The following is a 57,671-nucleotide window of genomic DNA, read 5'->3' as shown; positions in this document are numbered from 1 at the left end:
TCAATCGGCAAAAGGGAAATATCGTCCGGACTTTGCAAAAATGGCAGCTTTAGGCGAAGAAGGAGTCTTCATTCTGATGTCCGATTCGAATGAAGCTGAACGTCCGGGCTATACAACATCCGAAACCGTAATTGAAGATCGGTTGTCAAATACATTTCATGGTGCGGAAGGGCGTATTCTCGTTGCGTTGTATGCATCCAATTTCATCCGGATTCAACAGGTTTTCGATAAAGCACTCGAAACAGGCAAGAAAGTCGCTGTCGTCGGAAAGAGCTTGGAAAGCTATTTTGAAGTCGGCATGCGGTTGGGGTACTTGCAAATTGACGAAGAAACGGTCATTTCCGTAAAAGATATCGGGAAGTATTCTGATGATCAAATCGTGATTATCGTAACGGGCAATCAAGGTGAACCGCTCGACGCGCTTGAAAAAATTGTCCGTAAACACCATAAGGATATTAAAATCAAAGAGACTGATACAGTCCTCATTACATTCACACCATCCCCGAGCATGGAAGTGTCCATGTATCAGATGGCGAATGAGTTGGCGAAAGCCGGAGCAAACGTCCTCACTGCTTCAAAGAATGTCCATGTATCTGGACACGGCAGCCAAGAAGATTTAAAAATGATGTTGAATCTGATGCAGCCGAAGTATTTCATTCCAATTCAAGGTGAGTATAAAATGCTGATCGCGCATTCAAAGCTCGCCCAGCAGGTAGGATTGCAAATGTCCCAGATCTTCATTGCGGATAAAGGGGATATTGTTGAATATAAAAACGATAAAATGAGGATGAGCGGCCGTGTGCAAGCAGGGAATATCCTCATTGATGGAATCGGGGTCGGAGATGTCGGCAATATCGTCTTACGGGACAGAAAGCTGTTGTCTCAAGATGGCATATTCACTGTCGTTATAACATTGAGCCGCAGACAGAAGAGAATTGCTGCAGGTCCCGAAATCGTCTCCCGCGGTTTCGTCTATGTAAGAGAGTCCGAGGAACTGCTCGATGAGTCGAGGAACCTCGTGAGGAAAATCGTGGAAAAGTATGTGAATAAAGATACGTTCGAATGGACAAACATAAAGCAAGAGATCCGTGATACATTAAGCTCCTATTTATTCCAACAGACGAAGAGAAGACCGATGATCATTCCAATCATCATGGAGTATTGAGATAGGTCTGCAACGGAACATAAACGGAGTCTGAACGGACACCGACAGAACTCGAGAAAAGGATTTCCATGCCGACCGGACGGCGGGAAATCCTTTTTTCAACAGGAGGAATGACATGTCTAAAAAAACGAAGAAAAGAAGAAAGGCGGCCGCAAAAAAGAAAAATGAAGGCCTCCATCCATTACTGTATGAAGTAGCGGGTTTGACGATGATCGGCTTCGCTATCATGATCATTTTTGAATTTGGCATTGTAGGAAGGGGTTTATCATCTTTTACAAGACTGCTATTCGGGAATTGGCATGGAGCTATTCCCCTTCTATTGATCGTCCAGGCCTTGCTCTTCATGGTGAAACGGAAGACGGTCGGATGGAAAAACCGGATTGTCGGGGGAAGCTTATTCATACTGGCAAGTTTGCTATTATTCAGCCACATCTATTTGTTCAAGGGATTATATGAAAGCAAAGTGCTTATGTCGAACTCGGCTTTTAAAGAGACGTGGAAAGTACTTGTCACGAACGAGGGGATCGTGTCGAGAAGCGGAACCCTCGGCGGAGGACTGGCAGGAGCGATGCTGTTTGCGCTCTTCCATTCGTTATTTGATTCGGCCGGAGCGACCGTTGCGGGAGTACTCCTGTTATTGATAGGTGTTGTTCTGCTCACTGGAAAGGCACTCGTCCCATATATTGCGGAACTTTATCCGAAGTTGCTCGCTTCTTTGAAATCCAAAACGGAACGTAAAGAAACGAAAACTCCTAAAAAAGGAAGTCAAACTGCACTCTCAAGAACGGCAAAGCGTTCCAAAAAGTCACATGCAGTTGTGGACGAGCAGGCGGATACTGCGTCTGTTGCCACTATTGAGGAGCAGGAAGAAATTCATTCGAAGCCGATCATTTCCGCATTTAATGAACGGATAGAGCCGGCAACTTCCAATGACGAGCATGCCGCGGTTATCGAGAAGGAAGTAGAGGCATCGCCAGCTATCGAACCGGAAACCGGCGATGTTCCGGCATATTCAATCATATCTGGCGAAGAGGAAAATGTTTCCTATATTCTGCCGCCTCCGTCATTGCTTAAGCAAACGCCAGCCAATGATCAATCTGCAGAATATGACTCCATTCACGCAAATGCGCAGAAATTGGAAAGGACGTTTTTAAGCTTTGGAGTGAAAGCGAAAGTAACTCAAGTCCATTTAGGGCCGGCTGTAACGAAATATGAAGTGCTGCCTGACACCGGCGTTAAGGTGAGTAGGATCGTCAGCCTGGCAGACGATATCGCACTTGCCCTCGCGGCGAGTGATATAAGAATAGAAGCACCAATCCCCGGAAAATCGGCGGTGGGAATAGAAGTGCCGAACAAGTCGGTTGCCATCGTCAGTTTACGGGAAGTGATCGATTCGAAGGAAAATAATCGACCTGATTCGAAGCTGAGTATCGTTCTCGGCAGAGATGTGACTGGTCAGGCAATGATGGCCGAATTGAACAAAATGCCGCACGTCCTCGTCGCAGGATCGACAGGAAGCGGGAAAAGTGTATGCATCAATGGAATTATCATCAGTATCTTAATGCGCGCCAAGCCGCATGAAGTAAAGATGATGATGATCGACCCGAAAATGGTTGAATTGAATGTCTACAACGGCGTTCCTCATTTGTTGGCGCCTGTCGTGACCGATCCTCGGAAAGCCTCCCAGGCATTGAAGAAGGTCGTTTCCGAAATGGAAAGAAGGTACGAGCTGTTTTCCCATACAGGCACTCGTAATATTGAAGGATATAATGAGCACATCGAACAGTGGAATGAGGAAAACGAAGAAAAGCATCCACGTATGCCGTACATCGTTGTCATTGTCGATGAGCTTGCAGATTTGATGATGGTGGCTTCAAGTGATGTGGAAGATTCGATTACACGTCTTGCTCAAATGGCGCGTGCGGCGGGAATACATTTGATTATAGCGACGCAACGGCCAAGCGTAGATGTTATAACAGGTATCATTAAAGCGAATATACCATCACGAATCGCTTTTGCTGTTTCTTCCGCCGTTGATTCAAGGACGATTTTGGACGGGGGCGGAGCAGAGAAACTGCTAGGACGCGGAGATATGCTATTTTTGCCTGCTGGCGCATCCAAGCCTGTCAGAGTTCAGGGAGCTTTCGTATCGGATCAGGAAGTGGAGGCTGTCGTCGATTTTGTTATTGAGCAGCAAAAGGCGCAATACCAAGAAGAAATGATACCGACAGAGGTGGAAGAGGTCCAGCCTCATGAGGAGACGGATGAACTCTATGATGATGCCGTCCAACTCGTCACAGAAATGCAGACTGCATCAGTCTCAATGCTGCAGCGCCGTTTCCGGATCGGCTATTCTAGAGCGGCTAGAATTGTTGACCAAATGGAGATGAGGGGCGTCGTAGGTCCTCCGGAGGGCAGCAAGCCGAGACAAGTCCTGACATCTACCGTAGACTCAGACTATCGTGCGTGAAAAACATGACAAAAGATGGACAATTTAAAAGGAATTCTTACAGTTTCAAGTTTTTTTGAAAAACAGATGTTTATTTTGGAGAAGTAAAATGATATAGTATGGATGATTGAGAAATGAGGTAACACATCAGAGGTCTTACCTCATCGGGAGGGGGGATATTAATGGTGGTAAAAACGGATCACAGGCATTTGTATGTCCAAGTGATCGAGCGGCTGAAAGAAGATATCGACTCCGGAGTCTTCAAGGAGAACGAAAGGTTCCCATCCGAATTTGAACTTGCCAGAACGCTTGGCGTCAGCAGGGCGACGCTTCGGGAAGCGCTCCGTGTCCTTGAAGAGGAGAAAGTCATCGTCAGAAAACACGGTGTCGGGACTTTTGTGAATCCGCGGCCATTATTTACATCCGGAATTGAGCAGCTATCAAGCGTCTCTTCCATGATATGTGATGCAGGAATGGTTCCTGGCACGATTTTTATGGAGGTGCAAGAGGATCTCCCAAACGATGAAATGGTTGGAAAGTTCGGCTGCGATGAAAATGATAGTCTTGTAACAATTAAAAGAGTTAGAACTGCAGACGGCGAGCCAGTCGTTTATTGCATTGATCATGTCCTATCAAAAAATCTGGACGGAGGATCGGATGTCATACTGAACGAATCCATTTTCGACTTGATTGAGAAATCCGGCCAGATCAGGATAGCTCAGGCTGTTGCGAACATCGAACCTGTCGGCTATGACGATGAAGCATCTTCCATACTAAGATGTGGAGTGGACATCCCCCTCCTTGTATTGCTTCAACATCATTACAGTGAGGAAGGCGAAATGGTCCTTTACTCCAAAAACTATTTCAGAGCTGATAAGTTCAGCTTCCATGTAGTACGAAAAAGGGTATAAGGCACATTTATGAAGCAGTCGGTAAGCATGCTGAGAATGACGGGCAACAAATGCAAGTGCATCGACCGCCTGTCTTTTTGACTGCCGACGGAGTGCTTTCCAAGTGTGCATTTAAGACGTTCACACGTCATATTTTAATACCAAAATAAAAAACAGGGAGGTCCAATCGGTGAGCAAACGTAAATACGGTCTTGCATTATCATTGGTACTAGCAGCTGGCACATTACTCGGTGCATGCGGCACAGAAAAAGAAAAAACAACTTCTAAAGGTGGAAACGAATCAGAGTTTTCACTAGCAATGGTCACGGATGTCGGCGGAATTGACGACAAATCGTTCAACCAATCCGCTTGGAAAGGTATCAAAGATTTCGGTGAGGCTAATGGTTTGAGTGAAGGCGACGGCGGATACGCATACCTTCAATCAAAAGGTGAAGCAGATTACACGTCCAACTTGAATGCGCTTACCCGCCGTGACTTCGATCTTGTTTTCGGTGTCGGATTCATGATGGAAGAAGCGATCAATACAATTGCTGGACAACAAGCTGATACAAACTTCGGAATCATCGATGGTGTTGTTGATCAGCCGAACGTGGCAAGCATCCTGTTCAAGGAACAAGAAGGTGCATTCCTTGCTGGTGTTGCTGCTGCATTGATGACAAAATCGGATAAAATCGGTTTCGTTGGCGGTATGGAAATTCCTGTTATTGAGCGCTTTGAAGCTGGATTTATTGCGGGCGTTGCAGCAGTAAAACCGGATATCAAAGTAGATGTGAAATATACTGGGGCATTTGACAAAGCTGAGCTTGGGAAAGCGGAAGCTGGCCGTATGTATTCATCTGGCGTAGATATTATCTTCCACGCAGCTGGTGGTACAGGAAACGGTGTCTTCACGGAAGCGAAAGAGCGTAAAGCTGCTGACAAAGATGCATACGTATGGGTTATCGGTGTTGACTCCGATCAATATGACGAAGGTCAAGTCGGCGATGACAACATTACGTTAACTTCAATGCTTAAACGCGTTGATGTAGCGGTTCAAGACATTGCGAAGCTTGCCCAGGAAGGCAAATTCCCAGGCGGTGAAACGAAAGTATACGGTCTTGAAGATGACGGTGTTACATTGGCGGATTCCCGCGGTGCGATTCCACAAGATGTAATGGATAAAGTGGAAGATTTCAAAAAGAAAATTGCTTCTGGTGAAATTGAAGTACCTGAGTTCGTTGAATAATTAAAAATGCGACAAAGGCCGGATCAGTCCGGCCTTTGTTGTGAAAAAAGCACTGAGGAAAATGACAGACTAAAAGGTTTTTACACAAAAGAACCTTTTATTGTGTTCATTTTAATAGCCAAATATAAAGAGAAACTATTATACGAGGAAGTGAAACCATTGGAATATGTCATTGAGATGTTGAACATTACAAAGCAATTCGGTAATTTCCGGGCGAATGACAACATCACCCTGCAATTGGGGAAAGGGGAGATCCATGCGCTTCTAGGTGAAAATGGCGCAGGGAAAACCACTTTGATGAATGTGTTGTTCGGGCTGTATCAACCCGAAGAGGGAGAAATACGCGTCAATGGAAAAAAGGTCAATATTACAAGTCCGAATGTTGCAAACGACCTTGGAATTGGAATGGTCCATCAACATTTCATGCTCGTCGAGAATTTGACGGTTACTGAAAATATCATTTTAGGCAATGAACCGAAAAAGATGGGTATCGTCAATAGTAAAGCCGCAGCAAAGAAAGTTGCGGAGATTTCTAAAACGTACGGATTGAATGTCGATCCATACGCAAAAATTGAAGATATTTCGGTCGGAATGCAACAACGAGTGGAAATTCTAAAAACATTATATCGTGGTGCAAATATACTAATTTTTGATGAACCGACGGCTTCTTTAACTCCCCAGGAAATACAAGAATTAATCGGAATTATGAAAAAACTAATTACTGAAGGAAAGTCAATTATCCTCATCACTCATAAACTTCAAGAGATCATGGATGTATCCGACCGGGTTACTGTAATCCGTAAAGGGCAGGGGATAGGTACGGTTGTCACGTCTGAAACAAATCCTGAAGAACTTGCAACGTTAATGGTAGGAAGACAAGTTACATTCAAGACGGAAAAAGGTCCTGCAAATCCGCAGGAAGATGTTTTAAGTATTGAAAACCTTGTTGTCGTTGACTATAGAGGCGTCGAAAAAGTGAAGGGCTTGAATTTATCTGTCCGGAAGGGCGAGATTGTCGGCTTGGCTGGAATTGATGGCAATGGGCAATCCGAATTAATTGAAGCGATTGCCGGCCTGCGGAAAGTGAAGAGTGGAAAGATCACCATCAATTCCAAAGATATTACCTCATTGAAAACGAGAAAAATAACGGAATCGGGTTTAGGTCATATCCCGCAAGACCGTCATAAACATGGGCTTGTACTTGACTTTTCTGTTGGCTACAATGCTGCCTTACAGGAATATTACCACCCACCCTATTCAAAAAATGGCCTCATGCATTATGACGTAGTGTCGGAAAAGGCTAAGAAAATCATTGAGGAATATGACGTAAGAACACAAGGTGAACACGAACTTGCCCGGGCATTGTCGGGAGGGAATCAGCAGAAGCTGATTATCGGACGTGAAGTTTCACGTGATCCTGACTTGCTTATTGCGGCATTGCCGACGAGAGGTTTAGATGTCGGGGCAATAGAATTTATCCATAAAAGGCTAATTGAACAGCGTGATAAAGGGAAAGCGGTTTTCCTTATTTCCTTTGAGCTAGATGAAGTGATGAACGTTTCTGACAGGATTGCAGTCATCCATGATGGCCAAATCGTCGATACGGTCATCCCTTCGGAAACGACCGAAAAGGAGCTAGGTCTATTAATGGCTGGGCATTCAAAGGAAGCGAAAGTAGGTGCGGATCGAGATGTCTAATAGAGTGATCAAAATTTTAGTACCGGCCATTTCGATCATCCTAGGTTTACTCGTAGGAGCAGTCGTCATGCTATTCAGCGGCTACGATCCTGTGGCCGGATATATAGCATTATGGAATGGTATTTTCGGAGATAGCTATGCGATCGGTGAAACAATCCGGCAGATCAGTCCGTATATCCTTGCGGGTCTGGCAGTCGCATTCGCTTTCCGTACAGGGCTTTTTAACATTGGTGTCGAAGGGCAGCTTATGGTCGGATGGTTTGCCTCGGCATATGTCGGTGCTGCATTTGAATTACCGATGTACATCCATTTGCCTTTCGCCCTATTGGCTGCTGCCTTGGCTGGGGCGCTTTGGGGCTTGGTGCCCGGCATTTTGAAAGCGACATTACGTGTCCATGAAGTAATTGTTACAATCATGATGAACTATGTTGCACTTCATGTCGTGAACGCATTAATCAAAACAGTATCCGGCGGAAGCTACAAGACGGATAAAATACAACCGACGGCTTCTTTGCGCTCGGAATTCCTCTCTAACTTGACCGATTACTCTACTCTCCATTTTGGAATTTTCGTGGCACTTGCCATGGTAATCGTCATGTGGTTCATTCTTGAGAAGACAAAAACCGGATTCGAATTGAAGTCGGTTGGATTTAACCAGAACGCATCCCACTATTCCGGGATGAACGTAAATAAAAACATTATTTTGTCCATGGTCATCTCGGGCGCTTTTGCAGGACTTGGAGGCGCCATGGAAGGCCTAGGTACTTTTGGAAGCATGACGAACCAAGGCGGGTTCACTGGGATCGGGTTTGACGGGATTGCCGTAGCTTTACTCGGTGCCAACTCCCCACTCGGCGTCATCTTCGGTGCATCATTGTTCGGTTCATTGAAATACGGAGCGAATAATATGCCAAATGCGGCTAGCATTCCACTAGAAATCGTTTCAATCGTCATTGCACTTATCATCTTCTTCGTTGCGTGCGGATATATCATCCGGGTAGCGCTGGAACGATTGAATAAGAAAAAGGAGGCGAAATGACATGAGCTTTTTGGAAGTGCTCTATTTTATCGTGCCGACTTCGATCGCTTATGCCGCCCCTCTCATTCTCACTGCCATCGGAGGCGTGTTCTCTGAACGATCCGGTGTGGTCAATATTGGACTTGAAGGCCTTATGGTCATGGGCGCGTTCATAGGGATTGTCTTTAATTTGGCTTATGCAGACGTCTTCGGTTCATGGACGCCATGGATTGCTTTGTTGGTTGCTATGCTAGTTTCGGCTATCTTTTCGATTTTGCACGCCATTGCATCTGTCTCATTCCGAGCGGACCAAGTCGTTTCCGGTGTGGCCATCAATATGCTCGGTATAGCAATTGCCTTGTTTTCTGTGAAAATGATGTTCGGAAAAGGGCAGACAGATTTCATCCAGAAAAAAATTCCGCGTATCAATATACCGATACTGCAGGATATTCCTGTAATCGGACCGATGTTTTTTAAATCAGTATACGGCACTTCGGTATTGGCGATAATCGTCGCTGTGATTGCCTGGTTCGTCATCTATAAGACTCCGTTCGGGCTCCGTCTTCGTTCAGTAGGAGAGCATCCGATGGCAGCAGACACGATGGGCATCAATGTTACGAAAATCCGTTATACAGCAGTTATTTTATCAGGTGGGTTAGCTGGTATAGGCGGTGCAATCTACTCTCAAACAATGACTGGAGACTTCGGTCATGCGACGATCAACGGCCAAGGATTTATGGCATTGGCGGCGATGATTTTCGGTAAGTGGCACCCGATCGGTGCGATGGGCGCAGCATTATTCTTTGGGTTTGCCCAAGCGCTTGCAATCAGTGCGGGATCGATTGATCTTATTAAGAATATCCCGACGGTCTACTTCCATATCTTGCCGTATGTTCTGACAATCCTTGCCCTTGCAGGGTTTATCGGAAAAGCAAATGCTCCAAAAGCGAATGGTATTCCTTACATCAAAGGCAGCCGATAAACGACTAACTACCGCTTGGTTCCAAATTTATTGGATACCAGGCGGTTTTCCGTTTTGGAAAAATGCGTTTATTTTGCTATACAGATATGATGAAATGTATATTGTAGAAGGGTATTCGTATAATAAAGAAAAAACGAGGTGTTCGTATGTTTACAAAGGTCGAGCTTCAAAAGGGAGTCAATTTATATATACGCAGGACGGAGCAGTTTAAAACGATAACAATGTCCATCAAATGGCTGTCTGAACTTGATGAGAAACAGGCTGCATACAGGGCGGTCTTATCAAACGTACTCCAAGATTCGAGCGCTGATTATCCAAAACAAAGCGATTTACGGAAAGCGCTGGACGAATTATATGGTACCGTATTCTACATGGATGCAGGGAAACGAGGCAGCTCACATATCATCTCATTGAATATGGAATGTGTAAACGACGAATACCTATCGACATCAGGCGTCTTCGATGAAGCATTGAAAATGATGAGTAGAATCATCTTTAATCCGAATTTAAAGGACGGAACATTCGATGAGTCCGTCGTTAACAGGGAAAAGCGGACTGTGATTGAAAGGATCAGATCCATATATGACGATAAAGGAAGGTATGCGCATAAACGCATGCTTGAACTGATGCGTCCGAACGATCCTGCTTCAATGTCTGCAAGCGGAACGGAAAAGGATGTTGAAAGCATCACAACTGCGTCACTCCTGGATACATACAAGAGAATGTTGGATGAAGATGAAATCGACATTTATATCGTTGGAGATGTCCAAGAGGATGAACTGGCAGAAAAAGTAAAATCAATGTTCGGTTTCCCGGCAAGAGAAGCTGCGAGGAAACAATATGAACAGCCCGACATGAAGAATACAGAGGCCCGCCAAGTATTTGAACGGCAGGATATGAAGCAAGGGAAGCTGCAAGTCGGATACAGCACCCCCGTTTCCTTCTTCCATCCAGATTACCCTAAAATGCAAGTTGCCAATGGTGTGCTTGGCGGGTTCGCTCATAGTAAATTGTTCATGAATGTGCGGGAAAAAGAAAGTATGGCATACACTGTAAACAGTGCGTACGCAGCATATTACGGCATTGTATATGTCATGGCGGGAATTGATGCGGACCTCGAGGAGAAAGCCGTAAAGTTGATCGGTGAACAGATCGACGCTCTGCAAAACGGAAACGTTTCCGATTTGGAGCTTGACCAAACAATCGCCTTATTGACGAACAGCATCCGCAGCGCATTCGATTCTGCAAGAGGCCAAATCGAATTGTACGATCAATACAAACAATTGGATGAAAATTTCACGGCCGATAAATGGATTGCTCAATGGGAGGCGGTCTCAATCGAAGATGTTCAGCAGATGGCATCTCAGATCCACCTGGAACTCATCTACTTGTTATCGGGAAGAGAGGCGTAATGATGGAAAAAATTACTTTTGACAACTTACAGGAAACCCTATTCCACGAAAGGCTTGACAATGGCCTGCACGTGTATATATTGCCTAAGCGTGGATTTTCGAAGACGTATGTGACGTTTACGACGAAATATGGTTCAATCGACAGGACGTTCATTCCTAGGGGCAAGGAGGAATATGTTACAGTGCCTGACGGGATTGCCCACTTCCTGGAGCATAAGATGTTCGATAAGAAGGATGAGGACGTATTCCAGAAGTTCGGCGTCCTTGGCGCTTCCGCGAATGCATTCACTTCATTCACGCGAACATCCTATTTGTTCTCCACGACCAATAACTTATATGAAAATACTAAAGTGCTGCTCGATTTTGTGCAGGAGCCTTATTTCACAAAAGAAAAAGTGGAGAAAGAAAAGGGCATCATCACACAGGAAATTACGATGTATGATGACAATCCTGATTGGCGGAATTATTTTGGGACGATTCAAAGCTTATACAAAGAATTTCCTGTCAATATCGATATTGCGGGAACCGTCGATACAATCCAAGAAATTACTGCAGAGCACCTGACTGAATGTTATGAAACGTTTTATCATCCTTCGAATATGACTGTATTCGTCATAGGTGCTGTAGATCCGGATGAAATGATGAGCTTTATCCGAGAAGACCAAAACAGCAAGGAGTTTTCCGAGCCCGAAGAAATAAAACGGAAGTATCCTGAAGAGCCAAAAGAAGCGAACAGGAAGAAAACTGTGCTGGAAATGGATGTTCTAAGACCAAAATTCAATTACGGTATGAAGTGCAATCATACAATTTTGGATGGAGATGAAATGCTCCGCCAGGATTTGTCGGTTAATCTTCTCCTCGATATTTTGTTCGGGAGGACTTCAGAATTCTACACAAAGGCGTACAATGATAATTTAATTGATGAAACATACCACTATGATTTCGTATTCGAGAAAGGCTTCGGATTCGCAATGGTTGAATCGGATACGGATAACCCGGAAGAGTTGGAAGCGGCAGTTCGTAGTACGATGAAGTCATTGGCAGAAAAATGGACGATTACTGAGGATGATCTTAATCGCGCGAGAAAACGAAGAATCGGTCAATTCATGCGTTCGTTGAATTCCATTGAATTTATTTCCAATCAGTTCACTCAATACAATTTCAATGACATGAATTTATTCGATGTTGTGCCGACACTTGAAAATATTGAAATAGGACATTTAAAGGACGCATTCGCAACAATCTCCAACGAAGAAAGCCATACCGTCATGACAATCATTCCCGGTTCAAAAGAAGACTGAAATGACTAGACACGCGGTGATTCTCGGTTCATCCGGAGGAATCGGGGAGGCGGTTAGCCGCAAACTTGCCGATGACGGGTGGACCTTATATCTTCATTACAACCGAAACGAAGAGCGGGCGCTGGACTTGCAGAGGAAACTGACAGAAAAACATCCTGAACGAGACTTCCGCATTGTACAATCGGATTTTTCGAAGGAGGATGGCGCCTGGAGGCTTGCAGAGCAAGTGGGACAAGTCCAAGCGATTGTTGTCGCTCTCGGGCAGTCGGTGTTGAAATTATTGACCGACACGAATAGCGATGACATGGATGCTTTATGGCTTGTGCATATGCGGAACCCCGCACTGTTCATAAGCCTCACATCCCCCCAGTTGCGCAGCCATCCCGTTTCATACGTCCTATTCATCGGTTCGATTTGGGGGAATACGGGTGCAGCAGGGGAAGTGATGTATTCCGCCGTGAAGGGAGCCCAGCATGCATTCGTCAAAGCGTATGCAAAAGAGGCAGCTTATACGGGAACACGGGTGAACGCCATTGCGCCTGGCTGGATCGAAACTGAAATGAATAGCGAATTGTCATTGGATGATAAACAACTCGTCCTGGATGAAATACCTCTTCAGTCAACCGGCCAGCCTGAGCAAGTGGCTGATCTTGCTAGCTTCCTTCTCAGCGGAAGAGCGGATTATATGACGGGGGAAGTTTTGAAGCTCAATGGCGGATGGTATATCTGAACTTGAAATCAGTACGCAATTACGCCGTGATGTAATTGATGTTATAGGGGAGACAATTATCCCCTTTTTCTTTTTTCCTTTTCTTCAGCTGTCGAATCCGTTATTATAGAACTAAGTTGCGTCTTTTGCGTCCTACTACTTGAACCGTTCTAAAAGGGGCCGTATAATCAAATTCGCTATAGTGAAAATGGTTCGGAGGGGTGTGTCGAATGGGTGAATGGTATGTCGAATATGAGATACAGGTGAATCGGCCAGGCTTGCTCGGAGACATCGCTTCCCTATTAGGGATGCTGCGCGTCAATATTGTAACGATCAACGGTGTGGACGGCGGACATCGCGGCATGCTAGTCCGAACTGAGAATGACGATCAGATTAAGCGCTTCGAATTAATTGCATCCACGATGGAAACCATTCAAGTGAAAAAGATCCGTGAACCGAAATTGCGCGATATTTTGGCAGTGAGGCATGGACGTTACATTCAACGGGATGTGGATGATCGGAAAACATTCAGATTCATTCGCAGCGAATTGGGTGTCCTCGTAGATTTCATGGCGGAGCTGTTCAAGCAGGAAGGCCATAAATTGATCGGCATCCGGGGTATGCCTAGGGTCGGAAAGACGGAATCCGTCGTGGCCGCAAGTGTGTGTGCGAATAAGAAATGGATTTTCCTTTCTTCCACGATGATCAAACAGACCGTACGGAACACCTTGGCGGGAGATGAGTTTTCGAAGGATAATATATTTATCCTCGACGGCATCGTCACGCGTAAATCCGGTGATGAAAGGCATATGCAGCTTGTCCGTGAAATGATGAGCATGCCTACCATCAAAGTGGTCGAACACCCTGACATGTTCGTTCAGCATTCTGAATACGACATGGAAGATTTTGATTATATTATCGAATTACGGACAGACCCCGACCAGGAAATTACATATGAAATGATGGAGAAAAACCATATGATGTCCGATGTAGGACCAATGGGTGGGTTTGGTACGTTCAACTTTTAAACAGGCAGGTGATAAAATTGACCGGATTAGGTGATCGTCTTAAAGAGGCGAGAACAGCTAAAGGATATTCACTGGATGATTTGCAATCGATAACTAAAATTCAAAAACGGTACCTTTCCGGTATTGAAAATGAAGATTACAGCATGATGCCCGGCGCTTTCTATGTACGTGCGTTCATCAAGCAGTATTCGGAAGCTGTCGGTTTGGATTCCGATGAAATGTTATCCTTATATAAAGAATCGGCCATGCATGAAAAACTCGAAGAAGAGAATGCGCAGCTCACTCCTCCCATGTCGAGAAGCCGCGGATTAGGCAACAGCCGTCTAAATGAGTTGTTTCCGAAACTTATTGTGGCATTATTCATTATCGTCATCATCGTTGTTATCTGGACATTCTTCCAAAAGAACGCTTCCAATAAAACGGGGATGGATGTGGAGCCGGACAATCCAATTACGATGGATAGCAATCAGCCGCCTGCAGGCAATACCGATACAGACGGCGGTGCGTCTGGTGACGATTCTGATAAGGAAGAGACGACTGAGACCGATCCAGAACCAGAGGAAGTAGTGAAGGAACAAGCTCTCACGTACGTAGGCACAAGTGGGGAAGATTCTACGTATACTTTGACGGACGCTGATGAATTCAAGCTGAAAATCGATACATTTGGAGATACTTGGATAGGCGTACAGAACGAAAACAAAGAAGAACTCACAACGCAAGCAAGGGTTATGAAAAACGGCGAAACGATTGAGTTGGATGTTTCGGATGTTGAACATGTACGTATTCGTGTTGCGGTGACCTCATTTGCGGATATCTATGTAAATGGGGAAAAGCTTGAGTATGTAACAGACAAGTCACCGCAAAACATTTTTATAGAATATGAGAAATGAAAAATAGTCATCTACAAAGATGACTTTTTTCATTCCGGAAGGATAGGTGAGTCTATTGAATTTACCAAATAAAATTACAGTGTCCCGAATTGTGCTCATCCCGATATTCATTATTTTCATGGTGGTGGACTTCGGATTAGGATCATTTGCAATTGGAGGCACCATTCTCTCCGTGGAGCATCTGATCGGTGCGTTGTTGTTCATCATTGCCGCAGCAACAGACTGGTTCGATGGCCATTTGGCGAGGAAATATAATCTTGTAACGAATATGGGGAAATTTCTTGATCCGCTCGCGGATAAACTTCTCGTTTCAGCTGCGCTCATCATTTTAGTTGAATTGGGATCTGCCGCTTCATGGATCGTCATCATTATCATCAGCAGAGAGTTCGCCGTCACGGGATTGAGGCTTATCCTTGCGGGTGGCGGTGAAGTAGTGGCAGCAAACCAATTGGGGAAAATAAAAACAGCGACTCAACTGGTCGCTATCGCTTCGCTATTGCTTAATAACATTTTCTTTGAAGCGATCAATTTTCCATTCGGTTCGATCATGCTTTATATTGCCTTGTTCTTTACAATTTGGTCAGGCGCGGACTATTTTTATAAAAACCGGAGGGTCTTACTTGACTCCATGTAAGGAGATGTCGGAATGAAAGCGGAAATCATCGCAGTAGGATCGGAGCTTCTATTAGGCCAGATTACAAATACGAATGCGGCGTTCATTTCTTCACGTCTTGCAGAAGCCGGCATCGATGTGTACTACCATACTGTCGTCGGGGACAATCCTAAAAGGTTAGAGGAAGCGATAATGATTGCGCAGAACCGTGTCGACCTTATCGTCTTTTCAGGAGGGCTAGGTCCGACAAAGGATGATTTGACGAAAGAAACGATTGCCAAGATGCTTGGGGCTGAACTTGAAAGCGATCAGTCAGCACTATTATCCATTGAAGCGTATTTCAATCGGACAGGCAGGATAATGACTGAAAATAACAAGAAGCAGGCGCTTGTGCTCTCTGGTTCGACAGTTTTGATGAATAATCACGGGATGGCACCCGGAATGGCTATTGAAAAGAATGGTATAAGTTATATTTTAGTACCTGGACCGCCTCATGAGATGGGACCGATGTTTGAAAATGAAGCGATTCCCTATTTACTCGGGACTTTAGGGAAACGTGAAGTCATCGTTTCCCGTGTATTGAAATTTTACGGAATTGGCGAAGCAGAGCTCGAGTATCGGGTCCAGTCGATTTTGGAGAACCAGACAAATCCGACAGTTGCCCCTTTGGCATCACCAGATTCAGTGATTTTACGATTAACTGCAAAAGCTCAATCGATTGAGGCGGCGAAAAACTTTATAGCGCCTGTAGAAGCAGAAATCCGTTCATTGGTCGGTCAATTCATCTACGGCACAGACGATGATACGTTGTCATCAAAAGCGGCTGAATTATTAATAGGAAGCCAGTTGACAATCGCCGCTGCTGAAAGCTTGACAGCTGGTCTCTTTATGGCGGAATTGGCTGATGTACCAGGCATCAGTTCCTCCCTGAAAGGCGGCGTGGTCGTCTATGATGAGGAAGCTAAGAAGGTCCAGTTGGATATTCCTGCTTCCTTGCTGGATGAGTTCGGCGTTGTCAGTCCGGAATGCGCAGCGGCACTTGCGCGGAATGTAAAACGGAAATTCGGTTCGGACATCGGCATTGGATTGACGGGTGCGGCCGGACCGGATCCGCATGACGGAAAACCGATGGGGACTGTATGGATCGGGATTACTTTGCAGGATGGAAAAGTGGAAACATATAAACTGAACCTTTCAGGATCCAGAAATGCCAACCGGAAACGCGCAGCCAGATTCGCTCTCTATTATCTCATTCAAGAAATGAAGAAAAGGGAATCGGGAATTTGATTTTTGCCCCCTATTCTCATTTAAAATACATTTTTGAGCCTCATTCTCATTTAAAAATTGTTTTTGATAAAATAAATCGAATAAGCGTTCGTTTTTCATTTGAGTATTTCTCATAAAAGGAGTATAGTAGAGACAGGAAGAAAAGAATAACGCCTTTTAAGGGAGGAATCGTTTTTGAGCGATCGTAAAGCAGCTTTGGACCAAGCTTTGAAACAAATTGAAAAACAATTCGGGAAAGGTTCTGTCATGAAATTGGGGGAAAAGACCGATCGGGAGATTTCAACGTCTTCAACCGGCTCGCTTGCTTTGGATGCAGCATTAGGGGTTGGCGGCTATCCAAGAGGACGCGTCATTGAAATCTATGGACCAGAGAGCTCCGGTAAGACAACTGTTGCATTGCATGCAATTGCGGAAGTACAAGCTTCAGGCGGACAAGCAGCGTTTATCGATGCTGAGCATGCGCTGGATCCGGTTTATGCACAAAAGCTTGGCGTGAATATTGATGAATTGCTATTATCCCAGCCTGATACGGGCGAACAAGCGCTTGAAATTGCAGAAGCACTCGTTCGAAGCGGTGCAATCGATATCGTCGTCATTGACTCCGTTGCAGCATTGGTGCCAAAAGCGGAAATCGAAGGGGAAATGGGCGACTCTCATGTCGGCTTGCAAGCCCGTCTCATGTCCCAAGCTCTTCGTAAATTGTCCGGCGCTATCAATAAATCGAAGACCATTGCAGTGTTCATCAACCAAATCCGTGAAAAAGTAGGCGTCATGTTCGGAAATCCAGAAGTGACACCTGGCGGTCGCGCATTGAAATTCTATTCGTCGGTCCGTTTGGAAGTACGTCGTGGTGAAGCTATTAAACAAGGAAACGACATCATGGGTAACAAAACACGTATTCGTGTCGTGAAAAACAAAGTCGCTCCTCCATTCCGTACTGCGGAAGTGGATATCATGTATGGGGAAGGGATTTCCAGAGAAGGTGAAATCGTCGACCTTGGTGCCGAGCTTGAAATTGTACAAAAGAGCGGCGCATGGTATTCCTATGAAGGAGAGCGCCTTGGCCAAGGACGTGAAAATGCGAAGACATTCCTGAAGGAAAACCCGGATATCCGTTCGGAAATCGCAAACAAAATCCGTGCTTCTTATGGGATGGCTGCTGCCAACTACGTTATTGCAGCGCATAGCGAGGACGAAGAAGAACTAGATCTATTACTTCTAGAAGAAGAAAAATAATTGATTATATGCGGACTGCCTTCAATGGGCGGTCCGTTTTGTATTTGAAGTTTTAAAAGCTATTCGGTTTGGAGAAGCGTCCGTTCGACGCTCGCCCACGGAAAGCGAGCGGTAAGCTTCGGAAAACATAGTCTCAAGCTTTACAATCCTTGACATGTCAAAATTTCATAGATACAATTAGAATTGTATAATTTCACACCAATGAAATCATAATGGCAGTATGTTGAATGTTAATATACGAGCCGACTGAAAACGAAAAGAATAGCAGGAGGAGGTGACCTGGATGCCAGATGGAATCATCGGAATCATCATCTCCGCTTTGGCCGGTCTATTCGTCGGTGCAGTTGTTATCTATTTAGTTATCAAAAAAGTGAATGATTCGAGAGTGACGGGTGCCAAAAACTCTGCCGAACAAATCGTGGAAGATGCGAAACGTGAAGCGGAGGCTTTGAAAAAAGAGGCACTGTTAGAAGCGAAAGATGAAAATCACAAACTGAGAATTGAAGCGGAATCAGAAATCCGTGAACGAAGAGCGGAACTGCAAAAGCAGGAAAACCGCCTTTTGCAACGGGAAGAAAATCTAGACCGCAAAGATGATGCTCTCAATAAAAGAGAAGCAGGGCTGGAACGCAAAGATGATGCGCTATCCAGTAGACAACAGCATATTGAACAAATGGAACGCAAGGCGGAAGATCTTGTTGCGACACAACAGACGGAACTTGAAAGAATCTCGGCTCTTACACGGGATGAAGCGAAACGGATCATCCTGGATGACGTCGAGAAGGAACTTTCCACAGATATCGCAGTAATGACGAAAGAGTCGGAGCAACGTGCAAAAGAGGAATCTGAAAAGAAAGCCCGTGAAATCCTTTCCCTTGCATTGCAACGTTTTGCAGCAGACCATGTTGCAGAAACAACCGTGTCTGTCGTGAACTTGCCGAACGATGAAATGAAAGGCCGTATCATCGGAAGGGAAGGTCGAAATATCAGGACATTGGAAACACTGACTGGTATCGATCTGATCATCGACGATACGCCGGAAGCTGTAATCCTTTCCGGGTTCGATCCTGTACGTCGTGAAACTGCCCGCCTCGCACTCGAAAAACTCGTGCAAGATGGCAGGATCCACCCGGCGCGCATTGAAGAGATGGTGGATAAGGCGCGTAGGGAAGTGGATGAATTGATCCGTGAAAAAGGGGAACAGACTACATTCGATGTAGGCGTTCATAATTTGCATCCGGATCTGATCAAAATCCTTGGAAGATTGCATTTCCGTACAAGCTACGGTCAAAACGTCCTAAAGCACTCTGTTGAAGTCGCTTATCTTGCGGGATTGTTGGCAGCTGAAGTTGGCGAAGACGTCACTCTTGCAAGGCGTGCAGGTCTTCTCCACGATATCGGAAAGGCAATCGACCATGAAGTCGAAGGAAGCCATGTCCAAATCGGAGTTGAGCTTGCAACGAAGTACAAGGAGCACCCTGTTGTCATCAACAGTATCGCTTCCCATCATGGCGACGAGGAAGCAACTTCAGTCATCGCAGTACTGGTAGCTGCTGCTGACGCATTATCGGCAGCTAGGCCGGGTGCACGCAGTGAAACACTGGAAAATTATATTCGTAGACTACAAAAACTCGAAGAGATTTCGGAATCATACGAGGGCGTGGAAAAATCATTCGCCATTCAAGCGGGCCGTGAAGTCCGCATCATTGTACGACCAGACCAGATTGATGATATTACAGCTCATCGCCTGGCTAGGGATATTCGGAAACGGATCGAGGAAGAACTCGATTATCCGGGTCACATCAAAGTGACGGTCATTCGCGAAACGCGTGCAGTCGAATATGCAAAATGATGAAAATGACTCCTGTCCATCCATGGTCCAGGAGTCATTTTCTTATCATTTCAAATTAAGTTCTTATTAGTAGAAAGAGGTTGCAAAAAATGAAGGTAATTTTTATAGGTGATATTGTAGGATCAATCGGAAGGGACATGGTGTTTGATCATATCGCACGATTGAAACGAAAATACAAGGCGGATGTAGTCATCGCCAACGGTGAAAATGCCGCATCCGGAAGAGGCATTACAAGAGCGATTTACGATGATCTACTCCGTTCGGGAGTCGATATCGTAACAATGGGCAACCATACGTGGGACCAAAAGGAAATATACGATTTCATTGATGAAACAGATTACTTGATTCGTCCAGCGAATTTTTCAGATGAGGCTCCAGGAAAAGGGATGACGACAATTACAAAAAATGGCGTGACGTTGTCAGTCATCAATTTGCATGGCCGTACCTTCCTTCCTCCACATGGCGATCCGTTTGACAAGGCCGAGGAATTGATTGAAAAGGCCGGCCAACTATCTCCGCTCATCTTCGTTGATTTCCATGCAGAAGCGACGAGTGAAAAGATTGCAATGGGATGGCATTTGGACGGAAAAGCATCTGTAGTCGTAGGGACCCATACTCATGTTCAAACGGCGGATGAGCGAATATTGCCAGGCGGTACGGCATATTTGACGGATGCCGGAATGACTGGACCGTATGATGAAATCTTAGGAATGAAGAAAGAGGATGTCATCTACCGTTTCCGTACGAATTTGCCTGTCCGATTTGAAGTGCCGAAAAGAGGACGCGCCCAATTGAACGGGTTGTATGTTGAGTTGAATGACCAAACCGGGAAAGCGGTCGCAATCGAGCGCATTATGATTAATGAGGATCATCGATTCGAAGCATGATGTGCGTCTAATCATCTCTTTCTTTTCATAAGATGACTTATGGATAAATACATTCCATAGACATCGTGAAAACAAGGAGGAAACATGGTGAGTCCATTGAAAGTATCATCCCGCTCTAATCCGAATTCCGTCGCAGGAGCACTCGTAGCGGTGATCAGGGATCAAGGGTACGCAGAAATGCAGGCTGTCGGTGCAGGCGCATTGAACCAAGCCATCAAAGCAGTCGCAATAGCACGGGGATTTGTCGCCCCAAGCGGAAGCGACCTCGTTTGCGCACCGGCATTTACCGATATTGAAATTAACGGCGAAGGCAGAACGGCATTGAAGCTGTTAGTTGAAAAAAGAAAAAGAAATTAAGTGCAATAAAATAAGAGCTGTCGAAAAAGTCTTAATAATGACTTTCTCGACAGCTTTTTATAATCGCGTCAAATTCCAGCCGCCTCGCGTCTTTAGCAAGCCCCCGCTGTCACACAGTTGCCCAAAACACCTACAATTCCGGAAATGAAAGAATTTAGCCACTTCAAAGTGATAAGATGTTCATGTATAATGAAGTCAATCTGTTCAATTCCCACAAAGTTTGAAGAAAGGGGAAGTTTTTGCATGAATGAAGAACAACGCCTGGAAGCCGGGCTTGTCAAACCGGCTACAGTGAAAACTGCATCTGCACCGGAAAAGGACTATAGTAAATATTTTGAAACTGTCTATACACCTCCATCTTTAAAGGATGCTAAAAAGCGTGGGAAAGAAGAAATTTCCTACCACGACGATTTTCAAATTGAAGAGCGCTTTCTTGACATGGGTGCTGGACGTAAGTTTTATATACGTACATACGGTTGTCAAATGAACGAACACGATACCGAGGTAATGGCGGGCATTTTCACGGGTTTGGGTTACGAAGCCACGGACACTGTGAACGACGCGGATGTCATTCTATTGAACACATGCGCAATCCGTGAAAATGCAGAAAACAAGGTGTTCGGTGAACTGGGACATCTGAAGCCGTTGAAGCTTGAAAAGCCGGATCTGCTCATTGGCGTCTGCGGTTGCATGTCACAGGAAGAGTCGGTCGTCAATAGAATCTTGAAGACATACGATCAAGTCGATATGATTTTCGGCACGCATAATATCCATAGATTGCCGAATATTCTTCACGAAGCATATATGTCGAAGGAAATGGTCATCGAAGTATGGTCGAAGGAAGGAGATATCATTGAAAACCTTCCCAAAGTGCGCCATGGCAATATAAAAGCATGGGTCAACATCATGTACGGCTGTGATAAGTTTTGCACATATTGCATCGTACCGTACACGCGCGGGAAAGAGCGCAGCAGACGTCCGCAAGATATCATCCAGGAAGTTCGGCAGCTTGCCGCTCATGGATATAAGGAAATCATGCTTCTCGGGCAAAACGTCAATGCGTACGGCAAAGATTTCGATGATATCGATTACCGCCTAGGTGATTTGATGGATGACCTTCGCAAGATCGATATTCCGCGTATCCGCTTTACTACGAGCCACCCTAGGGATTTCGACGACCATCTCATTGAAGTGCTTGCAAAAGGCGGTAACTTGCTTGATCATATCCATTTGCCTGTGCAATCGGGTTCAAGCGATATCTTGAAAATCATGGCACGGAAGTATTCAAGGGAACAGTTTTTGGAACTGGTCTCTAAAATTAAGGCGGCTATTCCGAATGTCACTTTAACAACGGATATCATTGTCGGCTTCCCGAACGAGACGGACGAGCAATTTGAAGAAACGCTTTCTTTGTACAAAGAAGTAGGATTTGAAATGGCGTATACATATATTTATTCTCCACGCGAAGGTACGCCTGCTGCAAAGATGGTGGACAATATTCCTATGGAAGTGAAAAAGGAACGTCTGCAACGCCTGAACAAGCTCGTCAATGAGATGTCGGCGGAAGCGATGAAGCCATATCAAGGTAAAACAGTCAAGGTACTAGTCGAGGGAGAGAGTAAAAGGAATCCCGATGTGCTTGCCGGTTATACAGAGAAGAATAAACTTGTCAATTTCAAAGCGCCACGTTCTGTGATCGGAGAAATTGTCAATATAAAAATAATCGAAGCCAAAACATGGTCGCTTGACGGCGAATTCATTGGCGTCGTAGAAGAGGAAAAGGTGATGTCAAAATGAAAAGAAATTTTACAAAAGAAGAGATAATCGAAAAGGCCCGGGAAATTGCGCATATGATCGCAAATACAGAGCAAGTCGAATTCTTCAAACGTGCAGAAGCACAAATCAATGAAAATCAAAAAATCCGTGAAAAAATCGCGAGCTTAAAATCATTACAAACACAAGCGGTTAACTTCCAAATGTATGAAAAAGAGAGGGCACTTGCAATCATTGAAGGAAAGATCGAAACGATTCAAGCGGAAATCGACGAAGTTCCGATTGTACAAGAATTCAAGCAATCTCAGCTTGACGTGAACCAACTACTCCAGTTAGTGTCGAACACGATTGCCAATAGTGTGACGGATGAAATTATTGAATCTACAGGCGGAGATGTACGTCGCGGTGAAACTGGTTCATATGTCAGAAGTACGCAGCATAAGCCGTTATCATAATGTAAACCGATGAGGATAATTTCCTCGTCGGTTTTTTTCACTTTCTGGGCTTCTGGTGCATAGGATAAATAGACGTTAACGAAGGAGGAAACGAACTGAAGAATTTACGGCAAATTGTGACGAAGGCAGTCATTGCAAAAGGGAAGCTGCGGACGGAATCGAATGTCTCTCTGAAGCCGCCGAATAATCCATCAAGCATATTGGGCTGTTGGGTGATCAACCACACGCATCATGCGAAAAAAGTGGGGCGATACATCGAAGTGACAGGTAAGTTTGACGTGAATGTATGGTATTCGCACCATGACCACTCAAAAACATCCGTCTTTTCGGAATCGGTGCCGTATAAGGATAAGATCAGGCTCCACTATCGGGACGAACCGGTATCCGGCCAAGAAGAAATCATCGTAAACGTTGTCCAGCATCCTAATTGCACAGAAGCGCTCATCTCGGAATGCGGTGAAAAATTCATCATTAAAGTGGAAAGGGAATTGGTAGCGGAAGTCGTTGGTGAAACAAAAGTGTGTATCACTGTCCATCCACATCAATTTGAAGAGGAATGGTCATTCAAGGACGAATCTTCTTCTCATCATGGCCACAGCCATGAACATGACCACCACAAAGCAGACGAAGAGAAGCGCCATGAGGACAGAGGAAAAGATTCACGCCCGTTTTAAGCCGGAAGGAGCATCCGGCTTTTTTTTATTGTGATAACTCCGGCTTTTTCACATTGTTACTTTGAAGCAGCATGTTTTGATATAATATAAGAAAATGCAAGATTAGCGAGGTTCTGGAATGACTACATACACACCAATGATTCAACAATACTTACAAGTGAAAGCGGAACATGAGGATGCGTTCCTCTTTTTCCGTTTAGGAGACTTCTATGAACTGTTTTTCAACGATGCGATAGAAGCATCCAATATCCTGGAAATTACATTGACGAGCAGGGATGGCGGTAGCACGGACAAAATCCCGATGTGCGGAGTGCCTTACCACTCAGCGGAAGGCTACATTGAGACATTGGTCTCAAAAGGCCATAAAGTGGCGATCTGCGAACAGACGGAGGACCCTAGGGCAGCGAAAGGGATTGTGAAACGGGAAGTCGTTAAAGTTGTCACGCCGGGCACGATTACTGAAGGGAAATCCTTGGATGCCAATGCAAATCATTTCATCGGGGCTGCTGACCAGTTGGATGAAAGGCGTTATGCGTTAGCCTATGTCGATCTTGCTACAGGTGAGGGGAAAGCGGAAATCGTTACAGGTGATGAGCGAACATTGATTGCCGAGATTGAGGCACTTGGAATGAAAGAGATTGTTGTCCGGGAACGATTGCATATTAGCTTGAATGAATGGATGGCCAAAAGGGATATTGTCCTCTCTATGGAAAATGGGGATAGTGATGATAGCTCTAAAGACAACCAATCGCAAGTCCCGCTTGAGTTGGGTGAGGCGTGCGACATACTGATTTCTTATTTGAAACGTACTCAAAAGTCCTCTTTGGAGCACTTACGTCCTTTTGAATACATACAGAAGTCAGGCAAACTATCAATCGATGCCAATTCGATGCGCAATCTTGAGCTAGTCCAATCAATCCGGAATGGAAGCAAGGAAGGAACTCTATTCTGGCTTCTGGACGAGACTTCAACAGCGATGGGTGCCCGGAAACTGAGAATTTGGATTCATCAGCCTCTTGCGGACAGGACTGCTATTGAGGACAGACTGACAATCGTGTCGGACTTGATTGAGGATTACTTTCTTCGTGACGATTTGAAAACATCGTTGAAAGAAGTATATGACCTTGAACGTTTGTCAGGCAGGATCTCCATGGGAAGTGCCAGCGGAAGAGATCTAGCGCAGCTGCGTAATTCCCTGCGATGTGTGCCTCATTTGAAAAATGCGCTGGAGCAATCCGGCCACGAGCGTCTGCAGCGTTTTTCCGAGCAGATTGATCCGTGTACGGAAGCACTCGGTTTGTTGGAGAAGTCGATAGCGGAAAATCCGCCTATTTCTGTAAAAGAAGGCGGCATCATTAAAGACGGCTATAACGAAAAGCTTGATCAATATAGGGATGCTTCGAGAAACGGCAAGGAATGGCTAGCGGGGCTCGAACGTGATGAACGGGAACGCACAGGTATTAAAAACCTGAAAATCGGCTACAACCGCATTTTCGGCTATTTCATTGAAATTACGAAATCTAATATCCATCTGGCAGATTTGACCCGCTATGAACGTAAGCAGACCCTTGCTAATGCGGAGCGCTATATTACGTCCGAGTTGAAAGAGAAGGAAGATTTGATCCTGAACGCCGAGGCTGAAGGTCAGGAGCTTGAATATAGCCTTTTCTGTGCTGTGCGTGATGAAATGAAAGACCATATCCGCAGAGTCCAGCATTTGGCAAGTATCCTGTCTGAGCTGGATGTACTACTTTCATTCGCTGAGGTGTCCGAAAAGCAACGGTTCGTCAGACCGCAGTTCCATGACGGACGGGCATTGGAAATAAAAAACGGAAGACATCCGGTCGTAGAGAAGATGATGGATCATTCATTATATGTTCCGAACAGCTGCACATTGACCGAAGAGGCAAACATGCTGCTCATCACCGGGCCGAATATGTCTGGTAAAAGTACATTCATGCGTCAAGTCGCTTTGACGGTCATCATGGCTCAAATCGGCTGCTATGTGCCATGCGAATCTGCAATTCTTCCCGTTACGGATCAGATATTCACGAGAATCGGGGCGGCGGATGACCTTGCATCCGGCCAAAGTACGTTCATGATGGAAATGATGGAATCAAAATATGCAATTGCAAATGCGACCGGAAACAGCTTGCTTCTCTTCGATGAAATCGGCAGAGGAACATCTACGTACGATGGAATGTCGCTTGCTCAGGCGATGATGGAATTCATCCATGATGAAATTGGCGCAAACACATTGTTTTCAACACATTATCATGAGCTCACAAAGCTTGACATGGAATTGGAAAGGCTCTCGAATGTCCATGTAGCCGCTATGGAGCAGGAAGGGAGAGTCGTCTTCCTCCACAAAGTGATGGCTGGGCCGGCGGATAAGAGCTACGGGATTCACGTTGCCCAACTGGCTGGCCTTCCGGAGTCGATTGTAGTCCGTGCGAAAGAGCTGCTTGATGCTTTTGAAAGCGCAGAACAGTTCGGTGCCGCGACTTCGGCATCCGAACAATTGACGTTCTTCGACTTGCAGGAAGAAACTGCTTCGATATCTGAATTGGATATCGATGTTCTAGATCAGATGAAACAGGCGGACTTATTGAACATGACGCCTATGCAGGCGATGAACTTAATCCTAGATTGGCAAAAACAATTGAGTGCATCTACTAAAGCGGACTGACCAATAGTGTCCGGTGCCTATTGAATTCATTACTACGACAAAAAGACAAAAAGGAGGGATCTAGTGGATATCATTTCAGTCATGGACGATTCATTGTCCAATAAAATCGCAGCAGGGGAAGTCGTCGAGCGACCGGCTTCGATTGTGAAGGAATTGGTAGAGAACTCGATTGACGCGGGCAGCACTTCGATTGAGATTGCGCTTGAGGAAGCAGGGCTCACGTCTATTCGGGTGACAGATAATGGAAAAGGGATGTCACGTCACGATGCCGTCCTTGCATTTGAGCGCCATGCAACGAGCAAAATATCGAATGAACATGACCTGTTCCGGATCAGGACTCTTGGATTCAGAGGAGAGGCGCTCGCTAGTATCGCTTCCGTATCCAAGGTCAGCCTCTTCACGTCTGACGGTGAAACAGAAGGTACGGAAGTGCAGCTGGACGGCGGAATTGTGATCAAACAATCCAATGCAGCATTCAGAAAAGGGACCGATATGACGGTTTCACAACTTTTCTATAACACGCCTGCAAGGCTGAAATATATGAAGACGATCCAGACAGAGCTTGGACATACGATCGATCTCGTCAACCGACTGGCGCTCAGCCATCCTCAGATCGCTTTTAAGCTGTCTCATCACAGCCAGACTGTTCTGCATACGTCAGGCAGCGGGGATCGCCGGAAAGTCCTCACGGATATCTATGGAATGGCTGTCGCGCGGAAGATGGTGTCATTTTCAGGGGAAAACGCCGACTTCAAAGTGGATGGATACGTCACGTTGCCCGAGATGACAAGAGCATCCAAAAACTATATGACGCTCATCGTCAATGGAAGATGGGTAAAGAGTTATGCTGCAAACCAGGCTGTAATCGATGGCCTTCATACCTATTTGCCAATTGGAAGGTACCCGATTGCAGTCATCAACGTAGAAGCAGACCCGTTTTTGACGGATGTCAACGTGCATCCTTCCAAACAGCATATACGCATGAGCAAAGAGGGCGATCTGTTCGACCTCATCAAATCGGCTGTCCGAGATGCGGTTAAACGGTCAATTATCGTCCCCGATGCCGTGAAGCGGGAACCAGTCAAGAGAATGCCCTCCGAGCAAGTGACAATCTGGAACGACTTCCGGCCGGCAACTACTGGGAATGAAAGAGAAGTAGCACAAGAGAAGGTCGAAGTTGATCAGAAAGTGTCTCCGTTTAAGCAGGAAGAGTCGATAATTGAATCGAATCTGTTTGAGAAGAAACCGCTCCAAGCTGTTTACGAACCTGTCAAGCAAGAACCAGTGCAAACGGATCAGCCCGAAAAGGTAATGGAAGTGCAGGAAATACTGTCTGAGCAGGAAGTGCATGTTCCTGAAATAGATGCAACAACTGAAAAGAAGGAGAAAAGATTCCCGCCGCTCGTACCAGTCGGTCAAGTCCATGGCACATACATCGTCGCTCAAAACGAAGACGGATTTTACATGATTGATCAGCATGCTGCTCAAGAACGTATTAAATATGAATTCTTCAGGGAGAAATTAAGTAAAGTGGAAGAGGATGAAAGGCAAATGTTGCTAATGCCGCTCATCTTCCATTATTCTGGCGACGAAATGGTGAAAATAGAGGAGAATCTGGAAGCGCTGAATGAAGTCGGTGTCTTTCTGGAGGAATTCGGACCCTCCTCATATACAGTAAAAGAATATCCGGCATGGTTTCCTGCAGGAGAAGCGTCGACTCTTATCGAAGAATTGATAGAACAGGTGTTGACGAATCGGAGGACGAATATCGGGAAGCTGCGCGAAGAGACGGCGATCATGATGAGTTGCAAGCGTTCCATCAAAGCGAATCATCATTTATCGATTGCAGACATGGAAAGACTTCTGAACGATCTGTCGCATGCGGAGAATCCATATACATGCCCGCATGGACGTCCAGTCCTTATCCATTTCTCAACTTATGAAATTGAAAAGATGTTTAAGAGGGTAATGTAACTCTGTATCGGAAAACCTATAGTTGAACAAGGGAGCGGGTTACCAATGGGTGAGTTCATATTAACGATCGACCAAGGGACAACTAGCACGAGGGCAATTCTATTCAACCGGAAAGGCGAGATTGTTCATACTGCGCAACGGGAATTCAGGCAGATATTCCCGAAACCGGGCTGGGTGGAACATAATGCGAGCGAAATATGGGGTTCTGTTTTAGCTGTCATCGCTTCGGTACTGACGGAAAGCGGACTTCAACCTGAAGACATCGATGGAATCGGCATTACAAACCAGCGGGAGACGACTGTAGTTTGGGACAAGCTTACTGGACAACCCGTCTATAATGCAATTGTTTGGCAGTCAAGACAGACACAGCAGATCATCAATGAGTTAAGAGAAGCAGGCAAGGAAGAGAGCATCCGTCAAAAGACGGGTTTGCAGCTTGATCCATACTTTTCCGCTTCGAAAGTGAAATGGATTCTTGACGAGGTGGAAGGTGTGCGTGATCGGGCTGAAAAAGGGGAGCTTCTATTCGGTACGATTGATTCGTTCCTCATTTGGAAGCTGTCGGAAGGAGCTGTCCATGTAACCGATTATTCGAATGCTTCGAGGACGATGCTATTCAATATTCACGAGCTCGAGTGGGATAAAGAGCTATGCGCAATGTTGGATATCCCAATGGGCATGCTGCCTGAAGTGAGGATGTCTTCTGAAATCTATGCCCATACAGATCCATCCGTATTCTTTGGTGCTGCTGTTCCAATCGCCGGTGCCGCCGGAGATCAGCAATGTGCTTTATTCGGGCAGGCCTGTTTTCACGTTGGCATGGCCAAAAATACGTACGGTACAGGTTGTTTCATGTTGTTGAATACGGGCGAACAGCCTGTTACTTCCGAAAATGGCCTGCTGACCACGATAGCCTGGGGGTTAGGTGGCAAGATTACATACGCACTTGAAGGCAGTGTGTTCGTCGCAGGTTCTGCTATCCAATGGCTCAGGGACGGGATGCGCATGATCCAGAAAGCCTCGGATTCAGAAATGTACTCGACGCGGATCGCTTCTACGGATGGTGTGTATGTCGTTCCTGCATTCGTTGGACTCGGTACGCCATATTGGGATTCAGATACTAGAGGGGCAGTATTCGGATTGACCCGAGGGACCGAAAAAGAGCATTTCATCCGTGCAACTGTTGAAGCGCTGGCCTATCAGACAAAAGATGTACTGTTGACGATGGAAAAGGATGCTGGCATCGACATTGATGTATTGCGTGTAGATGGAGGCGCTGTCGCGAATACATTCCTCATGCAATTCCAAAGCGATATGCTGCAGAGCGAGGTGGAGCAGTCGGCGTATATGGAGACGACGGCACTCGGGGCGGCATATCTTGCCGGACTCGCGACAGGATTTTTCGAGTCTTGTGAGGCAGTGGAAGCTTTATGGGCGAAAGAACGGACATATTCTCCGAAGATGGCAATGGAAGATCGGGATGCCTTGTACGGAGGCTGGAAGAAGGCTGTCGAGGCGGCGCGGCTATTCAAACTTTGACTGGAGGAGAGCGAAAGATGTTATCATCGATCACAAGACCGAAAGTGAAACAGTTCATGCGCGACTATCAGTTTGACCTGCTAGTCATTGGGGGAGGGATAACCGGAGCCGGCATTGCTCTTGACGCAGTGACAAGGGGATTATCCGTCGCCCTTCTCGACATGCAGGATTTTGCGGCGGGCACTTCCAGCAGATCGACGAAACTGATCCATGGAGGCTTGCGGTATTTAAAGCAGATGGAGTTGAAAATCGTTTCCGAAACAGGGAAGGAACGGGATATCGTCTATCGGAATGCAATTCATGTAACGGAGCCCGAGCGTATGCTTCTACCTTTCCACAAAGGCGGCTCCTTCGGAAAGCTGACCACTTCCGCAGGACTATTCGTCTATGATAAATTGGCGGGTGTAAGAAAAGAGGAGCGCCGTGAAATGCTGTCACCCGACGAGACGCTCGCAATGGAGCCGTTAGTCAGGGAAGAAGGTTTGCTTGGCGGAGGACATTACGTAGAATACCGTACCGATGACGCACGGCTGACAATAGAAGTAGTAAAGAAAGCTGCACAAAAAGGTGCTCTTTGCCTTAATTACATGAAAGTCGAGCAATTTACGTATCACGACAAAAAAGTGTCGGGTGTAACTGTCCGGGATATGCTCACTGGAGAAGTGATGGACATAAGCGCTTCCGTCATCGTCAATGCGACTGGCCCTTGGGTGGATGAATTGCGGGAAAAGGACGAGGTGTCGAATGACAAACGGCTGCGATTGACAAAAGGAACGCATATTGTAATCGATAAGTCGAGATTCCCTTTGCAGCAGGCAATCTATTTTGATTCGCCTGACGGCAGGATGATCTTTGCAATCCCGCGGGGCAATAAAGCCTATATCGGAACGACAGATACCTTCTTTGACGGTGACCGGGCCAATCCGGTTGCAACGGAAGAAGACATCGCTTATCTTCTTGATGCACTTCATTATATGTTCCCTTCCGTAAAAGCTGGCCGCAATGACGTCGAGTCGACTTGGGCAGGTGTGAGGCCGCTTATTTATGAAGAGGGTAAGGACGCATCCGAAATTTCACGAAAAGATGAAATTTGGGAAGCGGGAACGGGATTAATAACAATTGCTGGCGGGAAATTGACCGGCTATCGCAAAATGGCTGAAACCGTCGTAGACCATGTTGTAAAGAGGTTGCCGACAACTTCGTTCGGGCCATGCGTAACGGAGTATCTCCCGTTGGCGGGTGGAGACTTCGAGAATGAAGAACAGTTCACAATCTTCCTCGAGAGTAAATCGAATGAAGCTGAATTATACGGACTTACGAAGGATGAAGGACGAGCGCTTGCCTCATTATACGGATCGAATGTCGATCAGGTCTTTACCTATGTTAGTGCGGTTTCAACAGAGAAGACAGTTTTACCTGCTCTATTGAAAGCGGAAATCCTCTACTCCATCCATAATGAAATGGCCATGACGCCGTCTGACTTCTTCATAAGGAGGAGAGGGGATCTCTATTTCAACATGCCGTTTGTAAAACTGTATAAAGAGGCGGCAACGGACTATATGGGAGCTATCCTTTCCTATACCGAAGAAAAGAAAGAGTTCTACCTCTCCCAATTGGAGAAGCAGATAAAAGCAGCAGAAGGAAAGGTCGGTGAACGTGTGTGAATGAACAGGTGCTGATGATGTCAGATGGTTTTTCCATCCATTCAGTGTATGCGCAACCTGCAGATCGCCCAATAGCCCATATTCATCTGCTTCACGGAATGGCGGAGCATATCGGCCGATATGAAGAGTTCGTAACATATCTTACAAGCGAAGGTTTCGCGGTATCCGGACATGATCATCGCGGCCATGGCAAGACAGCCGATTTAAATGGGAAATTAGGAGATTTCGGCGAAACTGCCGGCTTTGATCGAGTCGTTGAAGACACGTATGAAATCATCAGCTTTTACCGCAATAAATTCCGAGCGCCACGTGTAATCCTTTTCGGGCATAGTATGGGGTCATTTGTAGCGAGGAGATACACCCAAAGATTCGGAAGGGAACTCGACAAGCTTATTTGTTCAGGAACCGCCGGCAACCCTGGTGTGAGCCGCATCGTTGGAAAAGCTCTAGCATCGATGAAAGGCAAAGCAACAAAATTCGATGAACCGGATTATTTCATTAATAAATTGGTTTTCGGAGGGTTCAATAAAAAAGTGGGCACACCAAAAACATCCTTTGATTGGCTATCGAGAGACAATGAAAAAGTGGAGCAATACATTAATGATCCGTTATGCGGTTTCGTACCGACTACCCGTTTTTTCATCGATCTCTTTGACGGACTTGCGAAAATCAATGACTTGGACTGCATCAGGCAAGTCCCTAGCAGATTGCCGATCCTGTTCCTTTCTGGTTTAGATGATCCTGTCAGCAATAATGGCAAAGGAGTCTGGCAGGCTGCACGGCAATTTGCCGATGTCGGTATCGAGGATATAACAGTCATGCTATATGAAGGCGGTCGACATGAAATGTTGAATGAAGTGAACCGGGAACAAGTATTTAATTTCGTAAAGGATTGGATAAAAAAAGAATGAATCAATCAGATAAAGTCATCGCAATCGTCGGACCCACTGCTTCAGGCAAAACGGCACTAAGCATCGAGCTAGCCAAAAGGCTTGATGGGGAAATTATCAATGGCGATGCAATGCAAGTGTATAAAGGATTAAATATCGGCACAGCGAAAATAACAGAACAAGAAAAAGAAGGAATTTCCCACCACCTCTTCGACATCAAGGAACCGAACGAGTCGTTTTCCGTAGCGGAATACCAGTCGACTGTGCGTAACTGTATTGAAGAAATCCAAAGCCGAGGCAAACAGCCGATCATTGTCGGCGGCACGGGTTTGTATATCCAGTCGGTCCTATTCGATTTCAGATTTACCGAAGAGGCGGGAGACGAAAACGTCAGGGCTGAATTGGAAAATGAACTTGAAACGGAAGGCGGCGCGGAACGCCTGTATAATCGGCTTCAAAAACTCGATCCTGCAAGTGCAGAAAAAATTCATCCGAATAACCATCGACGTTTAATACGTGCGCTTGAAATCATCGAAGTGACTGGCAAAACGAAGAATGAGCATGAACAAGGGGCAGGTGGGGCTCCTTTATATAATCATTTAATTGTGGGCCTTACAATGGACAGGGAAATCCTTTACAAGCGAATCGATGTTAGAGTGGACCAAATGATGGAGGATGGATTGCTGGAAGAGGCTCGGGGTTTGTGGGAAAAGGGCATCCGAAATGTCCAGTCGGTCCAGGCGATCGGATATAAGGAGCTGTATCAATATTTTCAAGGCGATTTCTCTTTGGATGGTGCAGTAGAGTTAATAAAGAAAAATACTCGTCATTATGCGAAACGCCAAATGACGTATTTTCGGAACAAAGTGAAAATCAGCTGGTTCGATGCAAATTCGGATAAAGAAAAGATTGTCGATGAAATTGTATCAATTTTGAAGGGTTTTGAAGAAGCGGAATCGAATAAGTAAAAAGGCAAGAGAAATATAGAAGTAATTGGAGGCTGGGGTGTATGTCACAAGGTAATATGCAAGAAACATTTTTGAACTCACTACGGAAAAACAACACGTTCGTCACGGTATTCCTATTAAATGGTTTTCAGTTGAAAGGCCTTATCAAATCATATGATAATTACACCGTACTTTTGGAATCGGACGGCAAGCAGCAATTGATCTACAAGCATGCAATATCGACCTATGTGCCTGCTAAACCTGTAGTGTTAAAGGACGAAGAATAAAAAACATATGTCCCAATGAAGGAGCAGGTTCAATTAGCCTGTTCCTTTTTCCATTGGACATATCATGAATTACTGATAGGCAATTCCCAGTGATAATGGTAAGAGAGGATTCGTAAAGTAGCGACAACGACTAGCAGTGCGTACAGCGCCCAATCATGACTATAAAGACCGATGCCGACGAGAAATCCGGCCCCTGCTGCCCAAACGGCATAAATGTCCCTCTTAAAGACGAGAGGACGCCTTCCAGCAAGCAGATCCCGGATTACTCCTCCGCCTGCACCTGTCAATACGGCAGCAACCATTACTGCGTATAATGACATATTCATATTGACCGCAAGCATTGCCCCCTGGATGGCGAACGCAGACAATCCAATGGCGTCAAAATAAGTGCCCCACCGATTCCAATGATTAATGATCGTTTTTGAAAAAAAGAAAATGAAAGTTATTAAAATCGATGCGACGATAAAAAGAAAAGTTTGACTCCATAAAACGGAAGAAGGCAACCCAAGAAGAACATTCCGGACAGCCCCTCCGCCGAACGCAGTCACCATACCTAATATATAGACCCCGAATATATCATATTTCTCTTCCATTGCAATTAGCGCTCCTGAAATGGCAAAAGCTGCAGTTCCGATAAAACTAAAAACTTCCCAAGCCAATGAGGTTCCTCCTTGCTCCAAACACTTCATATAGTATATCAAAATAGAAGCTTTGCCAATACCGATCAATTTCCATTGACCAATCCCGACAGACTGATAAGATATTATAGTGACTATTTGTAGGAATGAGGAAATTGGAATGATGATACATGAATTTGCTTCTGAAATCGAAACAAAGGCGGAAGCCGCGGAACAAAAACTTGCTTCTTATTTCAAAGAAGTGGAAAAGACGGCATTCTACAATCAACGGAAGGTGCTGGCAGCTTTCCGAAAAAACATGGTGAGCGACTTTCATCTAACCGGCTCGACTGGATACGGATATGACGATAGCGGCCGGGATGTACTGGAACAAGTCTATGCAGATACTTTTGGCGCGGAAGCATGTCTCGTACGCAACCAGATCATCTCCGGCACCCATGCCATCTCATTGAGCCTGTTCGGAGTACTTCGGCCGGGGGATGAACTCCTTTATATAACAGGTAAACCTTACGACACACTGGAATCAATCGTATCCGGAAACGGTGAAGATACAGGATCGCTCATTGATTACGGAATCACATACAAGCATGTCGATCTTAAAGAGGATTGCTCAGTCGATTACGAAGAAGTAAGGAAGAATATCAATAGTAAGACGAAAATGATCGGTATTCAGCGTTCAAAAGGATATTCAGAACGTCCTTCCTTCCAAATTGAACAAATCGGTGAAATGGTACGCTTTGTCAAATCAATTAACCCGGAACTTGTTGTATTCGTCGATAATTGCTACGGTGAATTCGTGGAAACGAAAGAGCCGGTTGAAGTTGGGGCCGATCTGATGGCGGGCTCACTCATAAAAAATCCCGGCGGAGGACTTGCAAGGACCGGAGGATATATCGCCGGACGCGCCGATCTTGTGAAAAAATGCGCTTATCGCATGACATCGCCAGGCATCGGGGCCGAAGCGGGTGCATCGCTTGATACGCTTTTGGAAATGTACCAAGGCTTCTTCATTGCGCCACACGTCGTCAGCCAAGCCGTGAAAGGCGCTCTCTTCACAGCAGCATTCCTTGAAAGCTTCGGATTTGATACGACTCCGCATTATTCGGCTGCGCGGACCGATTTGATACAATCCGTTAATTTTGGCAATGCCGAGCAAATGATCGCATTTTGTAGAACCATTCAGGAGAACTCGCCGATAAATGCGCATTATGCGCCTGAACCGTCGTATATGCCGGGCTATTCCGACGATGTAATAATGGCTGCGGGGACATTCATACAAGGCTCAAGCATTGAACTCACTGCAGACGGCCCGATACGTCCGCCGTATACGGCTTATGTACAAGGCGGATTGACATATGAGCATGTTAAAGCGGCAGTCATGTCTTCCATGGATAAGCTGCTGAAAGATAAGATGCTGGAAAAATGAATTGAAAAGAGGATGATCCTTGTCGATGCAAGCCGACACGGTCATCCTCTATTTTTACGTACTGATTCTTGATTAATGAATCTGGCGATAAACGCCGACAACTTTTCCAAGGATGGAAACCGAATTGACGATGATCGGCTCCATCGACTCATTTTCCGGTTGCAAACGGAAATAATCCTTCTCTTTAAAGAAGCGTTTCACCGTTGCTTCGTCCTCTTCTGTCATAGCGACGACAATCTCGCCATTATGAGCAGTATGCTGCTGTTTGACGACGACATAATCCCCATTCAAAATTCCGGCTTCTATCATACTATCTCCGACAATTTCAAGCATGAATAATTTATCGTCGGACGTGCCATACGTATCCGGCAACGGGAAGTATTCTTCAATATTTTCAATTGCAGTGATCGGCAAGCCGGCGGTTACCTTTCCGACAAGCGGAACGTGGACAACTCCCGATTTCAGTGCAGTCAGACCCTCGGGATCCAGCACCTCGATCGCTCTCGGTTTTGTCGGATCCCTCCGGATATAACCTTTACTTTCCAATCTGGCCAGATGACCATGCACGGTAGAACTGGATGCTAGTCCAACAGCTTCTCCGATTTCACGAACGGAAGGCGGGTACCCTTTCAGCTTCACTTCATCTTTGATAAAAGATAGGATATCCTGCTGTCTCTTTGAAATTTTCTTCATTTTTCCACCCCTCCAATTAATAGAATCAATGATTAGCAATTGTGCGAACAAAGGTCCGCCACCACAATTGTTTCTTAAAGAGAGTATAACAGGTGTTCGGGTAATTGGCAAACAAAGGTTCGAAGATTTTATTGACTTCTAAAAAAACCTGCCCTATAATGGGAACAGGTATTCCGAACAAACATTCTTGGAGGGGTTTCTAATGACTTTCATTCAAAAATACGGCTTTATTCTATTAATTATTTTCCTTTGCACAGCATTTACACTCGTAGGTGTCATGAAAGAAGCAAAATCAGCCTCAACTTCATTCGTTGAAGTTACAATAGCAGAAGGCGATACACTTTGGGGATTGGCGCAAGATCATTCCTCTGATGAAAATTCGAAGAAATGGATAGCGAAAGTAATGGAAATGAATGACATGCAATCCACTATGATCAAATCAGGAGAAATATTGAAATTGCCTAAAGTTGATTCAGCAATACCTGATCCAATGATGACAGAATTGGCAGGAGACTAATGATGATAGGGAAAATGCAGACCTGTGTCTTATATTGCCGTGTCAGTACGGAAAAAGACTCTCAAGTTGCCTCCTTGTCCAGGCAAGAAGAAGAACTGAAGCGGCTTGCGGAAGAGCTAGGGCTGAAGCCTATACATATATTCAAGGAAAAACATAGCGGCTACGATATGGATCGAGAGGGATTGCTCGACTTACTGGACTGCGTCCGTGATGAAAAGATAGATGCGGTACTCGTACAAGATGAGACTAGGCTCGGGAGGGGTAACGCCAGGGTCGCCATCCTGCATCTTCTTGCCAAAACGAATACAACAGTCATTACGAACCACGATAGCGGCGCGTTGAAATTGAACGAGATGGACACGATGCTACTTGAAATATTGGCGATCGTTGAAGAGTACCAACGCAAATTGCACAACGCCAAAATCCGTAGAGGCATGAAGAGGGCTGTCCGTGAAGGCTACAGGCCGGAACGGAATTTAAAAAACAAAGGAAATCTCGAAGGACGCGAACGAATCGAAGTACCGATCAGTGAAATCGTGTCCTTACGCCAAAAAGGCCTAACCTTCGAAGAAATCGCCGGCGTATTGAAAGGCCTCGGTCATAACGTAAGCAAAGCAACGGTCCACCGCAGATATAAAGAATATGAAACAGAGCAGGAAGGGTGATTAGTTGCACTTCCTGCTCTTTTTGTATACCTTCAAAGTATAGTTTTAATGAGTTCCACTTCAATTGTTATGGTATAACAGTTGGTTGATGGACGAAATAATTGGAGGAATTTTATGTTATCCCAAGATAAAATCAAACGTATCAACGAACTATCCAAAAAGGCGAAAACAATCGGCCTATCAATCGAAGAAGCAAAAGAACAAACACAACTACGCAAAGAATACCTGGAAACATTCCGTTCATCCATGCGGGACACAATCGAAAATGTCAAAGTGATCGATCCTGAAGGCAACGACGTCACCCCGGAAAAAGTGAAAGATGCACGAAACAAGAAGTTCCTGAACTGAGTTTCCGTTCATAGGATGGATTGTATTTCATCTATTTATTGACTACACTATAGAAGGTATAACAATTGCAACTACAAGATAAAGCACGGGAAAGGATGTTCTGAATGACCGAAAAGATTGACCAATTAGCAATTAATACGATTAGGACGTTATCCATCGATGCAATTGAAAAGGCGAATTCCGGCCACCCGGGATTGCCAATGGGAGCTGCTCCGATGGCTTACACCCTATGGACGAAGCATATGCATCATAACCCTTCCAATCCTGAATGGTTCAACCGCGATCGGTTTGTCCTTTCGGCAGGTCACGGTTCCATGCTGTTATATAGCCTGCTTCATTTGAGCGGCTACGATTTGCCGATGGAAGAAATTAAAAACTTCAGACAGTGGGGATCAAAAACACCTGGTCACCCGGAATACGGCTATACAGTTGGTGTTGAAGCGACTACTGGTCCACTCGGTCAGGGAATCGGAATGGCAGTCGGAATGGCCATGGCTGAAAAGCATTTGGCTGCACTTTACAACCGTCCAGGATTTGATATTGTCGATCACCATACATTTGCACTTTGCGGCGACGGTGACCTTATGGAAGGCGTTGCAGCAGAAGCGATTTCCCTTGCAGGTCATCTGCAGTTGGAAAAATTGATCGTCCTTTATGACAGCAACGACATCTCCTTAGACGGAGAATTAGATATGTCATTCACAGAAAACATCCGAAAGCGTTTCGAATCATATGGATGGAACTATATCCGTGTTGAAGACGGAAATAATATTGAACTTGTTTCAAAAGCGATTGAAGAGGCGAAAGGCAATTCAGGCGGGCCGACAATGATCGAAGTGAAGACGGTCATCGGCTACGGTTCGCCGAATAAATCCGGAAAAGCTGACGTCCATGGTGCTCCTCTTGGCGAAGATGAAATGAAGCTTACAAAAGAGTACTACAAGTGGACATATGAAGAGGATTTCTGTGTTCCTGAAGGCGTCTATGAGACATTCAAAGAAGCGACAGATGAATTGGGCGTCAAGAAGGAACAGCAATGGAATGAACTGTTTGCACAATACGAGAGTGAACATGAGGACTTGGCCAAACAATTGAAAGCGGCAATCAAAGGAGAAATGCCTGAAGGACTTCAAGAAGCGCTTCCGACATATGAGGCCGGTTCTTCACATGCTACTCGATCCGCTTCAGGAGATGCCATCAACGCTATTGCAAATGTGCTGCCTTCGTTCTTCGGAGGAAGTGCAGACCTTGCAGGTTCCAATAAGACGACGATCAAAGGTGCAGGAGATTTCCTCCCGGGCGATTACAGCGGCCGAAACATCTGGTTCGGTGTCCGTGAATTTGCGATGGGAACTGCTTTGAACGGAATGGCGCTTCACGGTGGCTTGCATGTATTCGGCGGAACGTTCTTCGTATTCAGCGACTATGTAAGGCCGGCCATCAGATTGTCTGCCCTAATGGGTATGCCTGTCACATACGTATTTACGCATGACAGCGTCGCAGTAGGTGAAGATGGACCGACTCATGAGCCGGTTGAACATCTATCATCCCTTCGCTCAATGCCAGGATTGACAGTCATCCGCCCAGCTGATGGCAATGAAACTTCGGCTGCTTGGAATATAGCGGTCTCGTCGAAAAACAGACCGACAGTACTTGTATTATCCCGTCAAAATCTGCAAGTGTTGCCGAAGTCCGGTGAACTAGCAATGGATGGAGTGAAACGTGGAGCTTACACGATTTCTCCTGCTGAAAAAGACGTAGCAGACGGAATCTTGATTGCAACAGGCTCTGAAGTAAATCTTGCCGTCGATGCACAAGCAAAACTCCGGGAAGAAGGAATCGATGTTTCAGTCGTGTCCATGCCTTCTTGGGACTTGTTCGAGCAGCAGGATGAGCAATACAAAGAAAGCGTACTGCCAAAAGCAGTCAAAAAACGCCTATCCATTGAAATGGGTGCTTCCCTCGGGTGGCATAAATATGTTGGTGATGAAGGCGGAGTCATTGCAATTGACACGTTTGGAGCAAGCGCTCCAGGGGAAAAGGTTATTGCAGAATATGGCTTCACTGAAGAAAAAGTCGTTCGTGAGATGAAAACGATCCTCGGTCGTAATTAATCTTTACCGCTTCGGAATGTCATAAGACTACTTATTCCGGAGCGGTATTTTTCGTTAAGAGTATGACTTTCTATTGCGAAACTTTCGACAACAATAGTGTCTTTCTTTACCGTGTTTTGACAAACTTTTTACTTCTAGTGGGATAGACTATGTAAAAAGGAGTGACGGTCATGAGAACTTATGATATTTATAAAGTAAAAAAAAGATACCAATCGTTCATTCTAGGAAGGGAAGGGCTTCTCTATGATTTGCTTAAAGATCATGCGCAGGAGCAACCACCTTTGCAAGAAGTCCGTTATTTATGCGATGAAATAGAAGAATCCGCAATTGACCAAGCAATTCTTAGCAATTTGGGGAAAAGTTTTACAACGGTCGAAAGCGATGATGGCGAATATAAATTATCCCATCCAGTGAAAGGTTCCATTCATATTTCACTTAACCCATATTCCCTTCAAGCTTATTGCGATGGCTCGCGTATGTTGGACCTGGATTTGTTTGTTGCATTATCCGGATCGGACGATCGATTCTTTGCAGTGATGGACACGCATGGCGAGTGGGGATGGTTGAAACCTGTCAAACAGGAAAACCATCTAGGAAATGATCGTACATTTTTATTTTAAATCTTTATTCGGTATAATATAGAAATATTAACAGCCGGTCATTGCTATCCGCGGCCTCTTTGTTGTATAATCCATCATGGTAGAGTATTCTCGAATCACGGTAGTGGAGGAGGTATAGCGGATGATAAGCACGATTTGGGTAATCCTCATTGCCGTCGTCGCGTTAATCGCAGGTGTGGCCCTCGGATTTTTCATTGCACGTCAATATATGATGAAATATTTGAAGGAAAACCCGCCGATCAATGAGCAAATGTTACGTATGATGATGATGCAAATGGGACAAAAACCTTCACAGAAGAAGATTAATCAAATGATGGCACAAATGAACAAAGTAAGTGACAATGCGGGCAAGAAAAAATAAGCTAGCTTATTTTCCTTCTATAAATGTTATTTTCATTTGAGTTATTTGGACAAGCTATCAAAATGATACAATCGACAAAAACCACTTTTTACTGATGATAAAATCAGGGAAGTGGTTTTTTTATGCATTTATTCATCGTGATTATGGTTTTTAACTTTGAGTATCCTTTCTGACTTTGGACAAGTTAGTCGATGAAATAAAAACAAGAATTATGAAACGATTTGGATTGTCATCCGTATAATTAAGAGGCAAGGGAAACTAGCTATATGGAAAACAAACAGGTAGGGGAGTGAACTTCATGGAAACCTTTGGGAGAGGTTGCTTTTATATTATTGTTGGCGTAGTAGTTTTGACGCTTATGTCAGTCATGCTGCAAAGCCAAATTGACATACCTTGGATCATTGCCATTCCACTAATTGGACTGGCATTTTGGGGAGCGAGTAAAAAAACTAAAGGTAAAGACAATAAGTAATTTAATTGACGTTTCTTGAAGTCTTAAAGGAGGAACTGTTATGACTAACGAATATAAAGAGAAAGAGAGCAAACAAATGGAGGGTTTTGACTTAAGTTTTAGAAATCCAGAAGTCCGTGTTTGGATTACAATCATGCTGCCTTCTTTCATAATAGCTAGCTTACTCTTGTTTTTGACTGACATCCCTTCTTGGTATGCCACGTTCGCACTTCCCTTTGTCTCTTGGATTTCTTTTTTCATTTGGCGATTTCTTTATAAGAGAAGACAGGTTAAAGATTCTCTGGAGTAGAAGTAGAAATATCAGGAGGAATTGTATGAACTATATTAAACTTTGTAATCACGGTGTACGAAGGAGAATAAAATGGGGGCGATGTTAATATCTATTAAAGATATGGTTGAAAGTATTATCTTTCAATTCTCAATACGTCCTAATCAAGCATGTCCCTTGATAATTGGAATAGATGGCTTAGGCGGAGCTGGAAAAACTACATTAGTTAAAGAAATTGTACAGGAATTAACTTATCACAACTATCAAGCTGTCTCTTTTCATCTAGATGATCACATTGTTGAAAGGAAAAACCGATACCAAACAGGACATGAAGAGTGGTATGAATATTATTACTTACAATGGGATTTTACTTAGTTGACGGCTGCTTTATTTGAACCGTTGTCTATTGGTTGTGACAATATTCAGCTTGATTTTTATGATAAATTTACTGACACAACTTCAACCAATCTTGTTAATGTAACATCCGACAGTGTTGTTCTCATTGAAGGTATATTTCTACAAAGGCAAGAATGGAAAGGGTTTTATAGTTTTGTCATATATCTGGATTGCCCGTGGGAACTGAGGTATGAGAGAGTATTAAATCGCGATTTGTATATCGGGAAGTATGAAGAACGACTTACTAAGTATCAAAGAAGATACTGGTTAGCTGAAAATCATTACATGGAGAACGTAAAACCAACTATGATTGCAGATTTAGTATATAACTCATAAATTTAATAAGGAAAAGGGGAATGAAAAATGGACATTAAATATCCAATAGGTGAATTACGAGTTCCTGAAAAAGCAACACTAGCAAATGTGCAAGAATGGCTAAAGGACATCGAAAAGTACACGATTCAATTACGAGAAGTTGTTCATTCATTAAATGAAGAGGAATTAAGCAAAACTTATCGGGATGGCGCCTGGACAGTACGTCAGCTCGTTCATCATATTGCAGATTCTCAGTTGAACATGTATCAACGGTTAAAACTGGCATTAACTGATGAAAATCCAACAGTACCGGCGTTCGATGAAGAAAAGTGGGCGATTCAACCGGATACACAGCTTCCTGTGGAAAGCTCCATTAAAATGCTTGAAGGTATTAATGAGCGAATCGTAGCATTGGGAAAGAGTTTAACTGAAGAGCAGCTAGATCGTATTTTTACCCACCAGAAAAACGGTGAAATAACAGTTGGAACAAAAGTTGCAAAATTAGCTTGGCATGAAAATCATCACTTGGCGCATATAAAAATTGCATTGTCCAAATAAACTTGCCACATATCATTTGCTATTTCCTCGTGCATCTGTTATTCTTAAGAAGAATTATTTTTGTTCTGTTTCAGATCGAGATTAGATTTTGTTTTTCGTCTAAAGTATTTGAGCAAGGATAATAACACATTGTGTGGATTACCGCACTAGGAGGCAACAATTATGGAACAAGGTACAGTTAAGTGGTTTAATGCAGAAAAAGGTTTTGGATTTATCGAGCGTGAAGGTGGAGAAGACGTATTCGTACACTTCTCAGCAATCCAAAGCGACGGTTTCAAATCTTTAGACGAAGGTCAAAGCGTAACATTTGAAATTGAGCAAGGACAACGTGGCCTACAAGCTACAAACGTTCAAAAAGCTTAATTATAGCTAAAAGAAACCCTCTTTCCGATATACTGGAAAGAGGGTTTTTTGTCATGTCATGTAGTCTGAAAACCGAAAATATGTAGGAAGTGCAAGACTTCCTGTTCGTATTCCTCTGGATTCTCATTGAATGACTTCGCATGGGCACCCTTATCGAATAGCTTCATCATCTTCTTGTCTTCCTTCAACTCGTACAATTCCTTCGTCATTTCCGGCACAATGAAATCATCTTCCATACTATGGATGAACAGCATCGGTTTTTTAATGTTCGCGATCGCTTCTCTTGGCGAAATGAGACCTGTCGTATAGCCGTCTCTGATCTTCAGGAACAGATTGGCGGCCCGCAATGTCATCGAAGAGCGAAGAGGTGTGCTCGTACGCATAATATGAAGGATCTGCTCGGTGAAATCGGAGAATGGACAATCGACAATGTAAAAATCCGCTTCATCTTCATATTCTCCAGCATATAGGATCGTCGTCGCAGCTCCCATCGATTCACCATGGATGCCAAGCAATGCCCGGCTGCCGATCCGGTCGCGTACAGAGGATACAAGAGCATTCAAGTCAACCTTTTCATAAAAACCGAAGCTTGTCGTCTTTCCTCCCGAATCTCCATGGCGGCGGTGATCGTAAATGACTGAATTGAATCCCAGCCGTTCAAATAATCTCGCATATTTGATTGAGTTGATTTTATTCTCCGTCACGCCATGGCAAATGATTACTGTTCTAGTCGTGTCAAGCGGTTGTAAAAACACCGCACGCAACGGGTAACCATTCGGGGAGTCCACCCAAAAATCCTCTTTCCGCACTGTTTCATACCAATGCTCATCAAACCTTTTGGCAATGATTTCACGTTTTACAATCAAGTCATGATCTTTCAGTTTCATGAACATCAAACGATTTGCCGCGTAAAAACCGAGAATTGTAAGAATAGCGGTATATATGCTTCCAATAATGCCTGTAATATATAGGAAGCGCCGTTTCAATCTACTTCAACTCCTTCAGCAGCTGCGATTTTTGTGTAATTTGGACATTCCTGTGTCGATAGGATGCGAAACAAGAGGAGCAATCATTCCCACAGCTTCACAAATCTTTTCAACGCTGATCCCCGTTTCAATTCCTAGGGAATCAAGCATATGGACGACATCTTCTGTCGCTACATTGCCTGTTGCGCCGGGGGCGAAAGGACATCCACCCAGGCCGCCAGCGGAAGTATCGAAACGGTCGATACCTGCCTGCAATGCAGCAAAAATATTTGCGATTGCCATTTTACGCGTATCATGAAAATGAGCTGTCAGAAGAACTTCCGGAAACTGCTCTTTCAACAATTTGAAAAGCTCGTAGCTTTCAACTGGATTTGCCATCCCGATCGTATCTGCTACGCTCAGTTCATCCACTCCCATTGAAACGAATCGCCTGCACAGGTTACTAACTTCCTCTTTTTCTATCTTCCCTTCATACGGACAATAAAACGCGGTTGAAATGCATGCCCTCACGAAAAGGCCATCTCTTTTCAATTTTGCGATGACAGGTTCAAGTGAGTCCATGCTCTCGGTTGTCGTCCGGTTAATGTTCTTTTTATTAAAAGTATTGCTGACACCGACAAAGACGGCGATACTTTCCGCACCTGCTTCAATAGCTAGGTAAGCCCCTTTTTCATTTGGTGCCAATACAAATTGGCGGCCAATCTTCGTTGTTTTTGCAACGATATTTTTTGCATCAGCCATTTGCGGTACCCATTTTGGTGAAACGAAAGAGGTTAGTTCCATTTCCTTGATGCCAGCAGCTTGCAATGAATGAATGAAATCCAATTTGTCCTTTTCATCCACATGATTCTTTTCGTTTTGAAGGCCATCTCTTGGCCCGACCTCGATAATTGTGACGTTCTTTGGTAAAATGAACATATCATCCCTCCTCTATATATTGTACTGAAGGGATGCGTCAAAGGGCAACGCGGAATAAAGAAATCTCTGAAGTTATGAAAGCGCAAACAAAGATAGGGGGAATCTGTATGTCAAACGAAGTAGTTATTGTCAGCGCCGTCCGTACGGCAATCGGATCTTTTCTAGGGTCATTGAAGGATGTATCTGCCTCAGAGCTCGGCGGAATTGTCATTAAGGAAGCACTTACGCGTTCGGGTGTCAAGGCGGAGGACGTGGATGAAGTAATCATGGGGAATGTGCTGCAGGCAGGCCTAGGTCAAAATCCGGCCCGGCAAGCGGCGATTAAAGGAGGACTGCCTGAAACGGTTCCTGCCATGACGATCAATAAAGTATGTGGATCCGGTTTGAAAGCGGTCCATTTGGCGAGACAAGCAATCCTTGCTGGTGATGCGGATATCGTCGTCGCAGGCGGGATGGAAAATATGAGCCAAGCACCATTTTTACTTCGCAATGCAAGGGAAGGCTTCAAGATGGGTGATCAGAAACTCGTCGACAGCATGATCTCTGACGGACTTTGGTGCGCGTTCAAAGACTACCATATGGGCATTACAGCGGAGAATCTTTGCGACCGTTATTCAATTACAAGGGACGAACAGGACGCATTTTCAGCTGCATCTCAAGAGAAGGCTGCCACTGCAATTGAAAATGGCAAATTCAAAGATGAAATCGTTCCTGTTGAGATTCCTCAACTGAAAGGTGAACCAATCGTATTTGATACAGATGAATATGTTAAAGCAGGTACGACAACAGATAAATTAGGGAAGTTGCGTCCTGCATTCAGAAAGGATGGCAGTGTAACTGCAGGAAACGCTTCCGGCATCAACGACGGTGCAGCTGCATTTGTAATTATGTCACGAGCGAAAGCGGATGAACTCGGCATTGAACCGTTAGCAATCTTGACCGCTAACGCAAATGCGGGTGTCGATCCGTCAGTCATGGGTATCGGACCAGTCCAAGCAGTGAAAAACGTCCTTGAAAAGTCTGGATTGGATCTTGCGGATATTGACTTGATCGAAGCGAACGAAGCATTCGCAGCACAATCACTTGCAGTTGACCGCGAGCTGAAGTTCGATAAAGATAAATTGAATGTCAACGGCGGCGCAATCGCTTTGGGCCATCCAATCGGCGCAAGTGGTGCGCGGATACTGGTCACGTTATTGCATGAAATGAAGCGTCGCGATGCCAAAACGGGTCTTGCTACATTATGCATCGGGGGCGGACAAGGCGTTGCCACAATCGTTCAACGTCCTTAAGGAAAGAAGGTGGACTGAATGGCAAAGAAAAAATCGAGGACAGCAACTCCCATAAAAATCGAAAATGAAAAAGCGACGCTCTCTGAGGCGCTCGATAATGATGTTTTAGCGAAATTAAAAGCAGCCAAGAAGGAAATGATGGCAAAAGCCGAGGCTGAAGAAGCAGAGCGTCAAGAGATCATCCGACGCGAACGGATTGAACGTGAGAAGAACAAAAGCTTTGCTGAGTTGCTCGATGAATTTGGGGACAACGGCACAAAATATTGAAACAATGATAGCCGGATGGGTATTCTCCATCCGGCTTTTTTTATCTGAAAAACGAAAAGCAACGAATAGAAGAGCAAATCTTACACATTCTATTGCTATCATATGACAAGGAGTGATATAAGGATGAAAAAATTAGCGATTTCGCTTTCGTTGCTACTCATGCTTGCTATAGTTGGGTGTGCTAACAACAAGGACAATAACAACACGAATGGAAATGCGACAAACGGCAATAACAATGCAGCGGAAAATACCGGTGTTGGGGAATCTGCTCAAGGAAACAATGATAATACGACAACTACTAACAACGGCCAATCAAAAGTGGAAGTGGCAGATGACGCAGCAGAAAAAATTACAGCGATGGAAGAAGTGTCAGCTGCAAACGTTCTTGTAACCGATCAAAATGCTTATGTCGGTGTCGCTTTAAAGGAAGGCGTTAAGGAGAACGAAGATTTGAAAAAGAGGGTAGCCGATGAGGTCCGACGCGTGCATGCCAATTTCAACAATGTCTACGTGTCGTTCAACCCGGATGTCGCCAAGCGCTTCACTGAATATGGAAATCAAATCCGTGCTGGAGAACCGGCCGAAGGGTTCTTTGAAGAATTTACAACGAGTATTAATCGAATGTTCCCAGAAGCGAAATAAAAATTAGAAAAATCATTTTAATTACCATTTTAAGGTTTAGTGGGCGCGGGGAAGGGGTAGTTTATGCATACCTCTTCCTTTCTATTGTGACGATTCTGTGACAAATGTTTTATTTCAAGAATTTCACACACAATTCGACATTTTTTTCAAATGGTCTACATTATGATAGGCAAAGGTAAAAAAAATGACGGAGGAAATGCGCGATGCGATTGATAGGAAAACAGCTTTTATCTTTTAAGATTCACATGAAAAGATCGAAGATGGTCAAGATAGCAAAGGACCGTGGATTTACTCATCCAGCAGTTGTAGCTTGCAGCCAAGAATTGGATTCTTTATTGAATCGTTATCAAAATATAGCGTGAAAAAAAGACATACCATATTCTGGTATGTCTTTTACTGTTATGCCAGTTTTGCGAGCTCGCTTTTCAATTCCACAATCCAATTGAAGGAATCGGTTTCATTTCCAGCCTGAATGTTGGAAAGTGTGTCGAAAAGACGCTTCGCCAATGGACCTGTTTCACAGTTGTTGACGACCATCTTGTAGCCATCCCAATTCAATTCACCGACAGGCGAGATGACAGCCGCAGTTCCCGTTCCAAAAACTTCCTCAAGCTTTCCTTCATCATAGGCTGCCCGAATTTCATCCATTGAGATTTTTCGTTCTGAAACAGGGACATCCCAATGCCGCAAAAGCTGCAAAATCGATTTCCGCGTAATGCCTTCCAGGATACTTCCGTTAATAGCCGGGGTAATGATTTCGCCGTCAATCTTAAAGAAGATATTCATGCTTCCCACTTCTTCGACATATTTCCGCTCGACGCCGTCCAACCAGAGCACTTGTGAATAGCCCCGCTGATCTGCAACTTGCTGCGCTTTCAGACCTGCCGCATAATTGCCTGCAGTTTTCGCACCGCCCGTGCCGCCTTTCACAGCTCTGACAAATTCGTTTTCAACAAGAATTTTTACTGGATGAATGCCTTCTTTGTAATAGGAACCTACTGGAGATAGAATTATGAAAAACTGATATTTTCTCGCAGGAGCAACACCTAGGAATGCTTCATTTGCTATGACAAATGGTCGTATGTACAAAGAGGTTCCTTCCAACGTCGGTATCCAGTCCTTTTCAATATGAATGAGCTGTGTCAGTGCATGCAATGCTGCTGCTTCATCGATTCGTGGCATGCATAGCCGATCCAATGAAAGATTAAGCCTTTTCATATTCTCCTCAGGACGGAATAACCGCACAGTACCATCTTCGGCTGAGCGATATGCTTTCATGCCTTCGAATACGGTTTGCCCGTAATGCAAGACAATGGAAGCGGGATCCAAAGTGACCGGGGCATAAGGGACTATGCGGTGGCTATGCCAACCTTTTCCTTCGTCGTAATCCGCAACAAACATGTGATCGGTGAAACTTCTGCCGAATATGAGATTCTCGGGATTCGGCTTCTCTTTTTTCGAGTCGCTAAGTTTAATCTGGATGGGGGTTCTTGTCATTCCGATCAAATCTCCTTATGAATAGTCAAAAAGACTATATTTTATTGAATAAAATAAGTATACTGCTTTTTTAGAAAAATGGAAGACTTACATTGTTATAAAATTGTTACGATTTTGAAAACGGTTACAAATTAGCTATGATTGTATGTATGTTTTCCGGCTTGTACAATAGAACTAAAATAAAGAAAAGGTGTTAGACATGGAACGGATCATCGTAATCGGTGCAGGAATTCTTGGCGCTTCCACGGCTTATCATTTGGCGAAGCAGGGAGCAGAAGTGATAGTCGTCGACCGGAAGGACAAAGGTCAGGCAACAGATGCGGCTGCAGGAATCATTTGCCCGTGGTTATCGCAGCGTAGAAATAAAGCTTGGTATGCTTTGGCAAAAGGAGGAGCATCCTATTATCCTGAATTGATTCGACGGTTGGAAGAAGATGGCGAGGGCGAAACTGGTTATCGGAAAGTTGGTGCGATCAGTTTGCATACGGAATGGACCAAGCTTGAGAAGATGGAAGCTCGCGCTTTGGATAGAAGGGTAGAAGCTCCTGAAATAGGGGATGTAACCTTGTTGCATGAACGTGCAACTTCAACTCTTTTCCCTCTTTTAGAAGAGGGCTTCTCATCTGTACACGTAGAAGGAGCTGCGCGGGTCGATGGTAGAGCGCTGAGAGAGGCGCTGCTCAATGCTTCTGAAAAAAATGGTGCCACTATTATGCATGGCTCCGCAACGCTTGCTGTAGAAGAAGGCCAGGTCGCAGGTATCTATGTGGACGGGGAATTGATGAAAGCATCGAAAGTGATCTTAGCGGCTGGTGCATGGGCTAGTGAATTATTAAAACCGCTCAAGTTGAATGTACAGGTGACCGGACAAAAGGCACAAATCGTCCATTTGCGCTTGGCAGGGCATGACACATCACACTGGCCGGTCATCATGCCTCCAACCGATCAGTATATTTTGCCATCAGATAACGGGAAAGTGATAGTTGGGGCGACCCATGAAGATGAAGTGGAAGCGGACGATATGGGTAACCCGACAGCTGTCGGTATTCATGAGGTACTGGATAAAGCTTTGAAAGTGGCACCTGGTTTGAAGGAATCGATATTTGAAGAAGTACGTGTCGGTGTTCGGCCGTTCACACCAGGTTTCCTGCCTGTCATCGGGGAAGTGCCCGGACATCCAGAGCTGCTATTTGCAAACGGATTAGGTGCTTCAGGATTAACGGTCGGTCCGTATCTTGGAAAGCAGTTGGCCAGTATCGCTCTTGGCGATGAAGTCGATATCGACTTATCATTATATGAAGTCGAAAAAGCGATAAGTGTGCAACATGATGACGAGTTAGAAATGTAACTAAAACAAGTTATATTTTTTTGTTGCAATCAGCGAAACAAAAGTTTACAATTAAAACAAATGTTTAAAGGGTGATGGAATTGAATGAAAAGGAAAGGGCTGTTCTTGACTTAATTCGAGCCAACCCTTATTTATCACAACAGGAAATGGCAGATGCCCTTAGCATGTCCAGACCTTCCTTGGCAAACATCATTTCCGGTCTGATTAAACAAGGAAAGATTTCAGGAAGGGCATATATTCTTCCGGAAGAAAAAGAAATCATCTGTATTGGGGGAGCCAACATAGACCGGAAATTCCATCTCAATGAAGAAACACAACTTGGAACTTCAAATCCGGCTTCCATGACAGTTTCAGTTGGCGGCGTTGCCCGGAATATTGCAGAGAATTTAGGTCGGCTCGATCACAATGTCAGGCTTCTGACGGTTGCAGGAAATGATAGTGACTGGGACGTGATCGTCCGGGAATCATCTTCGCATATGGATGTAACGGACGTTGGCCAATTGATCGGGAAATCGACTGGTTCCTACTCGGCTGTATTGGATCAAGACGGTGAGCTTGTCATTGCATTGGCGAATATGGAAATCTATGATTATTTGACCCCGGTCTACTTTGAGGAAAAATCGAGAGTGATCTCAAACGCTGCGATGATCATCATCGATTTGAACTGTCCAAAAGAGTCCGTCGATTATATTAAAAACCTGGCGAACCAAAATGGAAATCCACTTGTCATCATTCCTGTCTCTTCACCGAAAATGAACAGGATGCCGAGTGACCTGAAAGGTGTCACATGGTTCATCTGCAATCGGGATGAAGCGGAGACATACACAGGCCGGTCGATTGATAATGACGAGGATTGGAAGATAGCTGTCCAGGAATTGCTTGCGTTTGGCGCTGAAAATGTCGTCGTCACTTCTGGTTCGAAAGGAATCATGGCTGCGAGTGCGGGCGAAGAACCGATTCACTTCCCTGCAGTGGAAGACGTGCATGTTGAGGATGTAACTGGTGCAGGGGATGCATTCGTATCAGGATTGCTTCATGGACATTTGATAGGGGAAACATTAAACGAAAATGTCCGTATGGGATTGTTGAATGCGGCCAAGACGTTGGAAAGCTCCTTTACCGTAAGACCTGAACTGACAAAAGAACTTCTCAAAAAAGAATTGGAGGAATTACAATGAAACAATATCTAACGTATTCAAACGAAGTGCAAGAAGCTACGGCGGCAGGAAAACCGATTGTCGCTTTGGAATCCACAATCATTTCACACGGCATGCCATATCCACAAAACGTGAAAACTGCTCGTGAAGTAGAGCAAATTATCCGCGATAACGGTGCTGTTCCTGCAACGATCGCCATCATCGATGGGAAAATCAAAATCGGCCTTTCTGACGAAGAGCTTGAAATGTTCGGGAACAGCCAAGGGGTCGCGAAAGCATCGAGAAGAGATCTTGCGTACTTAATCGCTACGAAGCAGCTTGGAGCGACTACAGTTGCCGCTACAATGATCTGTGCAGCGCTCGCAGACATCAAGATTTTCGTAACAGGCGGAATCGGTGGCGTCCATCGAGGTGCTGAAACGACAATGGATATTTCTGCTGACTTGGAAGAGCTTGCGCAAACAAATGTAGCTGTCATTTGTGCTGGTGCGAAATCAATCCTTGACCTTGGCTTGACGCTTGAGTATTTGGAGACGAACGGCGTTCCGGTTGTCGGTTACGGCACAGATGTCCTTCCTGCATTCTTTACACGCGAGAGCGATTTCGGATTAAATATTCGTGCGGACAAACCGGAGACGGTCGCTGACATGCTGCGCGTGAAATGGGACCTTGGATTAAAAGGCGGCGCAGTCATTGCTAACCCAATTCCGGAAGCTGATGCAATGGACAAGTCGTTTATCGACGGTATCATCGAAGCGGCGCTTAAAGAAGCAGATGAGCTTCACATCGCTGGGAAAGACGTTACACCATTCATGTTAGGCAAAGTGAAGGACCTGACAGAGGGACGCAGCCTAGATGCGAATATCGCATTAGTGAAAAACAATGCAGTGATCGGTGCGCAAATTGCAGTTGCATTGAACGCTTAATAAGAGAACGTTGTATAGGAGCTGTCCGGGAAGTCTTCCGGACGGCTCTTTTTTTGATTTGCTACCTCTCGCGCTCAAAAACAGCTGGTTCGCGCTCAATATTAGCGTTCTGCGCTCAAGACAGGCCGTTCAGCGCTCAAAGCGAACTATTTCGCGCTCAAAACATCTCGTTTCGCGCTCAAACCAAGCTGTCCCGCGCTCAAAGTGTGCCATTTTGCGCCCAAAGCAAGCCATTCAGCTGCTACTATTCTTTGAGGAATACCCCTTTTCTAGTACAATGAAAAGTATTGCGGAAAAAAGGAGTTTTTAGCATGAAGTTGATATCATGGAATGTCAATGGGTTACGAGCTTGCGTCCGGAAAGGATTTTTGGATTATTTCAAAGAACAGGATGCCGATATTTTCTGCATCCAGGAGACGAAGCTGCAAAGCGGTCAAATAGAACTTGAACTTGAGGGATATCACCAATATTGGAACTATGCACTAAAGAAAGGTTATTCGGGTACCGCCGTCTTCACGAAAGAAGAGCCGATTTCCGTAACATATGGAGTAGGGGATTCGGAAACTGAAGATGAAGGCCGGATTTTAACGCTGGAATTCCCTCAATTTTACTTGGTGAATGTGTACGCGCCAAATGCGCAAAGGGATTTGGCCCGCCTTCCTGTACGGTTGGATTGGGAAAGTAGAATGAGGGAGTACCTGATACAATTGAAAAGCAAAAAATCTGTCATCCTTTGTGGAGATTTAAATGTTGCCCATCAAGATATTGATATACGTAACTATAAATCGAACGTAGGGAATTCAGGATTCACGGTTGAAGAAAGAGGAGAGTTTTCAGCGGTATTGAACGAGGGATTCATTGACACTTTTCGACATCTACATCCAGACACTGAAGGGGCGTACACATGGTGGTCCTATATGCGAGATGTGAGAGCTAGGAATATCGGTTGGCGAATCGACTATTTCCTCATATCGGATTGTCTGCTTCCGTCTTTGAAAACAGCGGATATTCATGCCGAGGTGATGGGAAGTGACCATTGTCCGATCGTTATGGAGGTCGATTTTACATAAAAACAGCTGGAAACGGTGATAAAAACCGTTTCCAGCTGTTTTATTCATTCAATAGATAGGAACCAATCATCCATTAACGGTTGCTATTATTGTTATCGTTTTGTTGAGCGCGGGCTTCTCCGCCTTTTCTGCCGATCTCTTCATAGAAATCTCTGTCATGATTTTTCGCAGTAGCTTCTCCGCCTTTGCGTCCGATTTCCTCATAGAAATCTCTATCATGATTTTGTGCTGTGGCTTCTCCGCCTTTACGTCCAATTTCTTCGTAGAATTCTCTGTCATGGTTTCTTGCAGTAGCTTCTCCGCCTTTACGACCTGCTTCCTCCAAAGACATTTTCCCGCGGTTGTTGTTGTTGTTGTTGTTGTTGTTGTTGTTGTCGTTTTTAGCCATAGTAAATATCTCTCCTATTCGTTGATATATTTGTAGTGGCCTACAGTCCATCTATAACCCTGAAAGTTGAAGGATAAACTAGATTGCGAGGTAATTAATACTACTGAAATATTGTTAATTCAGTTGAAATAATCGTTATAAATAAGTAAAATAAATAATATGAATTATAAATTAACTACTAGATAAATCAATAAATAAGTGGTTTATCCATCTTTGTATCTTTTATAGTATTTTCGTTCATAGATTTAACATATTTTAACGATAAAAAACCATTGTAACCTGTCCTGTGCATGATATAATTAAACCCTAATTAATATAACATCCACTCATATAATCGCAGGGATATGGCCTGCAAGTTTCTACCGGTCCACCGTAAATGGATCGACTATGAGAAGCAAAGAAAAAAAGGTTCATGCGCAATCTATGCATGCGGCTTTTTTATTCATTCGGTTAACTACAAACCCCGGATGACCTTGCTCCACTCATGTAATGAATGGATGCACGGTCATTGGGGGTTTTTTAATTCCTTCTGATCGTGAATGAAAAAGGAGGAGCATCATGTTGAAGCAGCTACAGGAGAAAATCATGCAGGATGGGAAAGTGCTTTCCGATCAAGTATTAAAAGTGGATTCGTTTTTGAATCATCAAATCGATCCTCCGCTTATGAAAGCGGTCGGAGAGGAATTCGCAGAACGTTTCAAAGAGGACGGAGTGACAAAAGTGCTTTCCATTGAATCATCGGGAATTGCCCCCGCAATGATGACAGGCTTAGTACTCGGGGTACCTGCAATCTTTGCCCGTAAACGCAAATCATTGACGATGAGTGAAAATTTATTTACTGCTGATGTTCATTCCTTCACGAAAAATGAAACGAATGAAATCTCCGTCTCTAAGGACTTCTTGAAAAAAGGGGACAAGGTTTTAGTCTTAGATGATTTCCTTGCCAATGGACAAGCAGTCCTTGGGCTTCTTGACATCGTAGAGCAGGCAGAAGCGGAGCTCGTTGGCGTAGGCATTGTTATTGAAAAAGGATTCCAACCCGGGGGAGCTATGATTCGGGAAAAAGGGATTCGGGTTGAATCATTGGCAATTCTCGAATCGCTTGAAGATGGAAAAGTCGAATTCAGGGAAGAAGGTACTTCATTATGAAATCGGTCGTATTAGGTTTTCAACATTTACTTGCCATGTATGCAGGCGCGATTCTTGTCCCGCTAATTGTAGGACAGGCAATCGGCTTAACTTCTACTCAATTGACGTACCTTGTATCCATCGATATTCTCATGTGCGGAATTGCGACAATCCTGCAAATCATGAACAACAAATTTTTCGGAATCGGATTGCCGGTTGTATTAGGATGCACGTTCACAGCTGTCGGGCCAATGATTTCCATTGGGGATAAATATGGGATATCTGCCATATATGGGGCAGTCATCGCTTCTGGGCTAATTATCGTCCTCATCAGTACGTTTTTCGGGAAGCTGATCAAGTTCTTCCCGCCAGTGGTAACAGGTTCTGTAGTTACAATCATCGGAATCACATTAATTCCGGTAGCTTTGAATAATATGGGTGGGGGATTCGGAGCACCAGATTTCGGATCGATCACCAACATCCTTCTCTCTTTTGGAACACTTCTATCCATCATACTTCTATATCGATTTACAACCGGTTTCCTTCGATCAATTTCGATTCTTCTAGGAATGGCTGCAGGCACAGTAGCAGCGATGATGTTTGGCATTGTAGATTTCGGTGCAGTGAAAGAGGCTTCAGCCTTCCATTTACTAACTCCTTTCTATCTTGCAACCCCGACATTCCATCTCGTTCCGATCTTAACGATGACGTTGGTCGCAATGGTCTCATTGGTAGAATCCACTGGCGTATATTTTGCATTAAGCGATATTACTGAAAAGGAAATCACTGAGAAAGACTTGGAGAAGGGGTATCGCTCCGAAGGATTGGCTTCATTGATCGGCGGGATTTTCAACGCCTTCCCATATACGACATTTTCACAAAACGTCGGTTTAGTGCAAATGTCCGGCGTCAAATCACGCAAAGTCATTCTAATCACAGCCATCATGCTCGTCTCATTGGGCTTTATGCCGAAAATCGCTGCGATGGCAACCGTCATCCCGACATCCGTATTGGGCGGCGCAATGGTCGCAATGTTCGGCATGGTCATTTCACAAGGGATTAAAATGTTAAGCAAAGTAGTAGGCGAATCTCAGGAAAACGCTATGATCATCGCTTGTTCAGTTGGCCTAGGCCTCGGCGTTTCGGTCGTCCCAGACATTTTCGCTAGTCTTCCTGCAAGCATCCAAATGTTAACGAGCAATGGCATCGTAGCCGGCAGCTTGACGGCAATTGTGTTAAACATCATGTTCAATATGCTTCCTTCGAAAAAGCGCAAGAGAGCAGCACAGGTACGGTTGACTGAGCAAGAAGTATGATTTAGTATATAACAAAAAAACGAGACTCCAATTCAGAGTCTCGTTTTTTTGTTCGCTTATTTGCTGTCGTCAGTATCTGTGTCAGTATCCAAGTCAGCATCAGTATCTGTACCGTCATCTACATCAAGGTCGACATTTGTATCTGTTCCGTCGTTAACGCCGTCATCTACTTCAGCTGGTGGATTATTCACATCTACGTCCGTATCATCGTCGCCATCTCCGCATGCTGCGAGTAGTCCAACGGAAAGGAATGTTGCTGCTCCAAGCTTCAACCATTTTTTGTCTTCTGTAAGTAGTTTCAATGAAATCTCCTCCAAGGTGTAATCGTTAATTGGTGCCTACTTGTTAGATACCCGTGAAGGAGTTTCCTAATCATTACAGATTTATTACGAGAGCATTACAGAATCATAACCGGTGCTGTTCGTATTGATGTACTTCAGTTAGTTGTGCAATTGAGGCTATTTCGGATTGCTCGTCTTTCTTTTCATACGCTAAGATTGTATCAAGAAGCTGATCTTTAGAGCTGGCACCGATCAAAGCGGAAGCAACTACATCTTCTTTTAAGTTGAATGCTAGGGCGAGCGCATGCAGATCGCTTGAAGTTTCATGCAACTCGCCGACGGTCCTCTTCAAGTCTTTAGAATCATATGCCACAAAGCCGTCCATCTTACTGACCCGAGTAGGGCCTTCGTCCGTCAATAATCCTTTTGCCAATGTCCCCCTTGTGATGACGGATGCTCCCGCTTCACGGATCATAGGGAACCATTCCTCAGGCCGTCGATCTAGCAGGCTGTATTGCATCATGACGGAAACCGCAGAGCTATTCGTTAAAAAGCGCTCGATGACATTCGGTCGAATCGACGAAATGCCGTACTGCCGAATGACCCCTTCCTTTTTCAATGCTTCAAATGCTTCAATCGTTTCCGTTGCATCATCTTCCATCATACCGCCATGCAATTGATAAAGGTCGATGTAGTCGGTGCCAAGACGTCTAAGGCTGTCCTTTACTGCTTCCATTATATATGCTTTTGAAGCATCCCAGCGCCATCCTTCTTCGCCTGGGATCATCC

General features: G+C 44.7%; 59 protein-coding genes and 1 riboswitch (2 of these 60 running past the window's edge). Of the genes, 51 read left to right on the top strand and 8 right to left on the bottom strand.

The annotated features are described in order from the left end of the window. The 28 genes from M3191_RS04930 to hfq form a co-directional block, all read left to right on the top strand. Positions 1-1,165, top strand: partial view of a ribonuclease J gene (locus M3191_RS04930; protein ID WP_251698600.1) — the 3' portion only. The gene continues 503 nt to the left of window position 1, outside the view; only the last 1,165 of its 1,668 coding nucleotides appear in the window; the start codon falls outside the window, past its left edge; its stop codon occupies positions 1,163-1,165. Between the two features lie 115 nt (positions 1,166-1,280). Beyond that, positions 1,281-3,635: a DNA translocase FtsK gene (locus M3191_RS04925; RefSeq protein WP_251698598.1), complete on the top strand. Its 2,355-nt coding sequence runs from the start codon at positions 1,281-1,283 to the stop codon at positions 3,633-3,635. Between the two features lie 161 nt (positions 3,636-3,796). Further along, positions 3,797-4,525 (top strand): GntR family transcriptional regulator, encoded by a 729-nt coding sequence (locus tag M3191_RS04920; protein WP_251698596.1) that lies wholly within the window; start codon positions 3,797-3,799, stop codon positions 4,523-4,525. Positions 4,526-4,694: 169 nt separating this feature from the next. Continuing rightward, the gene (locus M3191_RS04915; protein WP_251698594.1) at positions 4,695-5,750 is read left to right on the top strand and encodes a BMP family lipoprotein; all 1,056 of its coding nucleotides are present in this window, start codon (positions 4,695-4,697) and stop codon (positions 5,748-5,750) included. Between the two features lie 159 nt (positions 5,751-5,909). After that, positions 5,910-7,448: an ABC transporter ATP-binding protein gene (locus M3191_RS04910; RefSeq protein WP_251698592.1), complete on the top strand. Its 1,539-nt coding sequence runs from the start codon at positions 5,910-5,912 to the stop codon at positions 7,446-7,448. Further along, positions 7,441-8,487: an ABC transporter permease gene (locus tag M3191_RS04905; protein ID WP_251694765.1), complete on the top strand. Its 1,047-nt coding sequence runs from the start codon at positions 7,441-7,443 to the stop codon at positions 8,485-8,487. The genes M3191_RS04910 and M3191_RS04905 overlap by 8 nt, the downstream gene beginning before the upstream one ends. A 1-nt stretch (position 8,488) precedes the next feature. Beyond that, on the top strand, positions 8,489-9,448 hold the full coding sequence (locus M3191_RS04900) for an ABC transporter permease (RefSeq protein WP_251698589.1): 960 nt from the start codon (positions 8,489-8,491) through the stop codon (positions 9,446-9,448). Between the two features lie 146 nt (positions 9,449-9,594). Next, positions 9,595-10,860, top strand: coding sequence for an EF-P 5-aminopentanol modification-associated protein YfmF (yfmF, locus tag M3191_RS04895; protein WP_251698587.1), 1,266 nt, complete (start codon positions 9,595-9,597; stop codon positions 10,858-10,860). A 2-nt stretch (positions 10,861-10,862) separates the two neighbouring features. Next, on the top strand, positions 10,863-12,161 hold the full coding sequence (gene yfmH, locus M3191_RS04890) for an EF-P 5-aminopentanol modification-associated protein YfmH (protein WP_251698585.1): 1,299 nt from the start codon (positions 10,863-10,865) through the stop codon (positions 12,159-12,161). 1 nt (position 12,162) lies between these two features. Next, positions 12,163-12,891 (top strand): elongation factor P 5-aminopentanone reductase, encoded by a 729-nt coding sequence (gene ymfI, locus M3191_RS04885; protein WP_251698583.1) that lies wholly within the window; start codon positions 12,163-12,165, stop codon positions 12,889-12,891. A gap of 209 nt (positions 12,892-13,100) precedes the next feature. Then, positions 13,101-13,898 (top strand): YmfK family protein, encoded by a 798-nt coding sequence (locus M3191_RS04880; RefSeq protein WP_251694760.1) that lies wholly within the window; start codon positions 13,101-13,103, stop codon positions 13,896-13,898. Between the two features lie 17 nt (positions 13,899-13,915). Further along, the gene (locus tag M3191_RS04875) at positions 13,916-14,788 is read left to right on the top strand and encodes a helix-turn-helix domain-containing protein (protein ID WP_251698581.1); all 873 of its coding nucleotides are present in this window, start codon (positions 13,916-13,918) and stop codon (positions 14,786-14,788) included. Between the two features lie 55 nt (positions 14,789-14,843). Further along, a complete protein-coding gene (gene pgsA, locus M3191_RS04870; RefSeq protein WP_251698579.1) occupies positions 14,844-15,422 on the top strand; it encodes a CDP-diacylglycerol--glycerol-3-phosphate 3-phosphatidyltransferase in 579 nt (192 codons plus the stop codon). A gap of 12 nt (positions 15,423-15,434) precedes the next feature. After that, positions 15,435-16,688, top strand: coding sequence for a competence/damage-inducible protein A (locus M3191_RS04865; protein WP_251698577.1), 1,254 nt, complete (start codon positions 15,435-15,437; stop codon positions 16,686-16,688). Between the two features lie 174 nt (positions 16,689-16,862). Then, positions 16,863-17,924, top strand: coding sequence for a recombinase RecA (recA, locus tag M3191_RS04860; protein ID WP_251694756.1), 1,062 nt, complete (start codon positions 16,863-16,865; stop codon positions 17,922-17,924). Positions 17,925-18,207: 283 nt separating this feature from the next. Beyond that, complete coding sequence (gene rny, locus M3191_RS04855) at positions 18,208-19,776, top strand: ribonuclease Y (protein ID WP_251698575.1); 1,569 nt, start codon at positions 18,208-18,210, stop codon at positions 19,774-19,776. Positions 19,777-19,865: 89 nt separating this feature from the next. Next, positions 19,866-20,663 carry a TIGR00282 family metallophosphoesterase gene (locus tag M3191_RS04850; protein ID WP_251698573.1) on the top strand — a complete coding sequence of 266 codons (798 nt, stop codon included), beginning with the start codon at positions 19,866-19,868 and terminating at the stop codon, positions 20,661-20,663. Between the two features lie 87 nt (positions 20,664-20,750). Beyond that, positions 20,751-21,020 carry a stage V sporulation protein S gene (locus M3191_RS04845; protein ID WP_251624091.1) on the top strand — a complete coding sequence of 90 codons (270 nt, stop codon included), beginning with the start codon at positions 20,751-20,753 and terminating at the stop codon, positions 21,018-21,020. Positions 21,021-21,263: 243 nt separating this feature from the next. Beyond that, positions 21,264-22,817, top strand: a complete 1,554-nt coding sequence (miaB, locus tag M3191_RS04840) for a tRNA (N6-isopentenyl adenosine(37)-C2)-methylthiotransferase MiaB (protein WP_251698571.1) — start codon at positions 21,264-21,266, stop codon at positions 22,815-22,817. After that, positions 22,814-23,248: a RicAFT regulatory complex protein RicA family protein gene (locus M3191_RS04835; RefSeq protein ID WP_251698569.1), complete on the top strand. Its 435-nt coding sequence runs from the start codon at positions 22,814-22,816 to the stop codon at positions 23,246-23,248. The genes miaB and M3191_RS04835 overlap by 4 nt, the downstream gene beginning before the upstream one ends. A 116-nt stretch (positions 23,249-23,364) precedes the next feature. Beyond that, entirely contained in the window at positions 23,365-23,922 is a 558-nt protein-coding gene (cotE, locus tag M3191_RS04830; RefSeq protein WP_251694752.1) for an outer spore coat protein CotE, read from the top strand. Between the two features lie 118 nt (positions 23,923-24,040). Further along, the gene (mutS, locus tag M3191_RS04825) at positions 24,041-26,611 is read left to right on the top strand and encodes a DNA mismatch repair protein MutS (RefSeq protein ID WP_251698568.1); all 2,571 of its coding nucleotides are present in this window, start codon (positions 24,041-24,043) and stop codon (positions 26,609-26,611) included. 63 nt (positions 26,612-26,674) lie between these two features. After that, the gene (gene mutL, locus M3191_RS04820) at positions 26,675-28,585 is read left to right on the top strand and encodes a DNA mismatch repair endonuclease MutL (RefSeq protein WP_353056507.1); all 1,911 of its coding nucleotides are present in this window, start codon (positions 26,675-26,677) and stop codon (positions 28,583-28,585) included. A 45-nt stretch (positions 28,586-28,630) separates the two neighbouring features. After that, on the top strand, positions 28,631-30,124 hold the full coding sequence (gene glpK, locus M3191_RS04815) for a glycerol kinase GlpK (protein WP_251698566.1): 1,494 nt from the start codon (positions 28,631-28,633) through the stop codon (positions 30,122-30,124). A gap of 17 nt (positions 30,125-30,141) precedes the next feature. Then, positions 30,142-31,788: a glycerol-3-phosphate dehydrogenase/oxidase gene (locus tag M3191_RS04810; protein ID WP_251698564.1), complete on the top strand. Its 1,647-nt coding sequence runs from the start codon at positions 30,142-30,144 to the stop codon at positions 31,786-31,788. Then, a complete protein-coding gene (locus tag M3191_RS04805; RefSeq protein WP_251698561.1) occupies positions 31,785-32,699 on the top strand; it encodes an alpha/beta hydrolase in 915 nt (304 codons plus the stop codon). Before M3191_RS04810 ends, M3191_RS04805 begins: the two co-directional genes overlap by 4 nt. Next, the gene (gene miaA / locus M3191_RS04800; protein ID WP_251698559.1) at positions 32,696-33,646 is read left to right on the top strand and encodes a tRNA (adenosine(37)-N6)-dimethylallyltransferase MiaA; all 951 of its coding nucleotides are present in this window, start codon (positions 32,696-32,698) and stop codon (positions 33,644-33,646) included. Before M3191_RS04805 ends, miaA begins: the two co-directional genes overlap by 4 nt. 41 nt (positions 33,647-33,687) lie before the next feature. Then, positions 33,688-33,912, top strand: a complete 225-nt coding sequence (gene hfq / locus M3191_RS04795) for an RNA chaperone Hfq (protein WP_251694746.1) — start codon at positions 33,688-33,690, stop codon at positions 33,910-33,912. 62 nt (positions 33,913-33,974) lie between these two features. Here the strand turns inward: hfq and M3191_RS04790 are convergent, their stop codons facing one another. Beyond that, positions 33,975-34,571, bottom strand: a complete 597-nt coding sequence (locus M3191_RS04790; RefSeq protein ID WP_251698557.1) for a trimeric intracellular cation channel family protein — start codon at positions 34,569-34,571, stop codon at positions 33,975-33,977. 139 nt (positions 34,572-34,710) lie between these two features. Here M3191_RS04790 and M3191_RS04785 point away from each other — a divergent pair, with 139 nt between their 5' ends. Then, the gene (locus M3191_RS04785; protein ID WP_251698555.1) at positions 34,711-35,976 is read left to right on the top strand and encodes an aminotransferase class I/II-fold pyridoxal phosphate-dependent enzyme; all 1,266 of its coding nucleotides are present in this window, start codon (positions 34,711-34,713) and stop codon (positions 35,974-35,976) included. A 72-nt stretch (positions 35,977-36,048) separates the two neighbouring features. Here M3191_RS04785 and lexA read toward each other — a convergent pair whose 3' ends face one another. Further along, positions 36,049-36,669, bottom strand: a complete 621-nt coding sequence (lexA, locus tag M3191_RS04780; RefSeq protein WP_251698553.1) for a transcriptional repressor LexA — start codon at positions 36,667-36,669, stop codon at positions 36,049-36,051. A 202-nt stretch (positions 36,670-36,871) separates the two neighbouring features. Here lexA and yneA point away from each other — a divergent pair, with 202 nt between their 5' ends. The 12 genes from yneA (at position 36,872) to M3191_RS04720 (ending at position 43,666) form a co-directional block, all read left to right on the top strand. Then, complete coding sequence (gene yneA / locus M3191_RS04775; protein ID WP_251698551.1) at positions 36,872-37,186, top strand: cell division suppressor protein YneA; 315 nt, start codon at positions 36,872-36,874, stop codon at positions 37,184-37,186. A gap of 2 nt (positions 37,187-37,188) precedes the next feature. Continuing rightward, positions 37,189-37,851 (top strand): YneB family resolvase-like protein, encoded by a 663-nt coding sequence (locus M3191_RS04770; RefSeq protein WP_251698549.1) that lies wholly within the window; start codon positions 37,189-37,191, stop codon positions 37,849-37,851. Positions 37,852-37,965: 114 nt separating this feature from the next. Continuing rightward, on the top strand, positions 37,966-38,199 hold the full coding sequence (locus M3191_RS04765) for a DUF896 domain-containing protein (protein WP_251698547.1): 234 nt from the start codon (positions 37,966-37,968) through the stop codon (positions 38,197-38,199). 104 nt (positions 38,200-38,303) lie between these two features. Continuing rightward, positions 38,304-40,313 carry a transketolase gene (tkt, locus tag M3191_RS04760; RefSeq protein WP_251698545.1) on the top strand — a complete coding sequence of 670 codons (2,010 nt, stop codon included), beginning with the start codon at positions 38,304-38,306 and terminating at the stop codon, positions 40,311-40,313. Between the two features lie 170 nt (positions 40,314-40,483). Beyond that, the gene (gene sirA / locus M3191_RS04755) at positions 40,484-40,933 is read left to right on the top strand and encodes a sporulation inhibitor of replication protein SirA (RefSeq protein ID WP_251698543.1); all 450 of its coding nucleotides are present in this window, start codon (positions 40,484-40,486) and stop codon (positions 40,931-40,933) included. A gap of 124 nt (positions 40,934-41,057) precedes the next feature. After that, positions 41,058-41,294 (top strand): YneF family protein, encoded by a 237-nt coding sequence (locus M3191_RS04750; RefSeq protein ID WP_060208743.1) that lies wholly within the window; start codon positions 41,058-41,060, stop codon positions 41,292-41,294. 298 nt (positions 41,295-41,592) lie between these two features. Continuing rightward, positions 41,593-41,766 carry a hypothetical protein gene (locus M3191_RS04745; protein ID WP_251698541.1) on the top strand — a complete coding sequence of 58 codons (174 nt, stop codon included), beginning with the start codon at positions 41,593-41,595 and terminating at the stop codon, positions 41,764-41,766. 40 nt (positions 41,767-41,806) lie between these two features. Then, a complete protein-coding gene (locus M3191_RS04740; protein ID WP_251698539.1) occupies positions 41,807-42,055 on the top strand; it encodes a hypothetical protein in 249 nt (82 codons plus the stop codon). Positions 42,056-42,127: 72 nt separating this feature from the next. After that, a complete protein-coding gene (locus M3191_RS04735; protein ID WP_251698537.1) occupies positions 42,128-42,409 on the top strand; it encodes an NB-ARC domain-containing protein in 282 nt (93 codons plus the stop codon). After that, a complete protein-coding gene (locus tag M3191_RS04730) occupies positions 42,410-42,766 on the top strand; it encodes a hypothetical protein (protein WP_251698535.1) in 357 nt (118 codons plus the stop codon). A gap of 27 nt (positions 42,767-42,793) precedes the next feature. Then, the gene (locus M3191_RS04725; protein ID WP_251698533.1) at positions 42,794-43,303 is read left to right on the top strand and encodes a YfiT family bacillithiol transferase; all 510 of its coding nucleotides are present in this window, start codon (positions 42,794-42,796) and stop codon (positions 43,301-43,303) included. Between the two features lie 162 nt (positions 43,304-43,465). Beyond that, positions 43,466-43,666 (top strand): cold-shock protein, encoded by a 201-nt coding sequence (locus M3191_RS04720; protein WP_147058293.1) that lies wholly within the window; start codon positions 43,466-43,468, stop codon positions 43,664-43,666. A 56-nt stretch (positions 43,667-43,722) separates the two neighbouring features. Here M3191_RS04720 and M3191_RS04715 read toward each other — a convergent pair whose 3' ends face one another. Continuing rightward, complete coding sequence (locus M3191_RS04715; protein WP_251698531.1) at positions 43,723-44,652, bottom strand: alpha/beta hydrolase; 930 nt, start codon at positions 44,650-44,652, stop codon at positions 43,723-43,725. Between the two features lie 15 nt (positions 44,653-44,667). Further along, positions 44,668-45,570, bottom strand: coding sequence for a hydroxymethylglutaryl-CoA lyase (locus M3191_RS04710; protein WP_251698524.1), 903 nt, complete (start codon positions 45,568-45,570; stop codon positions 44,668-44,670). A gap of 107 nt (positions 45,571-45,677) precedes the next feature. Between M3191_RS04710 and M3191_RS04705 the strand changes: the two genes are divergently transcribed. From M3191_RS04705 to M3191_RS04690, 4 genes are all read left to right on the top strand, one after another. Next, a complete protein-coding gene (locus M3191_RS04705) occupies positions 45,678-46,862 on the top strand; it encodes an acetyl-CoA C-acetyltransferase (RefSeq protein ID WP_251698522.1) in 1,185 nt (394 codons plus the stop codon). Positions 46,863-46,880: 18 nt separating this feature from the next. Beyond that, positions 46,881-47,129 (top strand): DUF3886 domain-containing protein, encoded by a 249-nt coding sequence (locus tag M3191_RS04700; RefSeq protein ID WP_251698520.1) that lies wholly within the window; start codon positions 46,881-46,883, stop codon positions 47,127-47,129. A 123-nt stretch (positions 47,130-47,252) separates the two neighbouring features. Continuing rightward, entirely contained in the window at positions 47,253-47,771 is a 519-nt protein-coding gene (locus M3191_RS04695) for a YhcN/YlaJ family sporulation lipoprotein (protein WP_251698518.1), read from the top strand. 203 nt (positions 47,772-47,974) lie between these two features. Then, entirely contained in the window at positions 47,975-48,133 is a 159-nt protein-coding gene (locus M3191_RS04690; protein WP_251694726.1) for an aspartyl-phosphate phosphatase Spo0E family protein, read from the top strand. A 37-nt stretch (positions 48,134-48,170) separates the two neighbouring features. Here M3191_RS04690 and M3191_RS04685 read toward each other — a convergent pair whose 3' ends face one another. Then, the gene (locus M3191_RS04685; protein WP_251698516.1) at positions 48,171-49,268 is read right to left on the bottom strand and encodes a branched-chain amino acid aminotransferase; all 1,098 of its coding nucleotides are present in this window, start codon (positions 49,266-49,268) and stop codon (positions 48,171-48,173) included. A 199-nt stretch (positions 49,269-49,467) separates the two neighbouring features. Here M3191_RS04685 and M3191_RS04680 point away from each other — a divergent pair, with 199 nt between their 5' ends. The 4 genes from M3191_RS04680 (at position 49,468) to M3191_RS04665 (ending at position 53,769) form a co-directional block, all read left to right on the top strand. Then, entirely contained in the window at positions 49,468-50,616 is a 1,149-nt protein-coding gene (locus tag M3191_RS04680) for an NAD(P)/FAD-dependent oxidoreductase (protein WP_251698514.1), read from the top strand. A gap of 80 nt (positions 50,617-50,696) precedes the next feature. Beyond that, the gene (locus tag M3191_RS04675) at positions 50,697-51,794 is read left to right on the top strand and encodes a carbohydrate kinase (protein ID WP_251698512.1); all 1,098 of its coding nucleotides are present in this window, start codon (positions 50,697-50,699) and stop codon (positions 51,792-51,794) included. Further along, positions 51,791-52,699, top strand: coding sequence for a pseudouridine-5'-phosphate glycosidase (locus tag M3191_RS04670; RefSeq protein ID WP_251698510.1), 909 nt, complete (start codon positions 51,791-51,793; stop codon positions 52,697-52,699). The genes M3191_RS04675 and M3191_RS04670 overlap by 4 nt, the downstream gene beginning before the upstream one ends. Positions 52,700-53,010: 311 nt before the next feature. Next, the gene (locus tag M3191_RS04665; protein WP_251698508.1) at positions 53,011-53,769 is read left to right on the top strand and encodes an exodeoxyribonuclease III; all 759 of its coding nucleotides are present in this window, start codon (positions 53,011-53,013) and stop codon (positions 53,767-53,769) included. Between the two features lie 73 nt (positions 53,770-53,842). Here the strand turns inward: M3191_RS04665 and M3191_RS04660 are convergent, their stop codons facing one another. Beyond that, complete coding sequence (locus M3191_RS04660) at positions 53,843-54,157, bottom strand: KGG domain-containing protein (RefSeq protein ID WP_251698506.1); 315 nt, start codon at positions 54,155-54,157, stop codon at positions 53,843-53,845. Positions 54,158-54,463: 306 nt separating this feature from the next. After that, positions 54,464-54,565, top strand: a riboswitch (purine riboswitch). Between the two features lie 153 nt (positions 54,566-54,718). Here M3191_RS04660 and M3191_RS04655 point away from each other — a divergent pair. Both M3191_RS04655 and M3191_RS04650 read left to right on the top strand, forming a co-directional pair. Further along, on the top strand, positions 54,719-55,306 hold the full coding sequence (locus M3191_RS04655; RefSeq protein ID WP_251699300.1) for a xanthine phosphoribosyltransferase: 588 nt from the start codon (positions 54,719-54,721) through the stop codon (positions 55,304-55,306). Then, the gene (locus tag M3191_RS04650; RefSeq protein WP_251698504.1) at positions 55,303-56,601 is read left to right on the top strand and encodes a nucleobase:cation symporter-2 family protein; all 1,299 of its coding nucleotides are present in this window, start codon (positions 55,303-55,305) and stop codon (positions 56,599-56,601) included. The genes M3191_RS04655 and M3191_RS04650 overlap by 4 nt, the downstream gene beginning before the upstream one ends. Before the next feature lie 56 nt (positions 56,602-56,657). Here the strand turns inward: M3191_RS04650 and M3191_RS04645 are convergent, their stop codons facing one another. Together M3191_RS04645 and M3191_RS04640 are read right to left on the bottom strand one after the other, a co-directional pair. Further along, positions 56,658-56,903 carry a DNA primase gene (locus M3191_RS04645; RefSeq protein ID WP_251694718.1) on the bottom strand — a complete coding sequence of 82 codons (246 nt, stop codon included), beginning with the start codon at positions 56,901-56,903 and terminating at the stop codon, positions 56,658-56,660. A gap of 103 nt (positions 56,904-57,006) precedes the next feature. Next, positions 57,007-57,671, bottom strand: partial view of an aldo/keto reductase gene (locus M3191_RS04640; RefSeq protein ID WP_251698502.1) — the 3' portion only. 238 nt of this gene lie beyond the right edge of the window; 665 of the gene's 903 nt are visible here — the last part of the coding sequence; its start codon lies beyond the right edge, outside the window — the gene reads right to left on this strand; it ends in the stop codon at positions 57,007-57,009.

It is taken from the genome of Sporosarcina luteola, from assembly GCF_023715535.1.
In the GTDB taxonomy this organism is placed as follows: domain Bacteria; phylum Bacillota; class Bacilli; order Bacillales_A; family Planococcaceae; genus Sporosarcina; species Sporosarcina luteola_B.
Note: the sequence above shows the minus strand (reverse complement) of the source record. Positions and strands in the feature narration are given on the sequence as shown.

Coding starts and splice junctions, on each gene's coding strand:
- M3191_RS04925 (WP_251698598.1), top strand. CDS start 1,281: ATGTCTAAAAAAACGAAGAAAAGAAGAAAGGCGGCCGCAAAAAAGAAA.
- M3191_RS04920 (WP_251698596.1), top strand. CDS start 3,797: ATGGTGGTAAAAACGGATCACAGGCATTTGTATGTCCAAGTGATCGAG.
- M3191_RS04905 (WP_251694765.1), top strand. CDS start 7,441: ATGTCTAATAGAGTGATCAAAATTTTAGTACCGGCCATTTCGATCATC.
- M3191_RS04900 (WP_251698589.1), top strand. CDS start 8,489: ATGAGCTTTTTGGAAGTGCTCTATTTTATCGTGCCGACTTCGATCGCT.
- yfmF (WP_251698587.1), top strand. CDS start 9,595: ATGTTTACAAAGGTCGAGCTTCAAAAGGGAGTCAATTTATATATACGC.
- yfmH (WP_251698585.1), top strand. CDS start 10,863: ATGGAAAAAATTACTTTTGACAACTTACAGGAAACCCTATTCCACGAA.
- ymfI (WP_251698583.1), top strand. CDS start 12,163: ATGACTAGACACGCGGTGATTCTCGGTTCATCCGGAGGAATCGGGGAG.
- M3191_RS04880 (WP_251694760.1), top strand. CDS start 13,101: ATGGGTGAATGGTATGTCGAATATGAGATACAGGTGAATCGGCCAGGC.
- M3191_RS04865 (WP_251698577.1), top strand. CDS start 15,435: ATGAAAGCGGAAATCATCGCAGTAGGATCGGAGCTTCTATTAGGCCAG.
- rny (WP_251698575.1), top strand. CDS start 18,208: ATGCCAGATGGAATCATCGGAATCATCATCTCCGCTTTGGCCGGTCTA.
- M3191_RS04850 (WP_251698573.1), top strand. CDS start 19,866: ATGAAGGTAATTTTTATAGGTGATATTGTAGGATCAATCGGAAGGGAC.
- miaB (WP_251698571.1), top strand. CDS start 21,264: ATGAATGAAGAACAACGCCTGGAAGCCGGGCTTGTCAAACCGGCTACA.
- M3191_RS04835 (WP_251698569.1), top strand. CDS start 22,814: ATGAAAAGAAATTTTACAAAAGAAGAGATAATCGAAAAGGCCCGGGAA.
- mutS (WP_251698568.1), top strand. CDS start 24,041: ATGACTACATACACACCAATGATTCAACAATACTTACAAGTGAAAGCG.
- glpK (WP_251698566.1), top strand. CDS start 28,631: ATGGGTGAGTTCATATTAACGATCGACCAAGGGACAACTAGCACGAGG.
- M3191_RS04810 (WP_251698564.1), top strand. CDS start 30,142: ATGTTATCATCGATCACAAGACCGAAAGTGAAACAGTTCATGCGCGAC.
- miaA (WP_251698559.1), top strand. CDS start 32,696: ATGAATCAATCAGATAAAGTCATCGCAATCGTCGGACCCACTGCTTCA.
- hfq (WP_251694746.1), top strand. CDS start 33,688: ATGTCACAAGGTAATATGCAAGAAACATTTTTGAACTCACTACGGAAA.
- M3191_RS04785 (WP_251698555.1), top strand. CDS start 34,711: ATGATGATACATGAATTTGCTTCTGAAATCGAAACAAAGGCGGAAGCC.
- lexA (WP_251698553.1), bottom strand. CDS start 36,669: ATGAAGAAAATTTCAAAGAGACAGCAGGATATCCTATCTTTTATCAAA.
- yneA (WP_251698551.1), top strand. CDS start 36,872: ATGACTTTCATTCAAAAATACGGCTTTATTCTATTAATTATTTTCCTT.
- M3191_RS04770 (WP_251698549.1), top strand. CDS start 37,189: ATGATAGGGAAAATGCAGACCTGTGTCTTATATTGCCGTGTCAGTACG.
- M3191_RS04765 (WP_251698547.1), top strand. CDS start 37,966: ATGTTATCCCAAGATAAAATCAAACGTATCAACGAACTATCCAAAAAG.
- tkt (WP_251698545.1), top strand. CDS start 38,304: ATGACCGAAAAGATTGACCAATTAGCAATTAATACGATTAGGACGTTA.
- sirA (WP_251698543.1), top strand. CDS start 40,484: ATGAGAACTTATGATATTTATAAAGTAAAAAAAAGATACCAATCGTTC.
- M3191_RS04745 (WP_251698541.1), top strand. CDS start 41,593: ATGGAAACCTTTGGGAGAGGTTGCTTTTATATTATTGTTGGCGTAGTA.
- M3191_RS04740 (WP_251698539.1), top strand. CDS start 41,807: ATGACTAACGAATATAAAGAGAAAGAGAGCAAACAAATGGAGGGTTTT.
- M3191_RS04735 (WP_251698537.1), top strand. CDS start 42,128: ATGGGGGCGATGTTAATATCTATTAAAGATATGGTTGAAAGTATTATC.
- M3191_RS04725 (WP_251698533.1), top strand. CDS start 42,794: ATGGACATTAAATATCCAATAGGTGAATTACGAGTTCCTGAAAAAGCA.
- M3191_RS04720 (WP_147058293.1), top strand. CDS start 43,466: ATGGAACAAGGTACAGTTAAGTGGTTTAATGCAGAAAAAGGTTTTGGA.
- M3191_RS04710 (WP_251698524.1), bottom strand. CDS start 45,570: ATGTTCATTTTACCAAAGAACGTCACAATTATCGAGGTCGGGCCAAGA.
- M3191_RS04705 (WP_251698522.1), top strand. CDS start 45,678: ATGTCAAACGAAGTAGTTATTGTCAGCGCCGTCCGTACGGCAATCGGA.
- M3191_RS04700 (WP_251698520.1), top strand. CDS start 46,881: ATGGCAAAGAAAAAATCGAGGACAGCAACTCCCATAAAAATCGAAAAT.
- M3191_RS04695 (WP_251698518.1), top strand. CDS start 47,253: ATGAAAAAATTAGCGATTTCGCTTTCGTTGCTACTCATGCTTGCTATA.
- M3191_RS04690 (WP_251694726.1), top strand. CDS start 47,975: ATGCGATTGATAGGAAAACAGCTTTTATCTTTTAAGATTCACATGAAA.
- M3191_RS04685 (WP_251698516.1), bottom strand. CDS start 49,268: ATGACAAGAACCCCCATCCAGATTAAACTTAGCGACTCGAAAAAAGAG.
- M3191_RS04680 (WP_251698514.1), top strand. CDS start 49,468: ATGGAACGGATCATCGTAATCGGTGCAGGAATTCTTGGCGCTTCCACG.
- M3191_RS04670 (WP_251698510.1), top strand. CDS start 51,791: ATGAAACAATATCTAACGTATTCAAACGAAGTGCAAGAAGCTACGGCG.
- M3191_RS04665 (WP_251698508.1), top strand. CDS start 53,011: ATGAAGTTGATATCATGGAATGTCAATGGGTTACGAGCTTGCGTCCGG.
- M3191_RS04660 (WP_251698506.1), bottom strand. CDS start 54,157: ATGGCTAAAAACGACAACAACAACAACAACAACAACAACAACAACAAC.
- M3191_RS04650 (WP_251698504.1), top strand. CDS start 55,303: ATGAAATCGGTCGTATTAGGTTTTCAACATTTACTTGCCATGTATGCA.